The sequence below is a fragment of the Kribbella sp. VKM Ac-2571 genome, from assembly GCF_004362255.1.
In the GTDB taxonomy this organism is placed as follows: Bacteria; Actinomycetota; Actinomycetes; order Propionibacteriales; family Kribbellaceae; genus Kribbella; species Kribbella pratensis.
The window spans coordinates 1-57,671 of sequence record NZ_SNWS01000014.1; the positions used below are offsets into that span (position 1 = coordinate 1).

General features: G+C 69.1%; 53 protein-coding genes (1 of these 53 running past the window's edge). 30 read left to right on the forward strand and 23 right to left on the reverse strand.

Annotated features, from left to right (window positions below; all coding sequences use genetic code 11):
- Positions 1-95: 95 nt before the first annotated feature.
- The 5 genes from EV651_RS41570 (at position 96) to EV651_RS27605 (ending at position 2,521) form a co-directional block, all read left to right on the forward strand.
- The gene (locus EV651_RS41570; protein WP_166658813.1) at positions 96-269 is read left to right on the forward strand and encodes a hypothetical protein; all 174 of its coding nucleotides are present in this window, start codon (positions 96-98) and stop codon (positions 267-269) included.
- A 192-nt stretch (positions 270-461) separates the two neighbouring features.
- Entirely contained in the window at positions 462-587 is a 126-nt protein-coding gene (locus EV651_RS43035) for a hypothetical protein (protein WP_255512255.1), read from the forward strand.
- A 481-nt stretch (positions 588-1,068) separates the two neighbouring features.
- Positions 1,069-1,287, forward strand: a complete 219-nt coding sequence (locus tag EV651_RS27600; RefSeq protein WP_166658814.1) for a hypothetical protein — start codon at positions 1,069-1,071, stop codon at positions 1,285-1,287.
- Positions 1,277-1,513 (forward strand): hypothetical protein, encoded by a 237-nt coding sequence (locus tag EV651_RS41575; RefSeq protein WP_166658815.1) that lies wholly within the window; start codon positions 1,277-1,279, stop codon positions 1,511-1,513. The genes EV651_RS27600 and EV651_RS41575 overlap by 11 nt, the downstream gene beginning before the upstream one ends.
- Before the next feature lie 255 nt (positions 1,514-1,768).
- Complete coding sequence (locus EV651_RS27605) at positions 1,769-2,521, forward strand: class I SAM-dependent methyltransferase (protein WP_133788180.1); 753 nt, start codon at positions 1,769-1,771, stop codon at positions 2,519-2,521.
- Positions 2,522-2,533: 12 nt separating this feature from the next.
- Here the strand turns inward: EV651_RS27605 and EV651_RS27610 are convergent, their stop codons facing one another.
- The 3 genes from EV651_RS27610 to EV651_RS27620 are packed head-to-tail and all read right to left on the reverse strand — an operon-like array spanning position 2,534 to position 4,295.
- Positions 2,534-2,929 carry a glyoxalase/bleomycin resistance/extradiol dioxygenase family protein gene (locus EV651_RS27610; RefSeq protein WP_133788181.1) on the reverse strand — a complete coding sequence of 132 codons (396 nt, stop codon included), beginning with the start codon at positions 2,927-2,929 and terminating at the stop codon, positions 2,534-2,536.
- Between the two features lie 19 nt (positions 2,930-2,948).
- Positions 2,949-3,623: a TrkA family potassium uptake protein gene (locus EV651_RS27615; RefSeq protein WP_131341098.1), complete on the reverse strand. Its 675-nt coding sequence runs from the start codon at positions 3,621-3,623 to the stop codon at positions 2,949-2,951.
- Positions 3,624-3,632: 9 nt separating this feature from the next.
- Complete coding sequence (locus tag EV651_RS27620; RefSeq protein WP_133788182.1) at positions 3,633-4,295, reverse strand: TrkA family potassium uptake protein; 663 nt, start codon at positions 4,293-4,295, stop codon at positions 3,633-3,635.
- A gap of 94 nt (positions 4,296-4,389) precedes the next feature.
- Between EV651_RS27620 and EV651_RS27625 the strand changes: the two genes are divergently transcribed.
- The 6 genes from EV651_RS27625 to EV651_RS27650 all read left to right on the forward strand — a co-directional run bounded on the left by EV651_RS27625 (position 4,390) and on the right by EV651_RS27650 (position 14,385).
- Complete coding sequence (locus tag EV651_RS27625) at positions 4,390-6,420, forward strand: APC family permease (protein ID WP_133788183.1); 2,031 nt, start codon at positions 4,390-4,392, stop codon at positions 6,418-6,420.
- Positions 6,417-7,616 (forward strand): class I SAM-dependent RNA methyltransferase, encoded by a 1,200-nt coding sequence (locus EV651_RS27630; protein ID WP_133788184.1) that lies wholly within the window; start codon positions 6,417-6,419, stop codon positions 7,614-7,616. Before EV651_RS27625 ends, EV651_RS27630 begins: the two co-directional genes overlap by 4 nt.
- Before the next feature lie 36 nt (positions 7,617-7,652).
- Positions 7,653-9,884 carry a hypothetical protein gene (locus tag EV651_RS41580; protein WP_166658816.1) on the forward strand — a complete coding sequence of 744 codons (2,232 nt, stop codon included), beginning with the start codon at positions 7,653-7,655 and terminating at the stop codon, positions 9,882-9,884.
- Between the two features lie 10 nt (positions 9,885-9,894).
- Entirely contained in the window at positions 9,895-10,827 is a 933-nt protein-coding gene (locus EV651_RS27640; RefSeq protein WP_133788185.1) for an LLM class F420-dependent oxidoreductase, read from the forward strand.
- 144 nt (positions 10,828-10,971) lie between these two features.
- Positions 10,972-13,749 carry an aconitate hydratase AcnA gene (gene acnA / locus EV651_RS27645; RefSeq protein ID WP_133788186.1) on the forward strand — a complete coding sequence of 926 codons (2,778 nt, stop codon included), beginning with the start codon at positions 10,972-10,974 and terminating at the stop codon, positions 13,747-13,749.
- Between the two features lie 78 nt (positions 13,750-13,827).
- Complete coding sequence (locus EV651_RS27650; RefSeq protein ID WP_133788187.1) at positions 13,828-14,385, forward strand: HEAT repeat domain-containing protein; 558 nt, start codon at positions 13,828-13,830, stop codon at positions 14,383-14,385.
- Between the two features lie 36 nt (positions 14,386-14,421).
- On the opposite strand, the gene EV651_RS27655 is transcribed toward EV651_RS27650, so the two are convergent.
- On the reverse strand, positions 14,422-14,838 hold the full coding sequence (locus EV651_RS27655; protein ID WP_133788188.1) for an HIT family protein: 417 nt from the start codon (positions 14,836-14,838) through the stop codon (positions 14,422-14,424).
- A gap of 4 nt (positions 14,839-14,842) precedes the next feature.
- Positions 14,843-16,822 (reverse strand): Na+/H+ antiporter, encoded by a 1,980-nt coding sequence (locus EV651_RS27660; RefSeq protein WP_202870539.1) that lies wholly within the window; start codon positions 16,820-16,822, stop codon positions 14,843-14,845.
- 59 nt (positions 16,823-16,881) lie between these two features.
- Here EV651_RS27660 and EV651_RS27665 point away from each other — a divergent pair, with 59 nt between their 5' ends.
- Positions 16,882-18,387: a CocE/NonD family hydrolase gene (locus EV651_RS27665; RefSeq protein WP_133788189.1), complete on the forward strand. Its 1,506-nt coding sequence runs from the start codon at positions 16,882-16,884 to the stop codon at positions 18,385-18,387.
- On the opposite strand, the gene EV651_RS27670 is transcribed toward EV651_RS27665, so the two are convergent.
- The 4 genes from EV651_RS27670 to EV651_RS27685 all read right to left on the reverse strand — a co-directional run bounded on the left by EV651_RS27670 (position 18,376) and on the right by EV651_RS27685 (position 22,148).
- A complete protein-coding gene (locus EV651_RS27670; RefSeq protein WP_133788190.1) occupies positions 18,376-18,573 on the reverse strand; it encodes a hypothetical protein in 198 nt (65 codons plus the stop codon). The two genes, EV651_RS27665 and EV651_RS27670, sit on opposite strands and share 12 nt — an antisense overlap.
- A 45-nt stretch (positions 18,574-18,618) precedes the next feature.
- A complete protein-coding gene (locus tag EV651_RS27675; protein ID WP_133788191.1) occupies positions 18,619-19,113 on the reverse strand; it encodes a DUF402 domain-containing protein in 495 nt (164 codons plus the stop codon).
- Between the two features lie 24 nt (positions 19,114-19,137).
- Complete coding sequence (locus EV651_RS27680; protein WP_133788192.1) at positions 19,138-21,315, reverse strand: DUF4132 domain-containing protein; 2,178 nt, start codon at positions 21,313-21,315, stop codon at positions 19,138-19,140.
- 332 nt (positions 21,316-21,647) lie between these two features.
- Complete coding sequence (locus EV651_RS27685) at positions 21,648-22,148, reverse strand: DUF402 domain-containing protein (RefSeq protein WP_133788402.1); 501 nt, start codon at positions 22,146-22,148, stop codon at positions 21,648-21,650.
- A gap of 119 nt (positions 22,149-22,267) precedes the next feature.
- Between EV651_RS27685 and dxs the strand changes: the two genes are divergently transcribed.
- From dxs to EV651_RS27710, 5 genes are all read left to right on the forward strand, one after another.
- The gene (dxs, locus tag EV651_RS27690; protein WP_133788193.1) at positions 22,268-24,154 is read left to right on the forward strand and encodes a 1-deoxy-D-xylulose-5-phosphate synthase; all 1,887 of its coding nucleotides are present in this window, start codon (positions 22,268-22,270) and stop codon (positions 24,152-24,154) included.
- A 9-nt stretch (positions 24,155-24,163) separates the two neighbouring features.
- Positions 24,164-25,498: a hypothetical protein gene (locus tag EV651_RS27695; protein WP_133788194.1), complete on the forward strand. Its 1,335-nt coding sequence runs from the start codon at positions 24,164-24,166 to the stop codon at positions 25,496-25,498.
- Positions 25,499-25,564: 66 nt separating this feature from the next.
- Complete coding sequence (locus EV651_RS27700) at positions 25,565-26,920, forward strand: hypothetical protein (RefSeq protein ID WP_238157232.1); 1,356 nt, start codon at positions 25,565-25,567, stop codon at positions 26,918-26,920.
- Positions 26,921-26,990: 70 nt separating this feature from the next.
- Positions 26,991-28,472 carry an amino acid permease gene (locus EV651_RS27705; protein WP_133788195.1) on the forward strand — a complete coding sequence of 494 codons (1,482 nt, stop codon included), beginning with the start codon at positions 26,991-26,993 and terminating at the stop codon, positions 28,470-28,472.
- A 61-nt stretch (positions 28,473-28,533) separates the two neighbouring features.
- Positions 28,534-29,835 carry a hypothetical protein gene (locus EV651_RS27710; protein WP_133788196.1) on the forward strand — a complete coding sequence of 434 codons (1,302 nt, stop codon included), beginning with the start codon at positions 28,534-28,536 and terminating at the stop codon, positions 29,833-29,835.
- A 54-nt stretch (positions 29,836-29,889) separates the two neighbouring features.
- Here EV651_RS27710 and EV651_RS27715 read toward each other — a convergent pair whose 3' ends face one another.
- Complete coding sequence (locus EV651_RS27715) at positions 29,890-32,001, reverse strand: 3-hydroxyacyl-CoA dehydrogenase NAD-binding domain-containing protein (protein ID WP_133788197.1); 2,112 nt, start codon at positions 31,999-32,001, stop codon at positions 29,890-29,892.
- Positions 31,998-33,197, reverse strand: coding sequence for an acetyl-CoA C-acyltransferase (locus EV651_RS27720; protein WP_133788198.1), 1,200 nt, complete (start codon positions 33,195-33,197; stop codon positions 31,998-32,000). Before EV651_RS27720 ends, EV651_RS27715 begins: the two co-directional genes overlap by 4 nt.
- Before the next feature lie 168 nt (positions 33,198-33,365).
- Here EV651_RS27720 and EV651_RS27725 point away from each other — a divergent pair, with 168 nt between their 5' ends.
- Genes EV651_RS27725 through EV651_RS27735 form a run of 3 tightly spaced genes read left to right on the forward strand, consistent with a single transcriptional unit; the run spans position 33,366 to position 35,178 of the window.
- The gene (locus EV651_RS27725; protein WP_133788199.1) at positions 33,366-34,040 is read left to right on the forward strand and encodes a hypothetical protein; all 675 of its coding nucleotides are present in this window, start codon (positions 33,366-33,368) and stop codon (positions 34,038-34,040) included.
- The gene (locus EV651_RS27730) at positions 34,037-34,693 is read left to right on the forward strand and encodes a dienelactone hydrolase family protein (RefSeq protein WP_238157233.1); all 657 of its coding nucleotides are present in this window, start codon (positions 34,037-34,039) and stop codon (positions 34,691-34,693) included. The genes EV651_RS27725 and EV651_RS27730 overlap by 4 nt, the downstream gene beginning before the upstream one ends.
- Positions 34,690-35,178 carry a glutathione peroxidase gene (locus EV651_RS27735; RefSeq protein ID WP_133788201.1) on the forward strand — a complete coding sequence of 163 codons (489 nt, stop codon included), beginning with the start codon at positions 34,690-34,692 and terminating at the stop codon, positions 35,176-35,178. Before EV651_RS27730 ends, EV651_RS27735 begins: the two co-directional genes overlap by 4 nt.
- A 126-nt stretch (positions 35,179-35,304) precedes the next feature.
- Here the strand turns inward: EV651_RS27735 and EV651_RS27740 are convergent, their stop codons facing one another.
- Both EV651_RS27740 and EV651_RS27745 read right to left on the reverse strand, forming a co-directional pair.
- The gene (locus EV651_RS27740) at positions 35,305-36,579 is read right to left on the reverse strand and encodes an HRDC domain-containing protein (protein ID WP_133788202.1); all 1,275 of its coding nucleotides are present in this window, start codon (positions 36,577-36,579) and stop codon (positions 35,305-35,307) included.
- Positions 36,576-37,178 (reverse strand): DUF3000 domain-containing protein, encoded by a 603-nt coding sequence (locus EV651_RS27745; RefSeq protein WP_133788203.1) that lies wholly within the window; start codon positions 37,176-37,178, stop codon positions 36,576-36,578. Before EV651_RS27745 ends, EV651_RS27740 begins: the two co-directional genes overlap by 4 nt.
- Before the next feature lie 116 nt (positions 37,179-37,294).
- Between EV651_RS27745 and hemE the strand changes: the two genes are divergently transcribed.
- From hemE to EV651_RS27770, 5 genes are read left to right on the forward strand one after another with little or no spacing between them, the layout of a single operon-like run.
- Positions 37,295-38,350, forward strand: a complete 1,056-nt coding sequence (gene hemE, locus EV651_RS27750; protein WP_133788204.1) for a uroporphyrinogen decarboxylase — start codon at positions 37,295-37,297, stop codon at positions 38,348-38,350.
- Entirely contained in the window at positions 38,337-38,843 is a 507-nt protein-coding gene (locus EV651_RS27755; protein WP_133788205.1) for a GNAT family N-acetyltransferase, read from the forward strand. Before hemE ends, EV651_RS27755 begins: the two co-directional genes overlap by 14 nt.
- Entirely contained in the window at positions 38,840-40,249 is a 1,410-nt protein-coding gene (gene hemG / locus EV651_RS27760; RefSeq protein ID WP_133788206.1) for a protoporphyrinogen oxidase, read from the forward strand. Before EV651_RS27755 ends, hemG begins: the two co-directional genes overlap by 4 nt.
- On the forward strand, positions 40,246-40,941 hold the full coding sequence (gene hemQ, locus EV651_RS27765) for a hydrogen peroxide-dependent heme synthase (RefSeq protein WP_238157234.1): 696 nt from the start codon (positions 40,246-40,248) through the stop codon (positions 40,939-40,941). Before hemG ends, hemQ begins: the two co-directional genes overlap by 4 nt.
- 24 nt (positions 40,942-40,965) lie before the next feature.
- The gene (locus tag EV651_RS27770) at positions 40,966-41,352 is read left to right on the forward strand and encodes a glyoxalase/bleomycin resistance/extradiol dioxygenase family protein (RefSeq protein ID WP_166658817.1); all 387 of its coding nucleotides are present in this window, start codon (positions 40,966-40,968) and stop codon (positions 41,350-41,352) included.
- On the opposite strand, the gene EV651_RS27775 is transcribed toward EV651_RS27770, so the two are convergent.
- From EV651_RS27775 to EV651_RS27800, 6 genes are all read right to left on the reverse strand, one after another.
- A complete protein-coding gene (locus tag EV651_RS27775) occupies positions 41,349-43,379 on the reverse strand; it encodes an AAA family ATPase (protein ID WP_133788207.1) in 2,031 nt (676 codons plus the stop codon). The genes EV651_RS27770 and EV651_RS27775 overlap by 4 nt on opposite strands.
- Before the next feature lie 84 nt (positions 43,380-43,463).
- Positions 43,464-43,880, reverse strand: a complete 417-nt coding sequence (gene msrB / locus EV651_RS27780; RefSeq protein WP_133788208.1) for a peptide-methionine (R)-S-oxide reductase MsrB — start codon at positions 43,878-43,880, stop codon at positions 43,464-43,466.
- 62 nt (positions 43,881-43,942) lie between these two features.
- Positions 43,943-46,348, reverse strand: coding sequence for a lamin tail domain-containing protein (locus tag EV651_RS27785; protein ID WP_133788209.1), 2,406 nt, complete (start codon positions 46,346-46,348; stop codon positions 43,943-43,945).
- A gap of 72 nt (positions 46,349-46,420) precedes the next feature.
- Complete coding sequence (locus EV651_RS27790; protein ID WP_133788210.1) at positions 46,421-47,782, reverse strand: adenylate/guanylate cyclase domain-containing protein; 1,362 nt, start codon at positions 47,780-47,782, stop codon at positions 46,421-46,423.
- Positions 47,775-49,502 carry an FAD-dependent oxidoreductase gene (locus tag EV651_RS27795; RefSeq protein WP_133788211.1) on the reverse strand — a complete coding sequence of 576 codons (1,728 nt, stop codon included), beginning with the start codon at positions 49,500-49,502 and terminating at the stop codon, positions 47,775-47,777. The genes EV651_RS27790 and EV651_RS27795 overlap by 8 nt, the downstream gene beginning before the upstream one ends.
- A gap of 126 nt (positions 49,503-49,628) precedes the next feature.
- Positions 49,629-51,236 (reverse strand): M4 family metallopeptidase, encoded by a 1,608-nt coding sequence (locus EV651_RS27800; RefSeq protein WP_133788212.1) that lies wholly within the window; start codon positions 51,234-51,236, stop codon positions 49,629-49,631.
- Positions 51,237-51,404: 168 nt separating this feature from the next.
- On the opposite strand from EV651_RS27800, the gene EV651_RS27805 reads away from it, so the two are divergent.
- Positions 51,405-52,496, forward strand: a complete 1,092-nt coding sequence (locus tag EV651_RS27805) for a DNA polymerase domain-containing protein (RefSeq protein WP_133788213.1) — start codon at positions 51,405-51,407, stop codon at positions 52,494-52,496.
- Between the two features lie 66 nt (positions 52,497-52,562).
- The gene (locus EV651_RS27810) at positions 52,563-53,036 is read left to right on the forward strand and encodes a carboxymuconolactone decarboxylase family protein (RefSeq protein WP_133788214.1); all 474 of its coding nucleotides are present in this window, start codon (positions 52,563-52,565) and stop codon (positions 53,034-53,036) included.
- 6 nt (positions 53,037-53,042) lie between these two features.
- Here EV651_RS27810 and EV651_RS27815 read toward each other — a convergent pair whose 3' ends face one another.
- Positions 53,043-53,816 carry an SDR family oxidoreductase gene (locus EV651_RS27815; RefSeq protein ID WP_133788215.1) on the reverse strand — a complete coding sequence of 258 codons (774 nt, stop codon included), beginning with the start codon at positions 53,814-53,816 and terminating at the stop codon, positions 53,043-53,045.
- Between the two features lie 92 nt (positions 53,817-53,908).
- Positions 53,909-54,694 (reverse strand): SURF1 family protein, encoded by a 786-nt coding sequence (locus EV651_RS27820; RefSeq protein WP_238157235.1) that lies wholly within the window; start codon positions 54,692-54,694, stop codon positions 53,909-53,911.
- A 78-nt stretch (positions 54,695-54,772) separates the two neighbouring features.
- On the opposite strand from EV651_RS27820, the gene moaA reads away from it, so the two are divergent.
- On the forward strand, positions 54,773-55,786 hold the full coding sequence (gene moaA, locus EV651_RS27825; RefSeq protein ID WP_133788406.1) for a GTP 3',8-cyclase MoaA: 1,014 nt from the start codon (positions 54,773-54,775) through the stop codon (positions 55,784-55,786).
- Between the two features lie 71 nt (positions 55,787-55,857).
- Here moaA and EV651_RS27830 read toward each other — a convergent pair whose 3' ends face one another.
- Both EV651_RS27830 and EV651_RS27835 read right to left on the reverse strand, forming a co-directional pair.
- On the reverse strand, positions 55,858-56,079 hold the full coding sequence (locus tag EV651_RS27830) for a hypothetical protein (protein ID WP_133788216.1): 222 nt from the start codon (positions 56,077-56,079) through the stop codon (positions 55,858-55,860).
- 190 nt (positions 56,080-56,269) lie between these two features.
- Entirely contained in the window at positions 56,270-56,665 is a 396-nt protein-coding gene (locus EV651_RS27835) for a DUF3099 domain-containing protein (protein WP_133788217.1), read from the reverse strand.
- Positions 56,666-56,738: 73 nt separating this feature from the next.
- On the opposite strand from EV651_RS27835, the gene EV651_RS27840 reads away from it, so the two are divergent.
- Positions 56,739-56,951: a dodecin gene (locus EV651_RS27840; RefSeq protein WP_133788218.1), complete on the forward strand. Its 213-nt coding sequence runs from the start codon at positions 56,739-56,741 to the stop codon at positions 56,949-56,951.
- Between the two features lie 121 nt (positions 56,952-57,072).
- Positions 57,073-57,671 carry the 5' portion of a 3-oxoacyl-[acyl-carrier-protein] reductase gene (fabG, locus tag EV651_RS27845; RefSeq protein WP_133788219.1) on the forward strand. Its footprint extends 106 nt past the window's final position, so the window shows 599 of its 705 coding nt (coding positions 1-599); its start codon is at positions 57,073-57,075; the stop codon falls past the right edge of the window.

Sequence of the window (57,671 nt, forward strand, 5' to 3'; positions counted from 1 at the left end):
TCAACATCAACTGATCCACATCGCCACAACGCACGTTCACAGCCACACCCGAGTATTTCGCACCACCCCAGCCCCACCCGCCCGACACGCGATTCATGCGACAGCCTCCGCTGGGCAGGCTCCATCACCGCGCCAAAACCTTCGGCGGCTGGCGAAGCCGACGTCTGCCCACCGGTGCAGTGGACTGGATCAGCCCGCACGGGTTCCGGTTCGTCGTCGACCACACCGGCACCCATCCGATGCCCGGCACGAACGACGCAGTCGCGTAGCAGCCGACTCACGCGCGAAGCTCGCCCGGCCATGGAACTCGCTCAGCCGCGGAACTCGCTCAGCCATGGAACTCGCCCGGTCATGGGTTCGCCCGGGCGGTGAGGTGGCCTGGGCCTTGAACGGTGTCGGGCCGCCCCGGTCCCAGCAAAGCGGGTGTGCGGCTGGCAGGCCGTGGAGCTGGCCAAGGTCGTGTGAACGGTGCGGCGGCTGTGGAGGTCGTCGGCGGTGTAGACGCCGGCGATCGTTTTGACCAGCGTGGACTCAAGGTCGTGAAGGTCGTGGAGACGACGTACTGGGAGCCTGCTTCGGCTCTGTGAGCCGGAGATTGGGAGCTCCCCGGCAGCTGAGCCCGTCGTAGCGCAGGGTGGCTCGTGGTGTTGCTGAGGACGGCGTGTCGAGCATCAATCCAATTGACCACGAGGCCGGCGTCACCAAGCTCGACAAGGTCCTCCTACACCTGGTCGATCACGGGCGCTGGACGAGTCTGCGTGTACGACCGTGACGCTGTGACCGTTGTTCAGTCCGGCCGGCTGAGACGTCATCGAGGCGGTCGATCTGCCGCTGGGCGGCTGCTGCCGCGTGGTCGTGCGAGCCATTGATCGTGAGGAGGGGGGCCAGGACCGCGGGGCGATCTCCACGAAAATGCGCGCCTGGGAACAACAACAAGTCGGCGACATGTCGGCCTGCGGCGAGACGGTCGAGGTCGTCGTCCCACGAGCGCCGCATGGTCTGTGCTGAAGCAGTGTGCGGCCGGCAGACGTTCACCCAAGCCACCAGCCAATTGCCGGCCCGCGCCCGATGCCTGACCCCGCCGCTGGCGTACACCGGCCCGCCGACCCAGCCGACGCAGGCGACGCCGACGCAGCCGCCGCAGCCGACGCCGCCGCCGTCTCCGCCGTCTCCGCCGCCGACACCGCCGACACCACCGCCGCCGTCACAGCCGCCGCCGCCGTCACAGCCGCCGTCGCCAACGCGGACGGCGGCGCGCCATGGCTGCGTCACCGTTGTGGCTGCTGATCTGCTCGAGGTGGCGGCTGTGGGGACCGCCGTCGCCGTCGCCGCAGTTGCCGCCGCCAAGGCCGCCGCCAAGGCCGCCGACACCACCGCCGCCGCCAACACCGCCGTCGCAGCCGTCGCCGACGCGGTCGGTGGCGCGCCTTGGCTGCTTGATGTCACCGGTGTGGCTGCTGGTCTGCTCGAGGTCTGGCGGTTGTGGGGACCGTCAACTGGTGGTGGTGCGTGATCGGGGCCTTCGCTGGATGCCGTGTCGGCAGTGCCTGGGTCGAGGCCGCGAGCAGGGCGGGCGAGCACCTCAAGCGGTCCGGCTGCGGTTATTGCCGCCACCGGCATTGCAAGGGCCCGGCGTACCGATCAGCCGACTTGGTCGGTCCGTATCCCGCTACGCAGCTACCGGCTGACGTGTCGGCGGCGCGCACGATTGAAATCGGCAGGCGGCTCACGGTCAACGCGGATGCGTCGGGGAAGGAGGAGGTGCTTGATGGGTGAAGGGTTCTACTCGCGTGCGCGGCTTTATGACTTGATGTTTCCGGGCGGTGGGCCTGCGGTTGAGTTCTACCGGGCGTACGCCGATCGGCTAGGCGGGCGCGTGCTGGAACTCGGGTGCGGCACCGGGCAGAAGCTGATCCCCATCGCGTCCGACGGGCATCCGTGTGTCGGCGTGGACTTCTCGTCGGAGATGCTGGCTGAGGCTCAGCGTAAGGCGGACGAGCGCGGTGCAGCGGTGGAATGGATGCAGGGCGACATGCGGGCCTTCGATCTGGGTCGCACGTTCGACTTCGTGTTCATCACGGCCAATTCCCTGTTGCATCTGCACGAGGCCGAGGACCTGGTGAGCTGCTTCCGGTCCGTACGACGACATCTGGCGCCTGGAGCGCGGTTCGTCTTCGATGTGTTCAATCCGAGCGTGCGGCTACTTGCCCAAGCCGACGGTGTACGGCGTGCCCGGGAGTCGCTGTCGTTCTTGGATCCTGACCGCGGCAACGTCGGCGTCGAGGTCGCTGAGATCTACGATGCGGCCGCGCAAGTCACCCGCGGGACGTGGTACCTCTCGACCGACTCCGAGCCCGACTTCGTCGTCGCGCCGCTCGAAATCAGGAGCATCTTCCCGCAGGAGCTGCCGCTGCTGGTGTCGCTGGGCGGCCTTCGGCTCGTCGAGCGCTTCGGCGACTGGTCCGGTGGACCATTCACGACGGATTCGCCGCTTCAACTCTGCATTTGCGAGCCCGCGTAGAAACTGCGGAGATCAGGCGCGGTTCTGGACGAACTTGAGTTGGTGGGCTTCAGGATCGCGTACCCAGGCGTAGTGCAGGCGGCCGTCCGGGGAATCGGTCGGTGGGACGACGGCGGTGGCGCCTGCGCCCAGGGCCTGGTCGTACAGGGCGTCCACGTCGTCGCACCAGAACACGATCTCTGTCGCGGGACGATCAGCCGGCTCGACGCCGAGGTCGACCAGTTCGTTGGCGACGCGCGCCGAGGTCAGGCCGATACGAATCCCGGCCGCCTCGACCTCAACCTGCGCGACTGGGCCAGAGGCGGGTGCCCGAAACATCTCCTTCAGTCCGAGACCGAGGTAGAACGTGAGGCACCTGTCCACGTCGTCGCAGAACAGGTTGACTTGGAACTGCTGGATCTGCGCCATGCCGTGACCCTAGAACCGGCTACTCCGACTTGCGGTGATGGGGGGAGAGCATGTCCTCGAGTTGTTCTTCGGTTTCGTCGGCGGCGACGAAGAGGAGCTCGTCGTTGAGTTCGAGCGTGCCTTCCGGGTCCGGGCGCAGTACGCGGCCTTCGCGGAGGATGACGACCAGGGCGGTGTCCAGCGGCCAGTCGACGTCGCCGACGCGCTGACCGATCATCGGGGAGTCTTCGGGCAGCGTCAGCTCGACCAGGTTCGCGTCGCCCTGGCGGAAGGTGAACAGCCGGACCAGGTCGCCGACCGACACCGCCTCCTCGACGAGCGCGGACATGATCCGCGGCGTGGACACCGACACGTCCACACCCCAGGCCTCGTTGAACATCCACTCGTTGCGCGGGTGGTTGACCCGGGCAACGGTCCGGGGTACGCCGAACTCGGTCTTGGCGAGCAGTGAGACGACCAGGTTGACCTTGTCGTCACCGGTGCTGGCGATCGCGACCTGGCAACGCTGCAGCGCGGCCTCCTCGAGCGAGGAGAGCTCGCAGGCGTCGGCCAGCAACCACTCGGCGCGCGGGACCGACTCGGCCTTGATCGCCCGGGGGTCCTTGTCGATCAGCAGGACCTCGTGGCCGTTCTCCAGCAGTTCGCCGGCGATCGAACGACCTACGTTGCCGGCTCCCGCGATGGCTACCCGCATCACAGCTCCTCAGGCCTCTTCAGGTTTGGTGCCGAGCTGGGCCTCGATGGCGGCGGCCTCCCGCTCCAGCATCACGACGTGGACCAGGTCACCCTCTTGGATGACTGTGTCGGCCCGGGGCAGGATGCCCTCGCCGAGCCGGGTCAGGAACGCGACCCGGGCACCGGTCGCCTTCTCGATGTCGAACGCGGGCCGGCCGATCCAGTCCGCGTGCACGTGCACCTCGGCCAGCCGGACCGTGGCCGACGGGTCGCGCCACTCCGGCTCGGAGCCCTCGGGCAGCAGCCGGCGCATCATCTGGTCGACGGTCCAGCGGACGGTGCCGACTGTGGGGATACCGAGCCGCTGGTACACCTCGGCGCGGCCCGGGTCGTAGATCCGGGCCACCACGTTGCTGATTCCGAACGTCTCGCGGGCCACCCGGGCGGCCAGGATGTTCGAGTTGTCGCCGTTCGACACGGCCGCGAACGCCTCGGCGTCCTCGATCCCGGCCTCGATCAGCACCTCGCGGTCGAAGCCCATCCCCACGATGGTCCGCCCGGTGTACGCGGGGCTCAGCCGGCGGAACGCGTCGGCCGCCTGGTCGATGATCGCGACCGTGTGGCCGCGTTTCTCCAGACCGCGGGCGAGCATCGACCCGACGCGGCCGCAGCCCATGATGACGACGTGCACTCGCTGATCACTCCCTGCCCCGTGGCGGGCGGCTGGCTCGGTTCGGCAGGGATAGACGCTACACCGACCTGAGGGTGCCTCTAACATCACCGGTGTGACTCCCGCTCTAGGCGATATCAGCAAACGGCTGCTGCTCGGACGCAAACTGCGCAGCACTCAGCTGGGTGAGACCCTGCTGCCGAAGCGCATCGCCCTGCCGGTGTTCGCGAGCGACGCGCTGTCGTCGGTCGCTTACGCCCCCGACGAGATCTTCCTGACCCTGTCGATCGCCGGACTCGCGGCGCTGACGATCTCGTGGAAGATCTCGCTCGCGGTCGCGGTGGTGCTGGTCGTCGTCGTGCTGTCGTACCGGCAGAACGTGCACGCCTACCCGTCCGGCGGCGGCGACTACGAGGTCGCCAACGTGAACCTCGGCCCGACCGCGGGCCTGACGGTGGCGAGCGCCCTGATGGTCGACTACGTCCTCACCGTCGCGGTGTCGATCTCGTCGGCCGCGCAGTACGCCGCCTCGGCGATCCCGGCACTGGAGGGGCACCAGGCGACCGCGGCCGTGATCGCGGTGCTCTTCCTGACCACGATGAACCTGCGAGGAGTGCGCGAGTCGGGGGCGGCGTTCGCGATCCCGACGTACATCTTCATGTTCACCATCCTCGGGATGGCGGCCTGGGGCTTCGGCCGGTTGCTGTTCGGGCAGCTGCCGGACGCGTCGAGCTCCGGCCTCGACATCGCGGCCGAGAACCAGTTCGCGCACGGAGCGAGCGGGATCGCGATGGCGTTCCTGATCCTGCGGGCGTTCTCGTCCGGATGCGCCGCCCTGACCGGGGTGGAGGCGATCAGCAACGGTGTACCGGCGTTCAAGAAGCCGAAGAGCCGGAACGCGGCGACCACGCTGGCGCTGCTCGGCAGCATCTCGATCGCGATGGTGGTCAGCGTCGTGACGCTGGCGAACGTGATGAAGGTCCGGTTCGCCGAGGATCCCGGGACCCAGCTGCTCCGCGACGGCGTGCCGGTCGGCGAGGGGTACCACCAGGACCCGGTGATCGGCCAGCTCGCCAAGGGCATCTTCGACCACTTCTCGCCCGGCTTCTACCTGGTCGCGGCCGCGACCGGCGTGATCCTGGTGCTGGCCGCGAACACCGCGTTCAACGGGTTCCCGGTGCTCGGTTCGATCCTGGCCCGTGACGGGTACCTGCCGCGGCAGCTGCACACCCGCGGCGACCGGCTGGCGTTCAGCAACGGCATCATCATCCTGGCCGGTTTCGCGATCGTGCTGATCGTCTCGTTCAACGCCGAGGTGACCCGGCTGATCCAGCTCTACATCGTCGGCGTGTTCGTCTCGTTCACGATCAGCCAGATCGGCATGGTCCGGCACTGGACCCGGCTGCTGCGCGACGAGCAGGACCCGGGCAAACGGGCCCGGATGATCCGGTCCCGGGTGATCAACGCGATCGGCCTGACGCTGACCGGCGTCGTGCTGGTGATCGTGCTGATCACCAAGTTCCTGCTCGGCGCCTACATCGCGATCATCGCGATGGCCTGCCTGTTCCTGCTGATGAAGGGCATCCACCGGCACTACGACACGGTCCGCCGGCAGATGGCGGCCGAGGGCGACGAGCCGCTGATGCTGCCGTCCCGGGTGCACGCGATCGTGCTGGTGTCGAAGCTGCACAAGCCGACGCTGCGGGCGCTGGCCTTCGCCAAGGCGGCCCGTCCGTACCAGCTCGAGGCTGTCACCGTCGACGTCGACCGGGACGAGGCTGACCAGCTGCAGGCCGAGTGGGAGACCCGCGGTATCCCGATCCCGCTGAAGCGGCTCGCCTCGCCGTACCGGGAGATCACCCGGCCGATCCTGCAGTACGTGCGCGACATCCGGAGGCAGTCGCCGCGGGACGTGGTGATGGTCTACATCCCCGAGTACGTCGTCGGACACTGGTGGGAGCACATCCTGCACAACCAGAGTGCTCTGCGGCTCAAGGGGCGGCTCTTGTTCACACCTGGTGTGATGGTTACGTCCGTTCCTTACCAGCTGCTTTCGTCGCAGGGGGCCGAGGAACGGCAGGACCGGGTGGAACGGGTAGCCGGCCAGGTACGGCGCGGTGCCCGCAAGGCGTCAGGAGATCGGTGACAGACGAGAACAGTCTGGTTGGGGCGGTAGTCGAGCTGGAGGTAGGGCCAGTCGCGCACGGGGGACACTGTGTCGCCCGGCACGAGGGGCAGGTGGTCTTCGTCCGGCACGCGCTGCCGGGCGAGCTGGTGCACGCCCGGATCACGGAACAGACGGCGAAGTATCTGCGGGCCGACGCAGTCCAGGTGCTCACGCCGTCCCCGCAGCGGATCGAGCCGCCGTGTCCGTACGCCGGACCGGGCCTGTGCGGCGGGTGTGACTTCCAGCACGCGAACATCGTCGAGCAGCGGCGGCTGAAGGCGACCGTCGTGTCGGACACGCTCCGGCGGATCGGTGGGATCGACCGGACCATCGTGATGGAGTCGCCCGGTGACGACGGGCTGGGGTGGCGGACACGGATGCGGTACGCCGTCGTGGACGGACGGCCCGGTATGTACGCGCACCGCTCCCACGACCTGGTCCCGATCGACAAGTGCCTGCTCGCGCACCCGGGGACGCCGGATGTGCTGAGCACACGGTGGCCGGGGGTGTCGTCGGTGCAGGCGGTGGTGTCCTCAGAGGGGAAGACCGCCGTACTGACCGACAAGGACCAGGGGGAGCGGCTGGTAGAGGTGGTGCGCGACCGGCGGTTCCTGGTGGATGCCGGTGGGTTCTGGCAGGTCCACCCGGCGGCGCCGGAGACGCTGGTGGACGCCGTACTGAGCGGACTGGAGCCTGCTGCTGGTGAGACCGCGCTCGACCTGTATTCGGGTGTCGGGCTGTTCGCGGCGTTCCTGGCCGAGGCCGGTTGTCCCGTACTGGCGATCGAGGGCGACAAGGACGCGGTCCGGAACGCTCGACGGAACCTGCACGACCTGGACGGCGTGACGCTGGAGAACGGCGACGTCGACCGGGTGCTGAACGCGGCGGCCGGCCAAGGCCTGGAGCATGCGGACCTCGTCGTCCTGGACCCGCCACGCACCGGCGCCGGGAAGGACGTCGTACGGCGGATCGCGGCGCTCGGACCGCGACGGGTGGCGTACGTCGCGTGTGACCCGGCGGCACTGGCCCGGGACCTGAAGACGTTCGGCGGCCTCGGGTACGGGATCGCCTCCCTGCGCGCCTTCGACCTCTTCGGAATGACCCACCACATCGAATGCGTAGCCATCCTCGAGCCTGTGGACAGTGAGGTGGCCAGTCACGGAGGGCTCGGGTAGCGTCTGGGGCTGGATCCAAATGCGCTTGGAGACCTGATGCCGCTCGTTGACCTGGACGACCCGGAGGAGTTGCGCGCCCGCTGGAGCGCACTCGCCGCGGTCGCGCACGCCACGGGCTTCGACCGGCGCTGGTACGCCGACGCGGACGGGTACCACCACCAGGACGAGACCGCGTCCGTGCTCCGGATGGCGCGCCTGGAGGATGGGCGGGCGGTGCTGTGGGGATTCCACACGCAGCACAGCCGGACCGCCGGCGAGGACCTGCTGGCCGGGTCGCCCGAGTGGATCGGGCAGCCGGAGGTGCGGCAGCGCCAGACGGCGGGCGAGCTCGGGTTCGTGTACGGCGCGTTCAACGGGAGTTGGGCGCGCGCGTCGTACCCGGGCGACCCGTGGCAGCCGGTCGACGACGGGTTCACGCCGATCGGGGAGTGGATCACCTCGGACGAGGCGGCCGCCGACGAGATGGTCCAGTGGGTCGCGGATTGGTCCGACTACCTGGGCAGCCTCGACGAACTCCGCCCCTACGGCGTGGAGCTGATCCGGGCCGCGGCCGGTCCGGGGATCTCGGCGGCGGAGCTCGGGGCGTTCTTCAGTCATTTCGGGATCGACCCGCGCTCACCGGTGCAGCCGGACCTGCCGGCCGGCGTCGCCGCAGGCGAGGACTTCGTTCGAAACGTTGCAGATCCGGCAAGTTTCGCCGCAGACCCTGACACGGCCGAGGTCTCGGTCGTTGAAGATCCCGTGATCGGAGATATCCCGCCAGGAGACGACGAGGAGTCGTACGTCGTCCCGCCCGGCATCAGCCCCTTCACCGGCCAGCCGATCGCCGACCCGCCACCGCCCGCGGATCCCTCGACGCCCGGCGCGTACCTTCCGGAGAACATCTCGAGTCCCGGGCTGCCGACGTCCCATGCGTACGATCCGACGCTGCCGTCGTCCGAACCGCCACGGGTTGGTGGTGGGGTGTACGAGGGCGATGACTTCTACAACAGTCTCTTCGCTGATGCTCCTGCCAGTACGACGCCTGCGGCTGATCAGGACTGGGAGACCGCGGAGCAGTCGTCCTGGGCCGACGAGGAGGCCACCAGCGCATACGACCCGTTCGCTGAGCCCGAACCAGACCCGGCCTGGACGGGCCCTGCCTGGATCAACGGTGAGTGGGTGGAGGATCCCGCCGGCTCGGCGCCCGCTGCTGCGGCAGAGGTGGCGACGGGGGACTCGCCTGTCGCGTCGAGTGCGGAGTTCGAGGACGACGACGCGCCTACTGCCGAGATCGAGGCGGTGCTGGAGCCGGCTCCGGCGCCGGCTGGCGAGGAAGACGAGCTGTCGTCCTTCACTGGGCCGTCTCCGTTCGCTCCGGCTCCTGCTTCTGGTCCCGAGCCGGAGCTGCAGGTGGCCGAGTTCGCGGGCGCGGACGAGGATGACGATCAGACCGCTGAGATCCCCGCCGTGGCAGAGGCTGAAGCTCAGGTAGAGCCTCACCCTCAACCCCAGCCTTGGCCGCAGCCACAGCCCGAACCGTGGCCCCAGCCGGAGCCCCACCCTGCCCCCTGGCCTCAGCCCACCCCACCTGCTCCAGAGCCAACCCCGCCCGCCCCCGAGCCCGAGCCGGGACCGATGCCGGAGCCTGAACCTCAGCCGACTCCCGAGCCGGAGCCGGAGCCCTGGACCGAGCCGCGCACCGTGCCGGCTGGGCTGGTGGAGTCGGTCGCGTCCGTCGACGAGGCGGCTCTTGGTGGGATGTTGGTGGCTGGGTTGGGGTTGGGAGGCGGTGGGCCTCGGCTCGTGCCGGAGCCTGGGTCGCTCGAGGAGGCGATGCGGGCCGAGGTGGAGCGGCCGCGGCCGAAGCCGGAGGAGTCGGCTGCGGTACGGGCGTTGCACGACTGGTGCCGGGCGCGGACGGCGATCGTGCCGTCGGGGTTCACGATCCAGGTGCAGGTGCTCGACCCGGGTGCGCCGTCGTACCGGTTCGACCTGGAGCCGCCGGACGTGGACGATCCGGAGTTCGCCGCCGACAAGCTCAGCGGCCTGCTCGGCGATCTCTGGCTGACCGAGGCGCAAGGTGAGCAGGGCGGCTGGCTGTTCGCGCGGATCGACGCGGCCGGGCGCACGCTGCGGATCGACCGGTGGTACGACCAGGTGCCCGACTGGTGGGACAACCCGGTCGAGGAGCGCTTCGACGTGAACGGGCTGGTCCGCAGGCTGTACAACCGCGGTGCCGAGTGGCAGCCGTCGTACCTGGAGAAGCTGTACACCAGCGCGAGATAGCGTTGGCGCCATGCTTCTCAGGATCTTCACCGAACCTCAGCAGGGCGCGTCGTACGACGACCTTCTCGCGGTCGCCCGCAAGACGGAGGAGAACGGGTTCGACGCGTTCTTCCGTTCCGACCACTACCTCGTCATGGGGGACAACGACGGCCTCCCGGGCCCGACCGACTCGTGGATCACGCTGGCCGGCCTGGCCCGTGAGACGCAGCGGATCAAGCTCGGCACGCTGGTCAGCTCCGCGACGTTCCGCAACCCCGGCGTACTGGCGATCTCGGTGGCGCAGGTCGACCAGATGAGCGGCGGCCGCGCCGAACTCGGGCTCGGCGCCGGCTGGTACGAAGCCGAGCACAAGGCGTACGGCCTCGACTTCCCCGACACCCCGGGCCGCTTCGACCTCCTCACCGAACAGCTCGAACTGATCACCGGCCTCTGGGACACCCCGGTGGGGGAGAAGTACGACTTCCAGGGCGAGCACTACCAGATCAGCGACTCGCCGGCCCTGCCGAAGCCGGTGCAGCAGCCGCACCCGCCGATCATCGTCGGCGGCGCGGGCAAGAAGCGTACGCCGGAGCTCGCCGCGAAGTACGCCGCCGAGTTCAACGCCGGCTTCCGCGGTATCGAGGTAACCGAGACCTTGTTCAAGCGCGTCCAGGCGGCCTGCACCGCGATCGGCCGTGACCCGAAGACGCTCGCGCTGTCGACCGCGCACACCGTGGTCGTCGGCAAGGACGACGCCGAGGTGAAGCAGCGGGCCGAGGCGATCGGCCGCGACGTCGAGGACCTGAAGGCGAACAGCATCGCCGGTACGCCGGCCGAGGTGGTGGACCGGCTGGGGCAGTTCGCCGCGGTGGGATCGCAGCGGCAGTACGTCCAGATCATGGATCTGCAGGACCTCGACCACCTCGACCTGATCGCGGCGGAAGTTCTTCCACAGGTTTCCTGATCGACCGGAATGTTGACTCGATGTCGTGTATCTTGATGTCGAGAGAGTTTGCGGCGCGAGGTTAGGGCGACCTGACCTCGCGGCCGGGCGTTGCCCTCGGCAGGATGGGCACAGCGGACACGGACTGGACAGAGGAGCAGGGTGATGGCGAGCGTCGACAGCTTCGGTGCCAAAGGTGCACTCGAGGTCAACGGACAGTCGTACGAGATCTTCAGGTTGGCGGGCATCGAGGGTGCGGACACGCTGCCGTACTCGCTGAAGGTCCTGCTGGAGAACCTGCTGCGCACCGAGGACGGCGTGAACATCACCGCCGAGCACATCACCAAGCTCGGCAACTGGGACCAGGACGCGGCCCCGGACACCGAGATCCAGTTCACCCCGGCCCGGGTGATCATGCAGGACTTCACCGGCGTCCCGTGCGTGGTCGACCTGGCCACGATGCGCGAGGCGGTCGCCGAGCTCGGCGGTGACCCGACCAAGATCAACCCGCTCGCTCCGGCCGAACTCGTCATCGACCACTCGGTCATCATCGACGTGTTCGGTACGCCGGACGCGTTCGAGCGCAACGTCGAGTTCGAGTACGGGCGGAACCGCGAGCGGTACCAGTTCCTGCGCTGGGGCCAGACGGCGTTCGACGAGTTCAAGGTCGTCCCGCCGGGCACCGGCATCGTGCACCAGGTGAACATCGAGCACCTGGCCCGCACCGTGATGGTCCGCAACGGCCAGGCCTACCCGGACACCTGTGTCGGCACCGACAGCCACACCACGATGGTGAACGGCCTCGGCGTGCTCGGCTGGGGCGTCGGCGGGATCGAGGCCGAGGCCGCGATGCTCGGCCAGCCGGTGTCGATGCTGATCCCGAAGGTGGTCGGCTTCAAGCTGACCGGGTCCGTCCCGGCCGGCGCGACCGCGACCGACGTCGTGCTGACGATCACCCAGATGCTGCGTAAGCACGGTGTGGTCGGCAAGTTCGTGGAGTTCTACGGCGACGGCGTCGCGGCGGTGCCGCTGGCGAACCGCGCCACGATCGGCAACATGAGCCCGGAGTTCGGCTCCACCTGCGCGATCTTCCCGATCGACGACGTCACCCTGGAGTACCTGCGCCTGACCGGGCGCGGCGACGACGAGGTGGCGCTCGTCGAGGCGTACGCCAAGGAGCAGGGCCTGTGGCACAACCCGGACGTCGAGCCGCGCTTCTCGGAGTACCTCGAGCTCGACCTGTCGACCGTCGTACCGTCGATCGCCGGCCCGAAGCGGCCGCAGGACCGGGTCGCGCTGAGCGAGGCCAAGGAAGGCTTCCGCGGCGCGCTCGTCGACTACGCGACCGAGGAGCTCGAGGTCGACCCGTCCGAGCTCGGCAGCTTCCCGGCCAGTGACGCCCCGAACGGCCACGGCAACACCAACGACGAGCCGCACGTGCCGCACGGCAGTGGCAACGGCCGCCCGTCGAAGAAGACCAAGATCAGCCTGGACGGCCAAGAGGTCGAGCTCGACCACGGCCACGTCGTGATCGCCTCCATCACCTCCTGCACCAACACCTCGAACCCGTCCGTCATGCTCGCCGCGGCGCTGCTGGCGAAGAACGCGGTCGACAAGGGCCTGGCGTCGAAGCCGTGGGTGAAGACGTCGCTCGCGCCCGGGTCGAAGGTCGTCACCGACTACTACGAGAAGGCCGGCGTCACGCCGTACCTGGAGAAGCTCGGCTTCCACCTGGTCGGCTACGGCTGTACGACGTGCATCGGCAACTCCGGCCCGCTGCCGGAGGCCGTGTCGGCCGGGGTGCAGGAAGCCGACCTCGCCGTCGTGAGTGTGCTGTCCGGCAACCGGAACTTCGAGGGCCGGATCAACCCGGACGTGAAGATGAACTACCTCGCGTCACCGCCGCTGGTGATCGCGTACGCGCTGGCCGGCACCATGGACTTCGACTTCGAGACCGATCCCCTGGGCAAGGACGCGGGAGGCAACGACGTGTTCCTGAAGGACATCTGGCCGAGCGCCGAGGAGGTCGAGCGGACGATCGCGAGCTCGATCAACAAGGAGATGTTCACCAAGGACTACGCCGACGTGTTCGCCGGTGACGAGCGCTGGCAGTCGCTGCCGACGCCCGAGGGCAAGACGTTCGCCTGGGACCCCGAGTCGACGTACGTGCGGAAGCCTCCGTACTTCGACGGTATGGCGAAGGACCCGTCGCCGGTGACCGACATCGCCGGGGCCCGGGTGCTGGCCAAGCTGGGGGACTCGGTCACCACCGACCACATCTCCCCGGCCGGTTCGATCAAGGCGGACAGCCCCGCGGGCAAGTACCTGGCCGAGCACGGTGTGGACCGCAAGGACTTCAACTCGTACGGTTCCCGCCGGGGCAACCACGAGGTGATGATCCGCGGCACGTTCGCGAACATCCGGCTGCGCAACCAGATCGCGCCGGGCACCGAGGGCGGCTTCACCCGCGACTTCACCAAGGACGACGCGCCGGTCACCACGATCTACGACGCCGCCCAGGCGTACGCCGAGCAGGGCACGCCGCTGGTGATCCTGGCCGGCAAGGAGTACGGCTCGGGCTCGTCGCGGGACTGGGCCGCGAAGGGTACGGCGCTGCTCGGCGCGAAGGCCGTCATCACCGAGTCCTTCGAGCGGATCCACCGGTCGAACCTGATCGGCATGGGCGTGCTGCCGCTGCAGTACCCGGAGGGTGAGACCGCGGAGTCCCTCGGCCTGACCGGCGAGGAGACCTTCGACATCACCGGCGTCACCGCGCTGAACGACGGCGAGATCCCGCGCACGGTGCACGTCAAGGTCACGTCGCCCGACGGTGCGGTCAAGGAGTTCGACGCGGTCGTCCGCATCGACACCCCGGGAGAGGCCGACTACTACCGCAACGGCGGCATCCTGCAGTACGTCCTCCGGTCACTGATCGCGAGCTGACCCGGCTGACCCGGCTGACACAGCCTCCAGTAACCGCGGGTCACCGGAACTGTCGGTGGCCCGCGGTTTACTGATTCCATGGCCGACCGGGAGTCACCGCGCGACGTCGTGCGGGCCGCGTGTGCGACGTACGGCGAGGATGCCGTGATCGACTGGTGCGTCGCCTTCCTGACCGGACAGATCCCGGGTGCGGCGGCGTACGGTGCCGAATTGCCGAAGCTGGTGGCGATCACCGGATCGGAGAATCCGGGTGGCTGGAAGGCGCCTGTTGATCCGGTCAACTACTACTGGATCCGGGTGTGGGCCGCCCGGGTGTTCTTGTACGTGTGGCGCGACGACGTGGTCGACGCGCTGCTGGTCGCGGCACACGATCCTGCCTGGCGGGTCCGGGAGCACGTCGCGCGGATCACCGCGCAGCGCGAGCTCGGCCAACTCGTCGACGCCCTGCTCCCGATGCTCGATCACGAGCTGCCGAGAGTTCGTACGGCGGCTGTCCGCGCGATCGGCGCCGCGGGGGAGTACGAGCACGCCGCCGCGCTCCGCGCCCTCGCCGACGATCCCGATCACACCGTCCGCGCCGCCGTCGAGCGCGCACTCGCGAACCTGGAGGACCGCCTTGACCGACCGGTCCGCTGACACCCCGCAGTCCCACCGCTTCTAGTCGGACAGCTTCTAGTCGGACAGGGCAGCGCGGAGTTTGCCGGCGTACTCCTCGGCCTCGGCGGTGTCGGCGTACTTGGTGCGTGGCCAGAAGAAGCCGCGCAGGCCGTCGCCCTTCGTGCGCGGTACGACGTGCACGTGCAGGTGCGGCACCGACTGGGACACGACGTTGTTCACGGCAACGAACGACCCCTGCGCGTCGAACGCGGTCCGGACGGCGGTCGCCACCGAGCGGGCCGCGCCGAACAGCGGGACCATCACCTCGTCGGACATCTCGACCATCGTCGGAACATGCGTCCGCGGGACGATCAACGTGTGCCCTTTGAACACCGGCCGGATGTCGAGGAACCCCACGACGTCCGGTGTGTCCAGGACGATCTGCGCCGGCGTCGTACCGGCGATGATGGAGCAGAAGAGACAGTCCGCCATAGCGTCAACCTAGCTTCTCGTCGACGAAGCACCAGCGCCACGTCTCGCCCGGCTCGAAGCTGCGCATCACGGCGTGCTTGGTCTCCGCGTTGTGCTTGCTCGCGTGCTTCATCACCGACGAGTCGCAGCACCCGACGTGACCACACCCCAGACACAGCCGCAGGTGGACCCACGAACCTCCTTCGGCCAGGCACTCCTCGCAGCCGTCCGGTGTGTTCGGCGTAACCACGACCGGTGCCTGTTCCAGGTGCTCGCACGCGCCACCTGGCGTCGTCTTCGGCTTCAGGTCCTCGGAGCGGCCGCCGACGTCGTCGTCCTCGTCGCGGTCGAGGATCGATTCCTCGATGTCGAGCGCGTTCTGGGCCCGCTGAAGCACCTCGTCGGCGACCATCCCGGCGTCGCGGACCTTCAGGATGTGGGCGCGTTCGGCCTCGAGCATCGCGATCCGCAGCCGCCGGTACGCCTCGCTCGGCGTCTCGTACTCGGTCTCCGGCCGCCCCAGCCGCTCCCACGCGGCCTGCGCCCGTGCCTCACCCCGCTGCCGCAGTACGTCGAGAACCGCGGGCGGATCCGTCGGCGCCGAGATCTCGTCGAGCTTCGCGATCGCGGCCCGATGAGCTCCTTGCAGTACGGCGGCCTCCTGCAGCGCGTCCTCCGCGGGATCCGGTCCCGGCAGACGCAGGCGATGTACCAGCCAGGGCAGCGTCGAGCCCTGGACGAGCAGGGTGCCCGCGGTAACGGCCAGTGCGATGAACACGAGGACCTGGCGGTGCGGCGTGTTCTCGGGCAGCGTGAAGACCGCGGCCAGCGTGACCACGCCGCGCATCCCGGCCCACGACACCACGATCAGCGCACTGCGCGAGACGGGTCCGGGGCGGGAGGGGCCGAGGAACCGCCGGGACAGCATCGTGGTCGGGATGATCCAGATCGGCCGCAGCAGCACGACCGCGACGAACACCGCGACCGTCGTGGCCGCGATCAGCCACGTCGGCAGCGGGCTCTCGGTGAGGTCGTCGAGGATCCACCGGGTCTGCAGCCCGATCAGCAGGAAGACCGTGTTCTCCAGCAGGAACTGGAACGTCCGCCAGTTGGTCCGCTCCGACATCCGCGACTTCGCCGACTGGATGATCGGGGCCTTGTGGCCGAGGAACAGGCCGGTGACGACGACCGCGAGTACGCCGGATGCGTGGACGTAGTGGTTCTCGGCCGCGATGTAGGCGATGAACGGCGCGGTCAGGCTGAGCGTGGTGTCCAGCACCGGATCGGTGAACCGGCGCCGGATCTTGGCCAGCACGAACGTCACGACGATGCCGACCAGCACGCCGCCGCCGGCCGCCCGCAGGAAGTCGAGGCCGACGTGCCACACGGTCGGCGTCACCAGGGCGGCACCGATCGCCGTCCGCAGGCAGACCAGCGCGGTCGCGTCGTTCATCAGGCTTTCGCCCTCGAGGATCGTGACCACGCGGCGGGGCAGGCCGACCCGTTTGGCGATCGCGGTCGCGGCGACCGCGTCCGGCGGCGCGACGACGGCGCCGATCGCGAACGCGGCCCAGAACGGCAGCGGTTCCTGGCCGATCGACTCCGCCACCCGGCCGAGCAGCCACCACGCGACGACGCCGACGCCGAGCGCGGTGAACGCGACCAGGCCGACGGACAGCAACCCGATGGACCGCCGGTGCTTGGAGAAGTCGACCAGGCTGGTCTTGATCGCGGCCGAGTACAGCAGCGGCGGCAGGAACCCGACCAGCACGACCTCGGGCTCGAGCTCGACCCGCGGGATGAACGGCAGGTACGACGCACCGACCCCGACGACGACCAGGAGCAGAGGGGCCGAGAGCCCGATCCGCCGCGCCAGCGCGGCGACCGCCGCGACGACGGCGACGAGGGCCACGACCTCGATCGCGATATGCACGGGCACAGTGTCGCAGCGCGCCGCGGTTTCCACCCAACCGTTCGCCCACGGCTGAGCATCGGATCTGGTCATCGCCCGACCTGTCCTCTAGCGTGTGCGAAGCGGGATCCGTCGATCACTTGGGGTGACTGATGCGTCGTGTGCTTTCGCTGGTCGGTGTGGTCGCTCTGCTGCTGTCCCCGGTGATACCGGCGACCGCCGCCGGCACGGTGACGAACGGATGTGTCGCGTCGGTGCCGGAGCCTGGTACGACGACGCCCGTACGGATCTGTTACTCGCTGTTCAAACCGGCCACCGCCTCGGACCGGCACACCGTGCCGCTGATCTTCCACAGCCACGGGTGGGGCGGCAGCCGGACCACCGACCCGGCCGCGTTCAAGGCCTGGCTCGACGCGGGCTTCGGCGTCCTCAGCTTCGACCAGCGCAGCTTCGGTCAGAGCACCGGCGTCGCGCACGTGATGAATCCGGACTACGAGGGCCGCGACGTGGTGAAGCTCGTCGACCTGGTCGCGGGCCTGGACTGGGTCACGAAGCAACGCCCCGGCGATCCGCTGATAGGCGCCATCGGCGGGTCGTACGGCGGTGGGTACCAGTTCGCCGGCGCCTTCACCGAGCTTCGGGACAGCGGCCGGACCCGGTTCGACGCGCTCGCTCCGGAGATCACCTGGTGGGACCTCAAGCAGAGCCTCGCGCCCCAGGAGGCCGCCCGGACGATGTGGTTGTCGATCCTGTTCGCGGGCGGCGGCACGCATCTGCCGCCCGCGGTGTCTGCCGCCTTCGTGGCGCTGATCACGACCGGCACGTGGCCGACCGGGAAGGCCGGCCGGGATCTCGACGCGTTCTTCGCGCACAACGGGCCCGCCTGGCACGTGCAACAGGGCCGCAAACTCGACCTCCCGATGCTGTTCGGCCAGGGCATCTCCGACAACCTGTTCAACCTCAACCAGGGGCTCACGAACTTCGACCGCGCACTTACCGCGCGGGCCCAGGCCAAGTCGATCTTCGTCGGGTACAACGGCGGTCACACGCTGCCGAGCGTCGTACCGCCGGGCTACGCGACCGCGGGCGACCCGTGCTCGATCGCGCTCGGATCACCCAGCTTCTCGAGCCTGTCGATCCGCTTCATGCAGCTGCAACTCCTGCACAAATCGACCGGCCTCACCGGCTTCGGCACGTACCACGTGTCGACCGCCGACGGCCGTTGCCTCACGCAACGGAGCCTGACGCCGAACAAGCGGTACCCGCTCGGCAAGATCGTCGCGCCGACAGGCGTCGGACTGCCCGTCAACCTGCCGATCGCCAAGGGCCCGATCACGATCGCCGGCACGCCCACGCTGACCGCTGACGTCTACACGGTCATCCCGCGGTCCGCGGCGTACTTCGCGCTGAGCGTCGGCAAGAACCCGCTCACCGCGAAGGTCGTGCAGAACAACACCATGCCGCTGCGCGAGAAGTACACGGCGCGCGGCGTACGGCGCACGATCGAGCTCCCCGCCATCGCCGTGGACGTCCCGGCGGGCCAGAACCTCTACCTCACGGTGGCCCCGATCGCCGACATGTACGCCGGCCAACGCGGCCCGCTCCCCGGCGTGATGATGCTCAAGAACGGCACGCTCAGAGTTCATCTAGCTCGGTAGCACGACGACAACTGTGAACCAGGCAAGGCCGGTCAGCCAGATCAGGCCGGCGCCGGCCGACCACCAACTGCGCGCCTTCACCCACCACGGCAGGGCGGCGAGCAGCAGTACGCCGCTCCACGGGGCGAGGTGCGGTAGGCCGAGGAGCAGCCGCGCCGGGAGGACGTCGTACTCGGACCACAGCAACGCGCCGAAGGAGTGCCGCGACCGCCCCCAGTCCGCGCACCTCGGTTATCTGATCTTGTCGAGGTGGGTCTTGTAGACCGTCAGGAACGGCTCGTCGGTGGAGACCGCGCCGACGAGCCAGTCGCAGGTCTGTCGTGCGGTGGCGATCACGTCGGGCGGGTAGCTGTACTTCACCTGGTGCTCGGCGAACTCGTCCTCGTCGTCGATGAACACGGTCCCGTCGCGGCGCTTGATCACGTCCAGGTCGAGATCGATCATCGTCACCACGTCCTCGGAGAATTCGACCGGCGTGGTGATGTCGGCGTAGATCTCGGTGTACCGCGGCTCGTCGTTGAAGATCGCGGTGAACCACTTGTCGCGTGGGAACAGCTGCACGTGCGCATGCTCCTGGGTCACGACCGGCTCGTCGCCACGCTGCGACACGGACCCCGCCGGTGCGCCCAGCCAGAGGCCGTACTCGTCCTCGCCCAGATACCGCATCCACTGATGCCAGTGCAGCTTCTCGTCGAACTTTCGGTACACCACCCGGACATCACGCATGACCCAAACCTATCGGCCGCCGGGTCAGCGGCGGTTGATCTGGGCGGTGATCGTGGGGTCCTTGATCGCGGTGTCGTTCGCGAGCAGGAACGCCTTGCTGAGCACCAGGCTGAGGACGGGGTCGTCGTCGAACGGAAGGAACAGCTTCTGCGCCTGGCTGTCCCGGCCGGCGACGATGCAGAGGTACTGGTCGTTCGGTGACATCAGGATGTTGCCGCTGCCCAGGTGGATGCGATGAGGCCGCAGATCGCCGCGCACCGTCAGGTAGCGGTCCTCGAACGCGCACCGGTCGGCGATGGCCAGCCGCGGGACGAGTTGTTCGAGCACCTCGCGGCGGATCTCGCCGGCCGCGGACAGTTCCCCGAAGCCGAACGTATGCCAGTACGTCTCGAAGCGGCGCTCGGCACCGCGATCGAGCCATTCCGGATCGGCGCCGATCGACGTGACCCCGACGAACAGGTCGACGTCGCGCAGCGCCTCGGTCAGAACGAGCGGCGGCACCTCGGCGAGCTCGATCGTCTCATCGGTCCGTACGTCGACGAACCGCACCTGATCGCTGGTGCAGTACGGGTAAAGGTCGGTCGCGACCGGCTCCTGGTCGTGGATCGGGTCGAAGTAGAACTCGGCGCGGATCCCGGCTGCGTCGAAGATACGCCGGGCAACGCCGTGGTCGATACCGTCGTCCCACCAAGCGACCGCGACCGGCGCCCAGCCACGCCCTTTCATCAACGCGCGGGCCTGGACCTGACCGAAGACGTGACCGGCGAACCGGTTCGAGTACACGCGGGTCTGTTCTTCGGCGGGTGTGAGCACGTAGAGCTCGCGGAACGCCTGCTTGAACGGCTGAACGACCTGCTGCTCGAGCGGGTACCGTCGCCAGGCGCGTACTTCGTCTCCGGTCGCGTGGATCGGGTGCCAGAGCCGCACCTCCGCATCCGGCGGGATCACGGCCTGCTGACCCGAACTGGTGACCAGGGTCGCGGCATCGAGTGGGACTCCGACGACGTCCGGCCCGTCCGGGGTGCTGAACACCCACACCAACGTGCGGGTCATCCGGCCGGTGATCGGATGGTCCAGATACCAGGTGCGCCAGTTGTCGAGCGGCCATCGGCGGTCCGCTGCCATTAGGCCGTCCAGGCGCACGCGTTCGCCGGCGATCGTCTTCCGGATCGCCTTGAGGTCATTGCGGAGCGCGGCGAGCGTTTCAGCATCGGTCTGCTTCACGTCCGGCGGCACCGATTTCCGGGGCGTTTGCTTCTCGTCGACGTACCGAAGGGTTGCCGTCCTTCCGTCGACCACGACCTCGGCCGATCCTCGCGTGAGCGGTGTCCGGCGCTTGCCGTCGGCGTCGAGGTCATGGGTTTCGACGGCGCGTTCGAGCAACTGGTCGCGAGTCAGTCCCTGTGCGGACGCCAGCGCGTCGATGGCCTTGCGGACCTGCCTCAGCAGCGTCCCGTGGCGAACGGACCGCTCGAGCGCGAGCAGTTCGGTGATCGACGACGCCCCGCCGATATCGGCCATCGCCTGCGCCGACGAGTTGGCGAGCCGGAGGCTTCGAGGATTGCCGAACTGGCCTCCGATCACGGTCACGGTCTTGACCGCGAGCCGCCGAAGCTGCGGCAAGAGCGTCGAGTCCCGCAGTACGCCGGCGACCGCGACAACGCCACCCAGGAAGGCCTCGTTGCCCGCGGTCACGTAGTGCGGGACGGTGTAGGTGCGACCGCTGTGGTCGTAATGCGTCTCGCTGTCGACAGCGTCCAGAGCCGCATCGAGGAGGGCTCCGACCAGAGCCGCAGGCTTGGACAACAGGCCCGTCACGCGCTCGGCCTCGGTCAGCCACTTCTTCGCGGGCTTGCCCTGGGTGGGAAACGCCGCGAGCAGATCGAGCGCCGCCGCGCGCGCTTCGGCCGGTTCGTCAGCTGTCTCGAACGCGCTGCGCAGGCGAGGGCCGATATCGTCCCCCTCGTCGATCAGATCGACGCGGAGCCCTTCTGCAGGGCCAACGAGTTTCCGCAGCCTGGTCGCCGTCGCCGCGTCCTGAACCTGCTCGGCCGCACGCGCGAGCAGTGGTTTCAAGCGTTCCTGCTCCGCGCCCGGGAGTGCGGCATACGCGTGCTCGATCTGGCGGCTCACCGCGCGGAGAGCCTCGCTGCTCCACCACGCCTCGGGCTGCTCGAGCCACCCGAGGCGCAAGGTCAGCAACCGCTCGATTCAAGCGCGCCACTTCCTCCCGGACCCGCGTCCGGACGAGGTCGCGCAGCGTGATCCTGCTCGACACCAGCTCCAGCAGAGTCGTCGTACCGACCCGCCCTGCCCCCGACACCTCGACGATCTTCACCGTGATCCCCACCGCCGCAGCATAGTCAGCCCTCCGCCGTTTCCGGGCCCGATGCGCCCTGCAACTTGATGCAACTTTGCTGTCGGGAGTGGACCGATCGCGGAATGCGACGGAGGATGGTGGGGTGCCGGCCCAGAGGTCGTCATCGTGACCGGCTCTCGTTGGTTCAGGGGGGCTCCTAGCCGACGGGAGCCGGTTACCGTGCCAGCGCGCGGATCTGTTCGAGGTACGGCTTGTACGCCGTGACGAACGGTTCTGCCGTGGTGATGACGGCGGCGAGGTGGTCGCAGGTCGCTCGAGCGGTGGCGATCACCTGGGGCGGGTAGTTGTAGCGGACCTGGTGCTCGTGGAACTCGTCCTCGTCCATCACGCGCACGGTGCCGTCGCGGAGCAGGCGGATGTCGAGGTCGAGGTCGACGGCGGTGACCGAGTCGACGCCGAACTCGGCCGGCATCGTGATGTCGCAGTAGATCGCGGTCTGGTGCGGTTCGTCGTTGAACAGAGCGCTCCACCACTGGCCGTGCGGGAACAGCCGGACCCGGTGGTGGTCGATCGTGGTCCAGCTGCCGTCGGCGCGCTGCCCGCGGGTGCCGGGGGCGGAACCGACCCAGAGGCCGTGCTCGTCCTCGCCGAGCCGGACTGCCTCGACCAGGCGATGCGGCTGCCCGTCGTACTTCCGGAACAGGGTCCTCACCATCTCCACCCGATCACCCTAAGTGAGACCCGGCACACCTCCGAACCAGGCACACCCGGCGGGCGTCTTGGAGTCTGAGATATAGACTCAAGCATTCGAGGACGACCCGCAGGAGGAGCTCGATGCGCGTGCTGGAGACGGTGGAGGGTCCGGCGGACCTCAAGAAGCTGACCGATGAACAGCTGACCGATCTGGCGACCGAGATCCGGGACGTGCTGGTCGAGACCGTGACCCGCACCGGAGGCCACCTCGGTCCGAACCTCGGCATGGTCGAGGTCACCCTGGCGATGCACCGGGTGTTCGACTCCCCGCGGGACCGGCTCCTGTTCGACATCGGCCACCAGGCGTACGTGCACAAGCTCGTCACCGGCCGGGCGCGGGACTTCGGCACGCTCCGTCAGCAGGGCGGCCTGTCCGGATACCCGAGCCGGGCCGAGTCCGAGCACGACGTGATCGAGAACTGCCACGCCTCGACCGCCTTGTCGTACGCCGACGGCCTGGCCAAGGCGTACCGGGTGCGCGGCGAGGACCGGCACGTGGTCGCGGTGATCGGCGACGGCGCGCTGACCGGCGGCATGGCCTGGGAGGCGCTGAACAACATCGCCGCCGCCAAGGACCTCAATCTCGTCATCATCGTGAACGACAACGGCCGGTCGTACAGCCCGACCGTCGGCGGTCTCGCGACCCACCTCACCAGCCTGCGGACCAACCCGCGGTACGAGAAGGTTCTCGACCTGATCAAGAAGAACCTCGGGCGGACGCCGTACGTCGGCCCGCCGATGTACGAGGTGCTGCACGGCGTCAAGAAGGGCCTGAAGGACATGCTCGCCCCGCAGGGCATGTTCGAGGACCTCGGCCTCAAGTACGTCGGTCCTGTCGACGGTCACGACCGGCAGGCGCTCGAGGACGCGCTCCGCAACGCGAAGGCGTTCGGCGGCCCGGTGATCGTGCACGCGGTGACCAAGAAGGGCTTCGGGTACGCCGCCGCCGAGCAGGACGAGGAGGACAACCTGCACCAGATCCGCCCGGTGAACAAGCCGCGCGGCTGGACGGACGTGTTCTCCGACGAGCTGATCAAGATCGGCCACCGGCGGCCGGACGTGGTGGCGATCACCGCGGCGATGCTGCACCCGACGGGGCTCGCGCCGTTCGCGGAGGAGTTCCCGGACCGGATCTTCGACGTCGGTATCGCCGAGCAGCACGCGGTGACCAGCGCCGCCGGCCTCGCGCTGGGCGGCCTGCACCCGGTCGTCGGTCTCTACTCGACGTTCCTCAACCGTGCCTTCGACCAGCTGCTGCTGGACGTCGCACTGCACAAGTGCGGTGTGACCTTCGTCCTCGACCGTGCGGGTGTCACTGGTGATGACGGCCCGACTCACAACGGCATCTACGACATGTCGCTGGCCAACCTCGTCCCGGAGCTGCGCCTCGCCGCTCCGCGGGACGGCAAGCGGGTCCAGGAGCTCCTGAACGAGGCCATCGAGGTCGACGACGCCCCGACGGTGTTGCGCTACGCGAAGGGTGAGGTGTTCCCGGACATCGAGGCGATCGACCACGTCGGGGAGATCGACGTACTCCATCGATCCGGCAAGGACGTGCTGCTGGTCGGTATCGGCGCGATGGCGGCGACCGCGATGGAGGTCGCGCAGCGCCTGCAGGCGCACGGTTTCGGTGTCACCGTGGTCGACCCGCGGTGGGTGAAGCCGGTGAACCCGCAGCTGGTCGAGCTGGCCAAGGAGTTCGAGCTGGTCGCCACGATCGAGGACAACGGCCGCGCCGGCGGCTGCGGCACGATGATCGCCCAGGCGCTGCGCGATGCCGGCGTCGCGACCCCGTTCCGCGACTTCGGCGTACCGCAGGAGTTCCTCGAGCACGCCAAGCGCGCCGTCGTACTGCAGGCGATCGGGCTCACCGGCCAAGAGGTGGCGCGGGAGATCACCGAGCAGCTCACGCGGCAGGCAGAAGCTCTGAGCGAGCCGGACACCGCCGGCGACCGCCCGGGTACGTAGCAGGGGACCGTGGCCGAGGCAGGGCGACACAGCCGCCACGCGGCCACGCGCCGGCGATCGCGCGTCTGGCCGGTCCTGCTGTCGATCGCCCTGGTGACGGTCGCGGTGGCCGGCGGTCTCGCCCTGCATCGCTCCAGCCAGACCGACGGTCGCGCTGCCGGCGCCACCACCAGCACGCCGACGGTCGACCAGGCCGCGCGATCGGCGGCCGTCGACCAGGTGCTGCGGCGCCGCTCGGAAGCAGTCCTCACCGGCAACGAGCAGGCGTTTCTCGCTGACGTCGATCCCGGCAACAAGCGGCTCGTCGCGAGCCAGCGCACCTTGTTCACGAACCTGCGGCAGTTCGGTTTCGCGAAGCTCACCTACCAGCAACTGGCCCAGCAGTACGACGACACGATCGCCCAGAAGTACGGCCCGTCGACGTACCTCGTGGCCGTCGCGATGACCTACCAGATCCGCGGCATCGACCTGGTTCCGGTCCGCGCGATGCTCGGCTACACCTTCACGCGGCGGCCCAACGGCACCTGGATGCTGGTCTCCGACTCCGACCTGGACAAGCGCCTGCCGCGCGGCTCGCATCAGGAAGCGTGGGACATGGAGCCGGTCCTCGTGCAGCGCGCTGCACGCGTTCTCGTGGTCGTCGACAAGGGTCAGGACGCCCTCGCGGACAAGCTGGTCAAGATGTCGCTCAGCGCCGTGCAGGCGGTCTCGAAGCGCTGGCCCGGCGGCTGGAACGGCTCGGGGGTGGTGATCGCGCTCGACGACAAGGTGGTCCGCGGCGCCGACTACACGCAGCCGAAGAACGCCGAGGACGCGCTCGCGATGGCGACCTGGGTGTACCGGACACTGCCCGGCGAGGTCACCGGCGAGGGACAGCGGGCCGATTCGTACGTCGTCATCAATCCCCACAACCGGAACAAGGTCGACGCCCGCACGCTGGCCCACGAGTTCACCCACGTCGCGACCGCGCCGTACGGTCCGTACGGCCCACGCTGGCTGGTCGAAGGTGCCGCGACGTACGTCGAGTTCCTGCCGATGGACGGGCAGAAGAACCTGGCGATCAAGGAGTACCGGCTGGACGTGCGGACGAAGTACCTGGCGAAGGCGAAGAGCCTGCCCGCCGACGACACGTTCTTCGACCAGGCCGACAGCTCGTACCCGTTGTCCTGGCTCGCGCTCGACTACCTGTTCACGCGGTTCGGCGGGGTCGAGGTCGGCACGCTGTACCGGGAGCTGGCCACGCTCGGCTCGACGCAGAAGGAACGCGACCGGATCATGCTCGAGCATGTCGGGATGACGGAGGCGGGACTTTTCCGCGCCCTCCAGGCCGCGGCCGCAGCGTAAAGCGGCGAGCGTCGAGTAGGGTAGCCCGGCTGCAACGATCGGGTACTCGGAGGAGAACGACCCGAAGTGAGTGCGACGACGCCCAATGAGGGGCTGCCTGCTGGGCCCCGCCGCTGGATCGGCCTGGTGCTGGCGGTTGCCCTGGTGTCGGGCGGCGTCGTCTACACCGTTGAACAACGTGAGCAGGACGCCCACGAGCGGGCCGCCGCCACGCAGACCGCGACACCGGCGCCGCCGAAGGCGACCAAGCCGTCCCGGATCGCCGCCACGGTCGCCGCCCGGCGGGTCGCGATCGACACCATCCTGATCCGCCGCGCCCAGGCGGTGCAGACCGGCAACGAGGCGCTGTTCCTGGCCGACGTCGATCCGGCGAACAAGAAGCTCCGCGCCGCGCAGAAGATCCTGTTCGCGAACCTGGTCGAGATCGGCTTCACCGAACTCGGCTACAGCCAGGCCGAGGAGCGCTTCAACCCGGCCGTCCTCAAGGCCCACGGCACTACGACGTACCTGGTCCGGGTCCTGATGCGGTACCAGATCCCGAAGGTCGACTTCACGCCGGTGACGACCGAGCTCGGCTACACGTTCGTCGCCCGCGGCGGCCACTGGCTGCTCACCGCCGACGACGAACTGGACAACGACCTCGGGCCGGGCGCGCACCGCGAGGCCTGGGACCTCGGCCGGATCGAGGTGCAGCGCGGTCCACGGGTCCTCGTCGTCGTGGAGAAGGGCGACACGACCCGCGGCCGGGCGATCGCCACCGAAGCGGCCGAGGGGCTGCACGAGGTCGCGACGTACTGGCCGTTGCACTGGACCGGCTCGGTGTTCGTGATCGCGCTCGACGAGACCGAGGTCCGCGACGCCAGGTTCGCCGACGAGGACATCGAGTCCGCGGCGAGCACCGGTACGACGTTCTCCTCGCTGCCCGGTCAGGACACCGCCGACGGTACGGTCGCCGGCGGGTACGTCGTGATCAACCCGAACGAGCGCGACCGTGTCGACGAGATCCTGCTGTCGCACGAGATCACCCACGTCGCGACCGCGGACCTCGGCGGGTACGAACCGTTGTGGCTGGCCGAAGGCGCCGCGGAGTACGTGTCCTGGCGCGGGATCGAAGCCGTCAGCGGACCGGGCGAGGTCGGCAAGTGGGAGCAGGAGGTCATCGACGACGCCGTACCGCAGCTGAGCGCGCTGCCCAGCGACGCGGGCTTCTACCAGAACTCGGCCGACGTGTACGGCGTCAGCTGGCTGGCGGTGCGCTTTCTCGTGCAGCGGATCGGACTCGGCAAGGTCGAGGAGCTGTACGAGGACATGGCGCGCAACGGCACCGATCAGGCGTCCCGCGATCGCATCCTCCTGGGTCGCACCGGGCTCACCGAAGCGACCCTCTGGACGTCACTGACAACATACCGGCCACAACGCTGAGTGGCGGTTTGACCTCGCGCTGTCAGAGGAGCAACCTCGAAGGGGTTCCGTCCACCTTGAGGAGGCGCAGATGAGTCTTGTGCGGAAGAAGACGATCGAGCAGTCGATCGCCGACACCGACGAGCCGGAGTACCAGCTGAAGAAACGCCTCACCGCGATCGACCTGACCGTCTTCGGCATCGGCGTCATCATCGGCGCCGGCATCTTCACCCTCACCGGCCGCGCCGCCAAGCTGTACGCCGGTCCCGGGATCGCACTGTCCTTCGTGCTGGCCGCCGTCTGCTGCGCGCTGGCCGCGCTGTGCTACGCCGAGTTCTCGTCCACCGTGCCGGTGTCGGGTTCGGCGTACACGTTCTCGTACTTCGCGCTCGGTGAGATCTTCGCCTGGATCATCGGCTGGGACCTGCTGCTGGAGTTGATGCTCGGGGCAAGCGTCGTGGCCCAGGGCTGGTCGACGTACGCCGCCTTGTTCCTCGACCAGATCGGGTTGGGCTGGCCGTCGTCGATCGGACCGGACAGCCACGTCAACGTGCTGGCGATCCTGCTCGTCCTGGTGCTCGCGACCCTCGCGACGATCGGCATCAAGGAGTCCCTGCGGGTCAACCTGGTGCTGGTCGCGATCAAGCTGTTCGTGGTGCTGTTCGTGATCGTCGCCGGCCTGTTCTACATCAAGGGCTCGAACCTGACGCCGTTCATCCCGCCGAGTGTCGAGACTCCGGACGCGGGCGTCACCATCACCACGCCGTTGTTCCAGGCACTGTTCGGGTTCACGCCGTCGACGTTCGGCGTGATGGGCCTGGTATCGGGCGCGTCGCTGGTGTTCTTCGCGTTCATCGGGTTCGACGTGGTCGCGACCACGGCCGAGGAAGCGAAGAACCCGCAGCGCGACCTGCCGCGCGGAATCATCGGCTCGCTGGCCATCTGCACCGTGCTCTACGTGCTGGTCTGCATCGTCATCACCGGCATGGTGAAGTACTCCGACATCAGCGGTGAGGCCGCGCTCGCGGAAGCGTTCCGGTCCGTCGGCCGCGGCGGATTCGCGACGCTGATCTCCGCGGGTGCGGTCGCCGGTCTGACCACCGTCGTACTGACCCTGATGATCGGCGCCGCGCGCGTCGTGTTCGCGATGAGCCGCGACCACCTGATGCCGCGGCAGCTCGGCAAGACGCACCCGAAGTGGGGTACGCCGTACCGCCTGACGATCGGCATCGGCGTGGTCGTCGCGATCGTGGCCGGGGTGACCCCGATCGGCAAGCTCGAGGAGATGGTGAACATCGGCACGCTGGCCGCGTTCACCCTGGTCTCGATCGCGGTACCGCTACTGCGCCGGAGCCGTCCCGACATCCAGCGCTCGTTCCGGGTGCCGGGCAACCCGGTGATCCCGATCCTGGCGGCGCTGATCTGCCTGTACCTGATGCTGAACCTGTCGCTGGAGACCTGGCTGCGGTTTGCGATCTGGATGGTGCTCGGCTTCGTCCTCTACGCCGTGTACGGCTACCGGCGCAGCCGCGTCGGGCTGGAGGAGCGCACCGGCGAGGCCCAGAAGGCCTGATCCCGTCCCCGGGGACGGTCGGCTGCGGTTAGGATCAGCCGACCGTCCGAGGGGGACACCAATGAACCACCCGAAACGCCTGTTCGCAGGCGTTGCCGCGCTGGCGCTGGTCGCGTCCGGCGCGGTTGTCGCTGTCAGGCCCTGGCACGGTGACACTGCGTCCGGCGCCGGCGTGCTCGCCGCGCGGGCAACGCCCAGTACGACGCCTGGACAGCTCACCGCTTCGCAGAAGGCCGCCCGCAAGACGGCGCTGGACGTGGTCCTGGCCCGACGATCAGCTGCCGTGCTCACGGGCGATCTGAAGGCGTTCCTGGCGCCGGTCGACCCGAAGCAGACCGAGCTCGTCGCGCGGCAGCGGACGCTGTTCACGAACCTGCGGAAGTTCGGGTTCAGCACGCTGCGGTACTTCACCGCCGACGGGTTCGATGCGGTGCCGGCCCTGGTCGACAAGTTCGGGGCGGGGGCGTTCTCGACGCGGGTGATGATGCGGTACCAGATTGCCGGGCTGGATCCGCGGCCCGTGCAGACCGACCTCGGGTACACCTTCGTGCCGCGGGCCGGCGCCTGGGTGCTCGTCGACGACACCGCGATCGACGAGCTGCTGACCGAGGCCGGCCATCGCCAGCCGTGGGACTTCGACGAGGTCCAGCTGGTCCGGCGGGGCAATGTCGTCGTGGTCGTCGACAAGCGCGAGGCGAGCCTCGGCACGAAGATCGCGAAGGCAGCGGGCAATGCCGTGACCTCGGTCCGCAAGCACTGGAAGCGCCCGTGGAACGGGGCGGTGCTGGTCGTGGCGATGCCGCTGCCGGGGGTGATGTCGACGCTCTGGACGGCCGGAAGCGGCGACGGCTGGACGATCGCGGCGAAGGCCGTGACGTTGTTCGAGGGGGAGCAGCTGGGGAAGCCGATCGGGCGCCCGATCGGCAGCCGGATCGTCGTGAACCCCGCACTCCGCAAGAAGCTCGACAAGGACCTCCTCGTCCACGAGATGACCCACGTGGCGACGTCGACGCTGGGCGTCGACGCGCCGATCTGGGCCGTCGAAGGTCTCGCCGAGTACGTCCGCTGCCGCTCGATCGAGGACGATCCGCACTGGACCGTCGACCCGTACCGCAAGCGCGTCCGAACGGCGTACCTGTCGAAGCTGACGGCGCTGCCCAGCGAGAAGGTCTTCGCCGATGACGCCGGCCGGGCCTACGGAACCAGCTGGTGGATCGTCGAGTACCTGGCCGACAAGCTGGGCGAGAAGAAGCTCGCCACCCTGTACGCCGACCTCTCGCAGCACGGCGAAACGGTCCTGACCAAGGACACCGGCCTGACCGCGGCACAGGTCGTTGCCGGAGCCAAGAAGTTCAAGGGCTGAAGGTGCTGGGGGACGGAGCGGGCTTCCGGCTCCGTACCGCCCCCCAGCGGTCTGTCAGGCGAGACTCGCCACACCCTTCGGCAAGAAGCGGCTCCCGTTGACCTTCTCCGCGATCCCGGAGCGGTCCAGGTACGGCGTGATGCCGCCGAGGTGGAACGGCCAGCCGGCGCCCAGGAGCAGGCACAGGTCGATGTCCTGCGCCTCCGCGACCACGCCCTCGTCGAGCATGATCTTGATCTCCTCGGCGAGGGCGGTCAGCACCCGGGTGCGCAGCTCGTCGGCGGTGGACGGCTTGTCGCCGACCGTCACCAGCGCCTCGACCTCCGGGTCCACGACCGGCTTGCCCTCCGGCCAGATGTAGAACGAGCTCTTGCCCGCGGCGACGACCTTCGCCAGGTTCTCCGACACCGCGAACCGGTCCGGGTACGCCCGGTTCATCGTCTCCGCGACGTGCAACGCGACCGGCAGCCCGACGAGCTGCAGCAGGACGAACGGCGGCATCGGCAACCCGAGCGCCGACAGCGCCTTGTCCGCCTCGAGGATCGGCGTACCTTCGTCCACCGCCGCGCTGACCTCACCGAGGAACCGGGTCAGCAGCCGGTTGACCACGAACGCCGGCGCGTCCTTGACGAGCACGCAGGACTTCTTCAGCGTCTTGCCGACCGCGAACGCCGTCGCGAGCGACGCGTCGTCGGTCCGGTCCGCACGAATGATCTCCAGCAGCGGCAGCACCGCGACCGGGTTGAAGAAGTGGAACCCGACGACCCGCTCCGGGTGCTCCAGGTCCGCGGCCATCTCGGTCACCGACAACGACGACGTGTTGGTGGCCAGGATCGCGTCCGGCCGGACGATCTTCTCCAGGTCGGCGAAGATCGTCTTCTTCAGCTGCAGCTCCTCGAACACGGCCTCGATCACGAAGTCGGCGTCCGCGAACACCGAGCGGTCGACCGACCCGGTGACCAGTGCCTTCAGTTGGTTTGCCTTGTCCTGGCGCAGACGGCCCTTCGCGAGCAGCTTGTCGATCTCACCGTGCACATACCCGACGCCGCGGTCCACGCGCTCCTGGTCGAGGTCCGTCAGTACGACGGGAACCTCGAGCCGCCGCGCGAACAGCAGCGCCAGCTGACCCGCCATCAGACCCGCGCCGACGACACCGACCTTCGAGACCGGCCGCGCGAGCGACTTGTCCGGCGCGCCGGCCGGGCGCTTGGCCCGCTTGTTCACCAGGTCGAAGGCGTAGAGGCCGCTGCGCAGCTCCTCGCTCATGATCAGGTCGGCGAGCGCCTCGTCCTCGGCCGCGAACCCACGGTCCCGGTCGTTGTCGCGAGCCGCCGCGATCAGGTCCAGCGCACGGTACGGCGCCGGCGCCGCGCCGCTCACCTTGACGTCGGCGAAACTCTTGCCCCGGGCAACAGCCGCGTCCCACGCGTCGCCGCGGTCGATCTCCGCCCGCTGGACCGTGATCTCACCGGTGAGGACCTTCGACGCCCAGATCAGCGACTGCTCGAGGAAGTCCGCCGACTCCAGCAGTACGTCGCCGATGCCGAGCTTCACCGCCTCCGGCCCGCTGAGCATCTTGTTCTGGTTGAGGGCGTTCTCGACGACGACCTTCACCGCGTTGTCCGCGCCGATCAGGTTCGGCAGCAGGAAGGTGCCGCCCCAGCCCGGGATCAGCCCGAGGAAGACCTCCGGCGTCGACAGCATGCCCGCGGCCACCGACACGGTCCGGTAGGTGGCGTGCAGCGTGACCTCGAGCCCGCCGCCGAGCGCGACACCGTTCACGAACGCGAACGACGGCTTGCCGCCGTCGACCAGCTTCCGCATCACGCCGTGCCCGATCTTGCCGAGCGCCAGCGCCTGCTCCCGGTCGGTCAGCTTCGGTACGCCGGTCAGGTCGGCGCCCGCGGCCAGGATGAACGGCTTGCCGGTGACACCGATCGCGACGATCTCGTCGCGGGCGAGTGCCGCGTCGACGGCTTCGTTCAGCGAACCCAGGCCCTTGGGACCGAAGGTGTTCGGCTTGGTGTGGTCGTGCCCGTTGTCCAGCGTGATGAGTGCCATCGTGCCGGCCTTGTTCGGCAGTACGACGTCCCGCGCGTGGGCGAGCGTGACAACCTCGTCCGTCGACAGCGCCGAGGCCGAGTCGATCAGATCCTGCAGACTCATGCGGCTGCACCTTCCCAGTTCGGGTTCTCCCAGATGACCGTGCCGCCCATGCCGAGGCCGACGCACATGGTGGTGAGGCCGTAGCGGACCTCGGGGCGCTGCTCGAACTGCTTGGCCAGCTGGTTCATCAGCCGGACCCCGGACGACGCCAGCGGGTGGCCGAAGGCGATCGCGCCGCCGTACGGGTTGACCCGCGGGTCGTCGTCGGCGATGCCGTAGTGCTCCAGGAACGCCAGCACCTGGACCGCGAACGCCTCGTTGACCTCGAAGGCCTGGATGTCGTCGATGGTCAGGCCGGCCAGCTTCAGCGCCTTCTCGGTCGCGGGCACCGGCCCGAAACCCATCACCTCGGGCTCGACGCCGACGAAACCGTAGGACACCAGCTTCATCTTCGGCTTCAGGCCGAGCTCCTCGGCGGCTTCGGCCGACGTGATCAGCGCGGCGGTCGCGCCGTCGTTGATACCCGCCGAGTTGCCTGCCGTGACCCGGCCGTGCGGACGGAACGGGGTTTTCAGCTTGGCCAGGTCCTCCATCGTGGTGCCCGGTCGCATCGGTTCGTCGGTGGTGGCGTAGCCCCAGCCCAGCTCGGCCGACCGCGTGGCGATCGGCACCAGGTCGGGCTGGATCAGGTCGTTCGCGTAGGCCTTCGCGGCGCGCTCCTGAGAGGCGACCGCGAACGCGTCAGCGCGCTCCTTGGTGATCGAGGGGAACCGGTCGTGCAGGTTCTCCGCGGTCGACCCCATCACCAGGGCCGACGTGTCGACCAGCTTCTCGGAGATGATCCGCGGGTTCGGGTCGACACCCTCGCCCATCGGGTGCCGGCCCATGTGCTCGACGCCGCCGGCCACAACCACGTCGTACGCGCCGAACGCGATCCCGGCGGCGGTGGTGGTGACGGCGGTCATCGCGCCGGCGCACATCCGGTCGATCGCGTAGCCGGGCGTGGTGTTCGGCAGGCCGGCCAGCAGCGCGGCGGTCCGGCCGATGGTCAGGCCCTGGTCGCCGATCTGGGTGGTGGCCGCGATCGCGACCTCGTCCACCCGTTCCGGCGGCAGACCCGGGTTCCGCCGCAGCAGCTCCCGGATGCATTTGATCACCAGGTCGTCGGCGCGCGTCTCGGCGTACTGGCCCTTGGCCTTGCCGAACGGGGTGCGAACGCCGTCGACGAACACGACATCGCGGATCTCACGGGGCACGAGGGCCCTCCTCTGGGGTCGGGAAAGCTGCTCCCGATGCTACCCGTCGGTAACAGAACCGCCAAAGCTCCCACGCCTGTGCGACCGCTCACAAAGCAGTCAACCGTGGCAATGCGGCGCGAATGGGCGCATGCTGGAGTTCAAGGTCCGCGTTTCTGGAGTTGTTCCATGAACAATCTTGATCTGTCCGTGCCGGTCCTGAGCCGGGGGAAACACCGCAGTCCGCGCAAAGGCGCCTGCTTCATGGAGTTCGCGTCCTACCTGGCCGGTGAGCCGTGGTCGGACCACCCGTCCTGCACGCATCCGCTGCTGGCCGGCGTCGCGCGTGACGTGAACGACTGCACGACGGATTCCGGCCGGTCCCGGCTGGCTCCGTTGATCCCGTCGGTGATCGGCCTGACCCCGGACGACCCGCACGTCGTACCGCGGGTCACCGCGCGCTGCATCCAGCACGCGCTGCCCGTCGTCTCGCAGGAGCGCCAGTACATCCTGGCCGTCGCCCTGCTGGTAGGGGAGAAACAGCTCGCCCTGATCGACGGCCGGGCGCCCGACGACATCCAGCCGGAGTCGCTCGCGGTGCTGGAGGCGGTCCCGTCGGCGACCAAGTGGGCGCGGTCCTTCACCGCCCGCTCGCGTCGCGCGACCCCGGACTTCGCCCGCCGTACGGCGCCTCGCGCGGTCTCCTGCGCGGTCGAGGGGATCTCGCAGGCCTGCGTACCGGATCCGGACGACCGGCTGTACCACCTCCTCCTCGACGCCATCGCCGAGACCAAGGCATGGGTGCCCGCCCCCGCCCCCGCACCCGAGCCGGTTACGCGCGAGGTCGTACGCTTCACGGTGTGACATCGGAGATACCAGTCCACGAGTGGGGATCCGCTGATTCCGAGGCACCCGGAATCCTGCTCCTGCAGGAGATCTTCGGGGTCTCCGACTACATCAAGCAACGCGCGGCGGATCTGCACGCGCTCGGGTACTACGTTGCCGCGCCGGAGATCTACTGGCGCCTGGACGACACCGACCTGGACGAGTCCTCGCCGGACCTGCTGCCGCGTGCGATGGGCATCGTTGGGCGGCTCGACTGGGACCAGGCTGTGATGGACGCGGTCGCCGTACTGGAGCAACTGAAGGCGCGGCGCAAGGGCACCGGGGTGGTCGGCTTCTGCTTCGGTGGCGGGCTCGGCTTCAACGTGGCCGCTGTGACGTCGCCGGACGTTCTGGTGAGCTACTACGGCTCCGCGTTGCCCGGTCTGCTCGAGCTCGCGCCGAAGGTGACCGCGACCAGCCTGCACCACTTCGGCAACGCCGACGCGTACCTGGACGTCGACACGGTTGTGCCCGCACTCGGGGATGTCGAGATACACCGGTACGACGGCGCGGGGCACGCGTTCGACAACCCACTGCCGATGTTCCACCACCCAGAGGCGTCCGCGCTGGCGTGGCGGCGTACCGAAAGCTTTCTCGCCCAACACCTCCCAACCTTCCAAGGACAAGCATGAGCCTGTACGACATCCCGTTGACCACCCTGTCCGGTGCCGCGACCTCGCTCGGCGAGTACAAGGGCAAGGCCGTCCTGGTCGTGAACGTGGCGTCGAAGTGTGGTCTGACGCCGCAGTACGAGGGCTTGGAGAACCTGCAGAAGAAGTACGCGTCCCGCGGCTTCACCGTGCTGGGCGCACCGTGCAACCAGTTCGGCGGCCAGGAGCCGGGCACCGCCGAGGAGATCGAGACCTTCTGCTCCACGACGTACGGCGTGACGTTCCCGATGCTCGACAAGCTCGAGGTCAACGGCGAGGGCCGCCACCCGCTGTACGCCGAGCTCACCCTCACCCCGGACGCCGACGGCGAGGCCGGCGACATCCAGTGGAACTTCGAAAAGTTCCTGATCACCCCCGAAGGCACCGTAGCCGCCCGCTTCCGCCCCCGCACCGAACCAGAATCCCCCGAGCTAGTAAAGGCAATCGAGTCCCAACTACCCGCCTGACCAGCCTGACCAGCCTCCCGCGGGGCCGTTGCACAGGAACCGGGGCCGCTGCACAGGCTATTTCCTGTGCAGCGGCCCCGGTTCCGGTGCAATCGCCCGGTTCCCGTCCAAGACCAGTGGTGCCAGCTAGTCGAGGGGCTTCTTTGCCTCGGAAGTCATTGCTGCGGTGAGGACTTCGGCGGTGAGGGCGATCTGCCACTCGCGGGCGTGGTGGTCGCGGAGGAAGGTTTCGACGACTTCGCGGCTCAGGTCCGGTGGTGGGGACCAGGCCAGGCGGCGGATCGTGTCCGGGGCGAGGAGGTTCTCGGTGGGGAGGCGGTGGGCCTCGGCGATCTCGGCGACGGCGGCGCGGGCGGCCGAGAGGCGGGCTGCGGCGTCCGGGTCGCGGTCGGCCCAGGCGCGGGCCGGCGGCGGGCCGTCGTACCTCGGGCCCTGCTTGGGGAGTTCGGAGTCGGGGAGCCTGCGGGCGTGGTCGATGGCCTCCCACCAGGTCCGCATGTGGCGGTGGGCGCCGCGGCCCTTGAAGGCGGTGAGCTTCTGCAGCGTGTCGCGGTCGGTCGGCATCGCGGACGCCGCCTCGACGATCGCCGCGTCCGGCAGCACGCGGCCGGGGGAGATGTCGGCCGACGCGGCGATCTGGTCGCGGGCCTCCCAGAGCGCCCGGACGACGGCCAGGCTGCGGCGGTTCCGGACCCGGTGCATACCCGACGTACGGCGCCACGGGTCCGGTTTCGGCTCCCGCGGGGGAGCGTCCAGGATCGCGGCGAACTCCTGCTCGGCCCAGTCCCACTTGCCTTCGCGGCGCAGCTCCTGCTCGATCGCGTTCCGCAGCTCGATCAGCATCTCGACGTCCAGGGCGGCGTACACCAGCCAGGGCGCCGGGAGCGGCCGGGTCGACCAGTCGGCCGCGGAGTGCTCCTTGCGCATCCGGTAGCCGAGTACTTCGCTCACGAGCGAGGCGAGGCCGACCTTCGGGTACCCGAGCAGGCGGCCGGCGAGTTCGGTGTCGAACACCTGCCGCGGGACCATCCCGACCTCGGCCAGGCAGGCCAGGTCCTGGTTCGCGGCGTGGATGATCCACTCGGTGTCGACGATCGCGTCACCGAGCGCGGACAGGTCGCCGAACGGGATCGGGTCGACGAGCGCGGACCCGGAGCCCTCACGGCGGAGCTGGACGAGGTACGCGCGGTGTGAGTAGCGGTAGCCGGAGGCGCGCTCGGCGTCGACAGCCACCGGACCCGTGCCGGAGCGGAACGCCTCGACGGTGTCGGTGAGCGCGGAGTCGGTGTCGATCACCTCCGACAACCCGTCCCGGAGTTCCAGCAGGGGCAGGTTCCCTTCTTGGTTCTGCGCCGTCGGGTCGTCCGGAGCGGACGACGGCTGGGTGTTGGCTGGGCTCATCGGCCCCGCTGTCCACGCCGGGTCGGCATCGCGACCACCCCCGGCGGCACCGGCGGCAGTCCGGCCGCCGTACACAGCACCTCGCCCCACGCCTCGGCGTGCCGGGTCACGTCGACCGTCCCGCCGGGGCCGGGCACGGGACTCCAGGACGCGCGGATCTCGATCTCCGCGGTCGCGTCGTCGTCGGCCATGCCGCCGAAGCTCTCCGATACCACCCTGGTGACGGTACCGCTCGGGGCCAGGAAGTCGGCACCGCGGTCCGCCAGCGCCTCCATCAGCCAGGTCCAGCCCACGCCGCCGAGCAGCGCGTCGGTCACCATCTCCGGTTCGACGGCGGCGCGCACGTATGCAACACAGCGGAAGGTCGACTGCCAGGCGTCGTTCCCGTCCGGGTCGTAGAGGATGACCAGGCGGCCGGTGGCGACATCGTCGCCGTCGACCGTCACGTCGGCGCTGACCGCCGCCGCATGCGGTGCGATCCGCTGCGGTGCGGGCATCTCCTCGACGAAAACCTCGGGCCGGAACCGGGCACCTCGTAATTGCGAGACTGCCTCGGCGAACTCCGCGGGTGGCGCGTCGACCTGCTTGCGGGCACCCATGTCGGCAGCCTACGACTGATTACTCACCGCCGCCTGCTAAGACGCGCCGGTAGCTGTGTGTATGCCGGACGCGACCGGGTCGCTGCGCCGTGATCGCAGCGTGGGATCATCGCTGTGTGCCAGTGACGCCACCCTCCACTCCGGACCGTTCCGCCTATCTGCTCGCCGCCCGGGGTGAGCCGGTGCCCCACACTCCGGTGTGGTTCATGCGGCAGGCCGGCCGAGCGCTGCCCGAGTACCGTGCCGTCCGCGAGGGCATCACGATGCTCGAGTCCTGTATGCGGCCCGACCTCGTCGTGGAGATAACGCTGCAGCCGGTCCGCCGTTACGGCGTCGACGCGGCGATCTACTACTCCGACATCGTGCTCCCGCTGAAAGCGGCCGGGTTCGGCGTCGAGATCAAGCCGGGTGTCGGTCCGGTCGTCGCGGACCCGATCCGGGACGCCGCGGGCGTCGCCACGGTGCGTCCGGTCACTCCGAGCGACGTTTCGTTCACCACGGAGTCGGTGCAGCAGTTGGTGACCGAGCTCGGCGGTACGCCGTTGATCGGGTTCGCCGGTGCCCCGTTCACGGTCGCGTCGTACCTGGTCGAGGGCGGGCCCAGCAAGGACTTCGCCAAGACCAAGGCGATGATGCACAGCAACCCGGACCTGTGGCACGCGCTGGCCGACCGGCTGGCGGACGTCGCCATCGCGTACCTGGCCGTGCAGGTCGAGGCCGGCGCGTCGGCGATCCAGCTGTTCGACTCGTGGGCCGGTGGGTTGTCGCGGCGGGACTACGAGCGGTTCGTGCTGCCGCACTCCGCGAAGGTGTTCGAGGCGCTGAAGGAGTACGGCGTACCGCGGGTGCACTTCGGCGTGAACACGGGCGAGCTGCTCGGTCTGATGAGCGCGGCCGGGGCCGATGTCGTCGGCGTCGACTGGCGTGTCCCGCTGGACGAGGCCGTACGGCGGGTTGGTCCGAAGCCGCTGCAGGGCAACCTCGACCCGGCGCTGCTGTTCACCGGGTGGGAGACGATCGAGCCGGAGATCGACCGGATCCTCGCCGAGGGCAAGGCGGCCCCCGGCCACATCTTCAACCTCGGCCACGGCGTCCCGCCGAACGCCGATCCCGAGGTGTTGCACCGGGTCGCGCAGTACGTCCAGACGAAGTCGGCCCATGTACCTGCCTGATTACGACGTCACCCTGGAGCCGCTGCGACCGGACCACGCGGACGCGGTGCTCGCGTTCGAGCAGGAGAACCGGCAGTACTTCGCCTCGTGGGTGTGGGACCGCGGCGACGAGTTCTTCACGGACTACGCGACCCGGCACGCCGCCCTGCTCGCCGAGCAGGAGGCCGGCGTCTGCCGCTTCCACGTGCTGGTCGACAACACCGGAGCCGTGGTCGGCCGGGTGAACCTGATGGACCTCGAGAACGGGTCGGCCGAGCTGGGCTACCGGATCGCCGAGAAGTGGGCCGGGAAGGGCCTCGCGAAGGCGGCTGTCCGGGCGGTCATCGAGGTCGCACGGACGGAGTACGGACTGACGGCGCTCACGGCCGGGGCCTCGAACCACAACGGCGCCTCGCAGGCGGTGCTAACGCGCACCGGATTCCGGCCGGTCGGGAGCTCCAGCACCGACCTCGGACCGGGAACCAAGTACGAGTTGAGCTTGGAGAACGTGTGAACCGGGTCGTTGTGGTCGGCGGCGGCATCAGTGGACTGGCGGCGGCGCATGCGCTCGCGACCGGGCCGAACCCGCCGCGGATCACGGTCCTCGAAGGGTCGCCGCGGCTGGGCGGGAAGCTGGCCGGAGACGCGATCGAGGGTGTGCCGGTCGACCTGGGCGCCGAGTCGGTGCTGGCGCGGCGGCCGGAGGCGGTCGAGCTGATCCGGGCCGTCGGGCTCGGGGACGACCTGGTGCATCCGGCAACGACCTCGGCCGGGCTGTGGATCGGCGACCGGATCCGCGCGATCCCGCCGACCGTGATGGGCGTCCCGGTCGATGCGGCCGCGACTGCCGACGTACTCGGGGAAGCGGCCGCCGAGCAGGTCGCGCACGAGGCCGAGTTGCCCGCGCCCGCGCTGACGGAGGATGTGGCGATCGGGCGGTTCGTCGCCGACCGCATGGGTTCCGCGGTGACCGACAAGCTGATCGACCCGCTGCTCGGCGGGGTGTACGCCGGGAAGGCCGAGGAGATCTCGCTCGCCGCCGCCGTACCCGACCTGTACGCCAAGCTGCGGACCGCGCCGAGCCTGCTCGCCGCCACGGCCGAGCTGCGCGAACTGGGCCAGAAGCGCGCCGGCCAGCCGGTCTTCGCCGGCATCGTCGGCGGCATCAACCGCCTGATCGGCGCCCTCGAGCAGGACCTGACCGCCCGCGGTGTCGAGATCCGCACCAAGCTCGCCGTACGCCGGATCTCGCGGACCGCCGACGGGTTCGAGCTGGAGGCGGGACCGGTGCCCGCACCGACGTACCTCTCGGCGGATGCGGTCGTGGTCGCCGTACCGGCTGCTCCGGCCGGACGGATGCTGGGGGAATTGGTGCCCGCGGCATCGACCGAGCTGGCGGGCATCGAGTACGCGAGCATGGCGATCGTCACGCTCGCCGTCCGGAAGCGCGACTGGCCGTCGGAGGCCGCCGGGTCCGGGTTCCTGGTGCCGTCCGTGGAGGGCCGGACGATCAAGGCGTCGACGTACTCGCACGCCAAGTGGGCGTGGTCCGCGGAGGCCGGGGGAGAGCTCGCGGTCCTGCGTGCCTCGGTCGGGCGGCTCGGTGAGGAGTACGTGCTGCAGCGGTCCGACGAGGAGCTGGTTCAGCTCGCGGTGGCAGATCTGCGCAAGGCGATCGGACTGCAGGCCGAGGTGGTCGGGTCGCTGGTGACGCGGTGGGGCGGTGGTCTTCCGCAGTACGCCGTCGGGCACCTGGATCGCGTCGACCGGGTCGAGACCGCGGTGTCCGGCGTACCCGGGCTGGCGGTGTGTGGAGCGGCGTACCGGGGTGTCGGGATCGCCGCGTGTGTGGCCTCGGGCGGCAAGGCGGCCACCCGGGTGCGGGAGCACCTGAACGCATCGGAGACAATGAAGTCGTGACTGGTAAGCCGAAAGCCCGTGAGCTCAACGACGTCATCCGCTACACACTGTGGTCGGTGTTCAAGGTCGAGACGCCGCTCGGTGACGTCGACCGGGAGGAGCTGACCGCCGAGCTCAACGATCTGATCGGGAAGCTGGCCGCCGACGACGTGGTGATCCGCGGGTTCTACGACGTCGAAGGCTTCCGGGCGGACGCCGACTTCATGATCTGGTGGCACGCGCCGACCTCGGACGCGCTGCAGGAGGCGTACCACCAGTTGCGCCGCTCACGGCTCGGGCGGCACCTGGTACCGGTCTGGTCGCAGTTCGCGCTGCACCGGCCGGCCGAGTTCAACAAGAGCCACATTCCGGCGTTCCTGGCCGACGAGGAGCCGCGCGGCTACATCTGCGTGTACCCGTTCGTCCGGTCCTACGAGTGGTACCTGCTGCCGGACGAGGAGCGCCGGTTCATGCTCGCCGAGCACGGCAAGATGGCGCGCACCTACCCGGACGTGCGGGCGAACACTGTGGCGTCGTTCGCGCTCGGTGACTACGAGTGGATCCTCGCGTTCGAGGCCGACGAGCTGCACCGGATGGTCGACCTGATGCGCGACCTGCGCGCCTCGACCGCCCGCCGGCATGTCCGCGAGGAGATCCCGTTCTACACGGGCAAGCGGACCGAGCCCGGCGATCTGATCGCCAACCTGGCCTGACCGGGGCGGAGGGGTGGGCTTGATATGACGCAGCTGCACCGCAAGGCGTTCCCGGTGCTGTACGTCGCCGACGTACGCCGGTCCGTCGCGTTCTACACGCTCCTCGGTTACGAACCGACGTACCAGTTCCCGCTGGAGGGCGACCCGCACTACGTCGGCCTGGAGCGCGGCGAGTCGTCCCTCGGCCTGTCCGACGCCAACTGGCCCGAGGCCCAGCTCGGCATCACGGTCGGTACGGCGCCGCGCTTCGAGCTGTTCGTGTACGTCGACGACGTCGAGGCGGAGGTGGAACGCTTCCGCGCGGCCGGCCACCCGGTCCTGCAGGAGCCGGCCACCATGCCCTGGGGCGAACGCCAGGCCTACCTCGCCGACCCGGAAGGCAACCCGGTCGCGCTCGCCACCCCGGTTTAGGTGCCGGGCTTCTGCAGCAGGTAGTCCTCGGCGCGCATCGAGGTCGGGGGGCGGACGTCGGACGGGATCAGCTCGCGCAGGTCCCGCTCGGTGAGCTTGTCCGGGTCGCTGGCGGACAGCCGGGTGGCCTGGTTGGAGACGGCTTCCTCGAGCACGTTCCGGATGAAACGGCCGTTACCGAAGCTGTGGCCACGCGGCGCGGGCGGGATGACGGCGCGGACCTTGTCCAGCACTTCCTCGCCGTAGATCATGCCCTTCTGCCGGGCCTGCAGCTCGAAGATCGCGACCAGCTGGTCGGTGTCGTACTCGCTGAACGACAGCAGCTTCGGGAACCGGGACTGCAGACCGGTGTTGGACTCCATGAACCGCTGCATCTCGCGGTGGTACCCGGCGACGATCACGATGCAGTCGTTGCGGTGGTCCTCCATCAGCTTCAGGATCGTCGCGACCGCTTCCAGACCGTAGTCACCCGGGGTGTTCTCCGGCGTCAGGCTGTACGCCTCGTCGATGAACAGCACGCCGCCGAGCGCCTCGCGGAACTTGGCCGCGGTCATCGGCGCGGTCGAACCGACGCCGGCGCCGACCAGGTCGGAGCGGTCGACCTCGACCACGTGACCCTTCTCCAGGACGCCGAGCTGGTGGTAGATCCGGCTGAGCAGACGGGCGATCGTGGTCTTCGCCGTACCGGGCTTGCCGACGAACACCATGTGCCGCGCACGCTCGTGACTCGGGAGCCCGAGCTCGGCCCGGCGGAGGTTCGTCTTCACCTCGGCGACCATCTTGCGGACCGCGTCCTTGACCGACTCCAGGCCGATCAGCGAGTCGAGCTCGGCCAGCGGGTTGTCGCTGTAGTCGACCGGCTTCGGCAGCGGATCGTCGAGCGTGCCGCCGTCGCCCGCCCTGTTCTGTTCGTCCTTCTTGACGTCCTTCCAGGCGGCCGACAGCGAGGCCTCCTGGTTGGCGGCTGCCTGGTTCTCGAGGGCGCTCCAGCGCTCGCGGTCGAGCATCCGGAACAGCGTGGTCAGGTCCGGCACCTCCGGCTCCGGCCAGGGCGCCCGGTTGAGCACACCGGCCAGGTGTACGCCGACCCGCGCGGCAGCGGCGCCCCAGGACCGGGCGAGCGGCGCCTGGCCGTTGCGGATCGCGCGGGACATCCACTGGTTGACGTGGCCGTGCCAGGTCTGCAGCGAGAAGGTCGGGTCGATCTCCTGGAGTGCTTTGTGAACGTCGACCGCGGAGTTGCCGAGGACGCCCGCGACGGACTTCGGGATTCCGCGCAGTCCCGTCGCCAGGATCAGCTCGGCCAGTACCTGGGCGAAGTCGCCGGCGTACTCGTCCGGGCTCAGCATCAGCATCCGGGCGTGCGTGTCCCGGACCGAGTTCAGCGAGTACCGCAGGGCGGCGGTGGGGCCGGCGAGCTCGGGGAGTACGGCGCGCTCGGAGTCCTTGAGCGCCTCGGTACGCCAGTACTTCGCGATGTCGTCGTACTCGCCGGCGACGTGCAGTTCGGTGAGCTCACGGTCGGCCAGAACGCGGTCGAACGCGGCGGTCAGGGCCGTCGCGCGCGCCGCCATCGGGGGAGCGTCGACGAACATCGCGACGACGTTGCGGGACAGCTGCAGAGCGTGCCTGCGACCGTTCTCGCGGAAGCCGCGCGCGCCGGCGATCGCCTGCAGGTGCCAGTCGGTCTGCGCGGCGTAGATCACGTGGCCGCTGCCGCCGAGGCGGGAGGACGGCCGGTAGAACTCGTGGGTCAGCTCGGTCGACAGGTCGGCGTACTCACCGTGCAGGACCGGGATCCACCCGGTCAGCAGCGGTGCCACCTGGTGGGTGTACCAGACCGCGGCGGGGGTTCCCTTGACGAAGTCCGGGAACGCCTCGGGGCGCAACGGCCGCAGCGCCTCGGGATCGTCCGCCCAGGCCTTGAGCTGCGCCCGGATGCGAGCCAGCCACGCGCCCGGCACCTCCCACGGCTCCTCCGCCGCCAGCACATCGAGAACCCGCGGACTACGGACTTCGTCAGCCACCAATTTCCTTCCCCAGACTCCACCAGCCGCCCCAGTCTAGAACCCCACCGGGCTAGCGTCGGTCAGGCGAGCGGCAGGCGCGGGTCAGGCAGGCGCGAGGGTCAGGCTGATGCTGTTGATGCAGTAGCGGAGGTCGGTGGGGGTGCCGTAGCCCTCGCCCTCGAAGACATGGCCGAGGTGGGAGCCGCAGTTGGCGCAGCGGACCTCGACGCGCTTCATGCCGAGGGCGTGGTCCTCGATGTACTCGACCCGGTCCTCGGCGAGCGGCGCGAAGAACGACGGCCAGCCGCAGTGCGAGTCGAACTTGGTCTCGCTCCGGAACAGCTCCGCGTCGCAGGCCCGGCACTTGTACACGCCGACCGTCTTGGTGTCGGTGTACTCACCGACGAACGGCCGCTCGGTGCCGGCCTGGCGCAGCACGTGGAACTCGGCGGGGGAGAGCTGCGCCTTCCACTCCGCCTCGGACTTCTGAACGGCGTATTGCTTGGTGTCATCTGTCACCACCCCAGTATCGGTCGCCCGAGCGTGAAAACCCCGCCCAGGCGACCGACGTAACACTGCGGTTAGCGCACCCAGGACGGCAACGGGGTCAGTTTCACCACCTGCGGGTCGTGGTCGGAGATCTGGTCCGGGAACTCCGCGTTCATGTGCACGACGTCGTACGCCGATGCCGGCCGCAGGTTCTGCGAGATCAGGATCTGGTCGAGGATCTGACTGTTGCCCTCGAACACGTAGCTGTACCGCTCCGGCAGCGGCAGTGTCCGCGGCAGGTCGATCAGCGCCGTCTTGCCCGAGCCGACCAGGATGTCCGCGGTCTGCGACCAGTCGAAGTCGTTCAGGTCACCGAGGACGACGACGTTCGCGCCCTTGTCCTTGGCCAGGATCTGGTCCACGAACCCGCGCACCACGGCGGCCTGCTGGTGCCGCTTCTCCGCGGTCACCTGCACCGGCGGCTGGAAGCGGCCCCACAGCGGGTTGTCGCCGCCCTTCGAGCTGAAGTGGTTCACGACCACGAACACGGTCTGCCCGTGCCACTTGAACTCGCCCGCGAGCGGCACCCGGGTGGCGGCCCAGGCCGGGTTTGCCGGGTCGATCCGGCCCGGCGACGCGCTGAGGTGCGGCCGGCCGGCGTTGTCCGTGACGATCGTGGTCGGCGTCGTCGAGGTCCCGCCGGGTGTGTCGACGAACTTCACCGCCTTGTCCGTCCGGTACAGGAACGCGACCCGGATGTTGCCGCCCGGCTCACCGCCTTCGGCGTTGTTCACCGGGTCGATCTGCTTCCAGGTGTACTGCGGCCCACCCGCCTTCACGATCGCCGCCGCCAGCAGGCCGAGCGTCTTGTCCGCGCTCGTCGTACCGGAGTTCACCGCTCCGTCGTCGTCCTGGACCTCCTCGAGACCGAGGATGTCGGGCGACGCGAGGTTGTGCACGACCGCCTGCGCCAGCCCGTCGAACTTGGCGTCGCCGTCGGACGGGTCCAGGTTCTCCACGTTGAACGTCGCCACCGACAGCTGGACCGGCGACGAGGCCTTGGTCGTCTCGCGCTTGACCCCGCCGTCGATCACGGTCGGCGTGGTGGTCGGCAACAGCTTGAAGTTGCCGAACGAGTAGTCGAGGACCCCCGTCACGGTGGTCGAATCAGGACCAGCCAGCTTGTCGCCCGTCTTCGCGTCCGGGATCGCCGTCAGTACGTCGTCCAGCAGCACCCGCTCCGGGTTGCTGTCGGTCTTCTGCAGCAGGATCCCGCCGCGGACCGTGCGCACACCCGCACCAGCCGGTACGACGGACAGCTCGCGGAACGAACTCGTCGGCCCGGTGACCTCAGGCTGGTCGATGCCCAGCCACATCCCCTCCAGCGACTCCCAGAAGTCGAGACCGTCGGTAGCCGGGTCGAACGCCGTGCTGGTCGTCTCCACGTCACCGGACGCGTCGTCCTCGATCACGGTCGACGGCGGCACGCGCCCGCCGGCTCCGACGATGGTCGGCGCAGGTACGGCGGCATTCCCGGTCACGGTGACCTTCGGGTTGGTGAGCTCGGTGGTCGTGAGGTTCGTCGTACCGCCTGAGCCGCCCGGGCGGAACTCGGCGACCGAGCCCTCGACGGTCACGGCGTCGCCCACGGAGACCGTCGGCGCGGCGCTGGTGAACACGAACAGGCCCTCGCTGGTGGCCGGGTCGGCGTCCGGCAACGGGTCCTGGAACCAGAATCCGTTGCTGCCCTTCACCGTCACCACACCGGTGACGTTCGCGACCTGCTTGCCCTCCAGCGGCGACCGGTGCGCGGCGCCCTGGATGTCGTGGATCTTCGCGTCCACCGGCGGCTCGGCCGGACCACCGGTCAGTGTGCCCGGCGACGGGTTGCCCGCCGCGAAGTCGGCACTGTTGTTGTCGGTGTCCTTCGCCGGGTCGTTCCGCGCGGCCGAGGTCGTGTTCGACAGGCCCGGCGCGGGTGCGGTCTCGGAGTCCGTGGCGGCGCCGTAGCCGACGTAGTCCTTGACGCCCGCGTCCGCGTGGCAGGTGGCGCCGCAGGCGAGCGCGGTCTGGTTGGTGACCAGCGCGACCTTGCCGCTGGCCGCGGACATCAGGATGGTCCCGGTCGCGTTGGCTGTCGGCAGCGGCTGGCCGTTCCCGGCGCCGGCGCCGGCGCCCTCCTGGACCAGGTAGGCGGCTCCGGGCGCGATGGTCCCGGTCAGCTTCGTCACCTGCCACGACGATCCGGTGGCCGAGGCGTACTGGATCGACCAGCCGCTCACGTCGACCGGGGCCGAGCTGTTGTTGGTCAGCTCCACGAAGTCGTTCTGGTACGGCGCGCCGCTGTTGCCGCCACCGCCGTACACCTCGGTAATGAGGACATCGGTGGACGCGGCGTCGGCGGGCCGAGCGATCAGCACGGCGGCGCCGGCTAGGACGAGACTCGAAGTGACCACGAGAGCGCCCAGGCGGCGCCGTGATCGGTACAGGGCAGACATTCCCGGATTCTCACACCGGTCCGCGGTCCTTCCAAGGTCCAACACGTGAACACGTCCCGAAGGCAGGGGTGATCATTCGCCGCGCAACCCCAGCAGGCGGTAGACCTCGACCGGCTCGGACTTTCCCTTCAAACTGATCGGCCCGAGGGCCTCGGTGCGCGCCTGCGGCAGCAGCGCCTTCGTCGCCGGCCCGATCGCGACGGTCCCACTCGGAGCCTTCCCCTCGATCCGCGACGCGACGTTCACGGTGTCCCCGATGACGGTATGCGTTCTCCCGCCTTCCGTCCCGAGCAGCGTCACGGACGCGATCCCGCTGTTGATCCCGACCCGGAACCGCGGCCAGTCCGAATGCGCTGCCTGTACGACGGCCGCCGCCTCCTGCAGCGCCAGGCCGGCCTCGGCCGCTCGTCGCGCATGGTCCGGCTGATCGCCGCGTTTGTTGAACGTGACCATCAAGGCGTCCCCTATGATCCGGTCGACGTCGCCGCCGTGCCGTTGGACGACCTGCGGTACGACGACCTGGAAGTACGTGTTGAGCATCGCCGTGACCTCGGACGGGTCGTGCTGCTCCGAGAACGACGTGAACCCCTGCAGGTCCGCGAACAGCACACTCAGCTCGCGCCGCCCCGACACCGTGTCCTCCTGGTACAGGTCCGCGAACCGTTCCTCGTACCACTGGATCCGAACCCCGGCGACGACCAGCACGAACGCGCTGAGCATCAGCACGTGCCACTCCCACCACGACAACGCCCAGTTCCGCGCGAACACCAGCGCGACCATCGCCTCCCCGAGCAGCACGAAGGCTGCGATCATCGACAGCAGCATCAGCGACGGCCGAGCCCACCAGGTGCGCAGGTACCTCGCGGCGGCAACGCCGTACAGGACGACCGTGGGTACGGCGAGCGCAGTGAGGATGCCGTCGGCAACTTCTGGGACAGACGTCGCGTGCAGCGGCCAGATCCGCAGTACCGAAGCCGCCGCCCACAACACCATCAGCATGAGCAGACCGCCCCGCAGCCTTCGTCCCCACGCGATACCCGAGACGGTCAGGCTCGAGAGGAACGCGAACACCGACCCCAGCGCGACGCCCACCGGAGTCGCGAGTGTGAAGCCGGCGTTCGGCGTGTCCAGCAGCACCTTCGGCGTCGCCAGCGCGTGCAGTCCCAGAAAGCCCGCCGCGGACAGGAACGCCAGCGACACGAACAGCACCCGCGCATCACCTCGCCGCAGTGCCGCGGCGCCGGTCGTGTAGGCGAGTACGGCGCTCAGCGCGGCAGTCAGCAGCACCAGCCAGAAGTGCGCTGGGTGGTGCTCCCAATGAACGTCGAGCCGTCGCTCCCGCAGCACCAACGCGAGGCCCACGAGCGGCAGGAGCAACACCAGCGCAGTCAGTCCGACCATGGCCGGCGTGTAGACGAACTTCCGCTCAGGCATCCGACCGGACCTTGAGGTGCGTGTGGATCTGCGAGACCACCACCGATCCCTCACCGACGGCCGAGGCCACCCGCTTCACTGACGCGCACCGTACGTCGCCGACCGCGAACAGCCCCGGCACAGTCGTCTCGTACGGCTGCGGGGGCCGAGCGTCCTGCCACTGCGGATCCGCTGCGGCATCCGACCCGGTCAGCACGAAGCCATGCGCATCCCGCCCCACCTCCGCCGGCAGCCAGTCGGTCCCCGGCACCGCCCCGATCATCACGAAGAGCCCGTCGGCCTGGACCGTCTCCTCGTCACCGGTCCGCCGATCCCGCAGTACGACGTACTCCAGCCGACCGTCGCCACCGCCGCCGGTCACCTCACTCGACGCCCGCACGATGACGTTGTCGGCGGCAACGATCGCGTCGATGAGGTACTGCGACATGCTCGCCGCCAGGTCCTCACCACGGATCACCAGCAGCACCCGCCGGCAGTACCGCGCCAGGTGCAGAACCGCCTGCCCGGCCGAGTTCCCACCACCGACCACGCACGCGTCCCGATCCTGCAGACCGTGCGCCTCGGACACGCTCGCGCCGTAGTACACCCCGGCACCCACCAGCTTCTCCAGCGACGGTACGTCGAGCCGCCGGTAGGACACGCCGCTCGCCAGCACGACCGCCCGCGCCGTCACCTCGCCGACCGTATCGATCGCGGCGACGAACTGATCGCCCCGTTTCTCCAGCCGCTCCACCGTCCGCATCAGCACGAAATGCGCTCCGAACACCCACGCCTGCTGGTATCCGCGTTGTGCCAGCTCCGACCCGCGAATGCCGCGCGAGAACCCGAGATAGTTGCGGATCAGCGAACTCGTCCCGGCCTGCCCGCCGATCGACTCGCGCTCCACGACCAGCGTCCGCAATCCCTCGGACGACCCGTACACGGCCGCGGCCAGCCCACCCGGTCCGGCCCCGACCACGAGCAGGTCGAACGACCGGTCTGCGTCGGGTGCCAGCGTGGTCGGGACGCCCCACGCCTCGGCGATCTCCGCGTCGGTCGGATCGTGCAGGACCGTGCCTCCGATCGCCGGCATCCACACCAGCACCCCGTCGCCGGGATCCGGCTCGCCGATGAACTCGAGTACGTCGTTCGCGAGCGCCGAACCACTGTCCCGGAACGCGCTCGGGATCCCGTTGCGGGCCAGCAGACTGCGCACGGCCTGGCCACGCACCGACGTACCGGCCGCGATCACGACCACCTCACGCAGGTTGGCGACCTCGAAGCGCGACCACTCCTGGACGAACTCAGCCACCGTGCGGTGGAACAGCTCGTCGTGCGCGATCCACGGTTTCAGCACGTAGTAGTTGATGTCGCCGACCGACATCGCGCTCAGGATCGCCGACGCCGTCGTACGCTTCGCCCAGGCCCCCCACTCGATCAGCAGTGCCCGCCGCGCGTCGGGGTGCAGCGTCCGCGACGCCGCGAGAATCTCGGCCCGTTCGTCGTCGGGCAGGGCGTGGTCGACCAGCACCACGGCGACCCGCTGCTCCCACTCGTGCGCGCGCCGTAGACAGTCGAGCGCGGCCGCCGCCGTGACCTCGCCGCGGACCCGGAAGTCCGCGCCGAAGCCGCGACCCAACTCGGTCTCGCACCGTTCCAGACGCTCCGGGTCAGCGTCGACGACGAGCAGTACCGGCCGGGCTGAACGAAGCCGCGGCCCACCCCCGGGCACCCCACCCATGTCTGTGACGGTAGGTCCGCACAAACAGCGTGGCAATGCATCAAGGGGGCCAAAACGTTTGTTCACCGGTCCTGTCCGCCCCAGTGGGACAGGACCGGTGAGCTCTCAGGTTGTCAGTTCACGTTGTCAGTTGACGCTGACAGCCGACCAGGTGGCGGCGACGGCGGCCCGCTCGGGGCTGCTGGCGCCGTACAGGTCGGTGGCCGCGTTCAGCGTGGCAGTCCGGGCCTGCGCGTACGTCGTACCGCTCGTCATGTACGTCGTCAGCGCGCGGAACCAGATCTTGCCGAGCTTGTCGTGCCCGATCCCGGTCAGCGTCGTGCCGTTGCAGGTGGACCCGTTGTGCGGCAGGCCGCCGATCGTCTTCGCACCGGTGCCCTCGGCCAGCAGGTAGGCGAAGTGGTTCGCCACGCCGGAGGAGTAGTGCACGTCGAGGTTGCCGACGCCGGAGGACCAGCAGTCGGCGGAGTTGCCGTCCTTGCTGGGCTTGTCCATGTAGCGGAGCGCCGGGCGGTCCTTCATGATCTCCTCGCCGATGTAGTAGTCACCGGGGTCGGAGGCGTTGTTGGAGTAGAACTCGACGAGCGTGCCGAAGATGTCGCTGGTCGCCTCGTTCAGGCCGCCGGACTCACCCGAGTAGGTGAGGTTCGCGGTGTGCTCGGTGACGCCGTGGGACATCTCGTGGCCGGCCACGTCGATCGAGACCAGCGGACCCGCCACGACGTTGTCGCCGTCGCCGTACGTCATCTGCTTGCCGTCCCAGAACGCGTTCACGTAGTTGGAGCCGTAGTGCACGCGGCTCGGGACGCCCTTGCCGTCGCCGAAGATCCCGTTCCGGCCGTGCACGTTCTTGTAGTAGTCGAACGTCGTCGCGGCGCCGTAGTGCGCGTCGACGGCGGCCGTGGCGCGGTCGGAGTTCACGCCGGTGCCCCAGTGGTTGTCCGCGTCGGTGAACCGGGTCGGTGCCGTGCAGCCGAAGCCGAACAGCTGGCACAGGAGCGAGTCGGTCTTGTTGTTCGCGTCGGCGGTGTAGCCCCCGCCGCGGGTCGCGTCGGTCAGCGTGAAGCCGCCGGTCGCAGTGGAGGTCTGCAGCGGCACGGTCCCGCTGTACAGGCTCTTGCCGTCACCGGTCGCGGTCTCGATGTGCTGCTCGCTGACCAGCTTCGCGCCGGTCAGGGCGTCCACCGTCGTCGTGATGCGGCTCGGCGTACCGTCGGCCTGGGTGCCGACCGCCGTGACCAGGTAGGCCAGCCGCGGCGCGCCCTTGCGGGCCTCGATCACCAGACTCGGCTTGCCGTCGGCCTTCAGGCCCTTGGCGAGTGCCTTCGTGGTAGCGGTCGCGCTGCTGACCTTCGGCGTACGGGCGACGTTCGCGCTCCTGCCCAGCGACAAGCTGGCGCCCTTGAAGGCGCCGTCCTTCGACTGGTGCACGACAACGTCGCCGCCGAGAACCGGCAGGCCACCGATCGTGCGGTCCATCCGGACGTGGCTGGCGCCGTCCTTGTCGACGATCACGTCCTTGACCACGAAAGCATCGGCCGTCGTGGCCCGCAGCGCGGTCAGGTGGCTGCTGATCGACTCCTTGGCCTTGGCGACGGCCGCGGCCGGGGTGGGGACAGGGGACGCCGTCGGCGCACCGGTTGCAGTGCCTGTTGCTGTGGTGGCGCTGGTCAGTCCGAGGGCGGTGGTGGTCGCCACTGCAGTCGCAGCGGCGAACAGGGCGGATCTGTTCATCCTCGCGCTCCTTCTCAGGTGTCCCGGGGGCCTCACGCCCCAGGAACGAGGTGCAGGAACGTTACCGCCCGGTCACCTACCGTGGCCAGAGGTCGAGAAAAGTTGCCTTTCCCGTGCGCCCAACGGAAATCCTGCGGATTTGTCCGGCCGGGGCGATACCGTCACGGCATGGCGAAGAGCACAGCGGTGATGCTCACCGTGGGGGACCGGGAGGTCCGGGTGTCCAGCCCCGATCGGGTGGCCTACGAGGCGACCGACTGGGCTCCGGAGGTCACCAAACTGCAGGTCTGCGAGTACTTCGTTGCGGTGGCTCCCGCGTTCATGCGGGCGTCGGGCGACCGCCCGGTCGCCCTGGAACGCTGGCCCGGCGGATGGCGCGAAGGGATGACGCTGTCGGTGGATGCGACCGGTCGTCAGACGGGGGACGGCTTCTACTCGAAGCGGCTCCCGAAGGGCGCTCCCGACTGGCTCGAGACCTGCCGCGTGCTGACGCCGAACGGGCGCCCGATCGACGAGCTGTGCCTGAGCGAGCCCGCCGCCGCGGTGTGGGCAGCGCAGATGGGCACGCTGACCTTCCACCCGTGGGCTGTTCGCAAGGGCGATCTGGACCGTCCCGACGAGCTGCGGATCGACCTCGATCCGCAGCCCGGCGCGACCTTCGCCGACGCCCGGCGGGTGGCCGGCGTCGCCCGTGAACTGCTCGAGGAGCTCGGCCTGCGGGGGTATCCGAAGACCAGCGGCAACCGCGGCATCCACATCTACGTGCGGATCCGGCCGGAGTGGAGCTTCGACGAGGTCCGGCACGCCGCCATCGGCCTCGGTCGCGAGCTCGAACGCCGCGACGACGGCGTGACCACCGCCTGGTGGAAGGAGCAACGCGGCGAGGCCTCGATCTTCCTGGACTTCAACCAGAACCTCCGGGACCGTACGGTGGCGGGCGCCTGGTCGCTCCGGCCGCGGCCGGGGGCGCCGGTGAGTACGCCGCTGACGTGGGAGCGGCTCGCCGAGGTCGACGATCCGCGGGCGTTCAACCTGCACACGGTTCCGGAGTACCTCGCCGACGGTGACCCGTGGGCGGACATGGACGACACGGCGTACCCGCTGGAGCCGTTGCTGCGACTGTGGGACGAACTCCCCGGCGGCGAACTGAACTTCCCGCCGGACTACCCGAAGATGCCGGGTGAGCCGCCCCGGGTCCAGCCCAGCAAAAAGGTCGCTGAGCACTGGGACGAGTTGGGCAACCGCATCATCCCGGACTGACACTTTGCAGGGCCGTCTCGTCGGATGGGTGTCAACAAGCTCATTTCGCTAGGAGAGACACCTCTTATGGACGCACGTCTGGATCTGTTCACCAACCCCGTCCTCACCAAGTTCATCAAGCACCTGAACAGCGCGGCACGGGTCGCGATGTCGGTCGGGATCCCGCCCAGCACCCTCGAGCTGATGGAGCTGCGGATCAGCCAGATCAACGGCTGCGCGGTCTGCGTCGACATGCACTCGAAGGATCTCGCGCACCACGGCGAGACCGCGGTCCGGATCAACCTCGTCGCGACGTGGCGGGAGGCCACCGTCTACACCGAGGCCGAACGCGCCGCGCTCGCGCTGGCGGAAGCCGGCACCCGGATCGCCGACGCCGCCGGCGGGGTTCCCGACGACGTGTGGCTGAACGCCACCAAGCACTACAACGAGGAGCAGCTGGGCGCCCTGGTCGCGGTCGTCGCCGGCATCAACACCTGGAACCGCCTCAACGTCATCACCCAGCAGCCCGCAGGCGACTACGTCCCCGGCCAGTGGGGCTGAGGCGGGTCAGAACGTGCGGAGGGCGCCGCCGTCGATCGGGATGATGGCGCCGGTGACGTACGACGCAGCGGGGGACAGGACGAACGCGGCGACCCGGCCGAACTCGTCGGGCGAGCCGTAACGGCGCAACGGGATGGTTTTCTCGGACGCACGCCGGGCGGCGTCGGGATCCCCCGACTTGCCGTCGAGCTCCTTGAGGCGGTCGGTCGCGATCCGGCCCGGCATCAGGCCGTTCACCCGCATCCCGTTCGGTCCGAGCTCGTCGGCGAGCGTCTTCGCCACCATCGCGAGCCCGGGCCGCAGACCGTTCGAGATCGCCAGGCCGGCGATCGGGGACTTCACCGACGACGAGAGCACGAACGCGATCGAGGTGTCCTCGGCGCCGGCTCGGGCGACGGCGCGAGCGATCCGCAACCCGCCGAGGAACACGCTGTCGAACGCCGACCGCCAGTCCTCCTCGTCGGTGTCCAGCGCGGTCCCGGCCCGCGGTCCGCCAACGCTGATCAACGCGCCGTGCAGCTCGCCCCACTTGGCGATCGCGGTCGCGGCCAGCCGCTCCGCGCTGTCCGGGTCGGCGTTGTCGACGGGAATCCCGACGACGTTCCCGCCGAGCCCTGGTAACGCGTTCAGCTCGGCCGCGGCCCGCGCGATCGACTCCTCGTTCCGGCTGGAGATCACCAGCCGGGCGCCTTCGGCGGCCAGCGCCTTGGCCGTGGCGAAGCCGAGTCCGGCACTCGCGCCGGTGACGATATAGGTGCGATCACGCAGTCCGAGGTCCACACCACCATCCTGCCCCACCGCACTGCGCGGCGCATCTCGTGCCCACGGCAGGAACCGTTGTTGCGCAAGGCAACGAGCAGGACCGGCCGTCCTCAGTCCGGCGCTCCGGCATGAGCTTCGGGTCGTTCGACGGCTTCGGGCTGCTGTTCCGCGGGCTTGCCGGTCACCTGCTGCCGGGAGAAGTAGACGAGCCCGCCGATGGCGAGCAGCGCGAAGAAGAACCACTGCAACGCGTAGAAGAAGTGCGGCCCGTCGTCGATCTCCGGACCGGGGAACGAGCCGAACGCCGGGTCGTTCGCCGGCTCCTGCTTGTCCACGGTGACGTAGCCGTCGTACAGGTTCAGCCCGAGCACCTTCGCGTAGTCCGGGCCGTTGATGAGTCGCGCCGTACCGTCGTCCGGTGTCCCGCCGTTGGTGTGGCCTCCGCGTTCGCTGCGCTGCAGGCGGCCGGTGACGGTCACCTCGCCGGCCGGTACGGCGGGGACGTGCTGCGGCATCAGCTCCGAGCTCTGCCGGGCCAGGAAGCCGCGGTCGACCAGTACCGCCTTCCCGTCCGCGAGGACGAGCGGCGTGACGATCTCGAAGCCGGGCTTGTCCTGGACGTTGCGGTACTTCAGGACGACCTGTTTCGAGGCGTCGTACCGGCCCTTGACGATGACTGTGCGCCAGGCGTGCTGGTCGCCGACGACGCCCGGCGGACCGAGAATCTGGTCGATCGGGGCGGCCGGAGCCGCCAAGTTGGTCCGGGTCACCTCGTTGCGCGCCTTACGTTCGTCGAGGCGGTGCAGCTGCCAGCGACCGAGCTGCACGCAGACGCCGGCGAGCACGAGCACGCCCAGCGCGGCGACGATCCAACGGAGGTTCAGGAGACGACCCACGTCTCGAACTTAAGCCATCCCCTGAAACCGCAGACGCGCGGCACGTACGCTGGGGGCGTGACGACGATCCAGACGGCGATGATCGAGGCCGGGACGCGAACCGGTCTGGCGGACCGCTACGGCCGGACCGCGACCGACCTGCGGGTGTCGCTCACGGACCGTTGCAACCTGCGCTGCACGTACTGCATGCCGGAAGAGGGCCTGGACTGGCTCGCGAAGCCCGAACTGCTCACCGACGACGAGATCGTCCGCCTGGTGTCGGTCGCGGTCACGCACCTGGGCGTGCACGAGATCCGCTTCACCGGCGGCGAACCGCTGCTCCGGCGCGGTCTGGTCGACATCGTCCGCCGTACGACGGAACTCGTGCCCCGCCCCGAGGTGTCGCTGACCACCAACGGGATCGGTCTCGCGCGGCAGGCTGTCGCGCTGAAGGACGCCGGCCTGGACCGGGTCAATGTGAGCCTCGACACGGTCGACCAGGAAACGTTCAAGAAACTGACCCGGCGGGACCGTCTGCAGGACGTGATCGCCGGGCTGGAGGCCGCGCACAACGCCGGTCTGACGCCGGTGAAGGTCAATGCGGTCCTCATGCGCGGCGTGAACGACTCGGATGCGCCGCAATTGCTGGAGTTCTGCCTCGAGCGCGGTTACGAACTGCGGTTCATCGAGCAGATGCCGCTGGACGCGCAGCACGGCTGGGACCGGTCGACGATGATCACCGCGGACGAGATTCTCGGCATGCTCACCGAGCGGTTCCACCTGACGCCGGACGACGCTTCGAAGCGGGGAAGTGCGCCGGCCGAGTCGTTCCTGGTCGACGGCGGACCGCAGACCGTCGGCATCATCGCGTCCGTCACGCGCCCGTTCTGCGGCGACTGCGACCGGGTCCGGCTGACCGCCGACGGGCAGGTCCGGGACTGCTTGTTCGCGCGCACCGAGTCCGACCTGCGGACCGCGCTACGGGCCGGCGCCGACGACGCCGAACTGGCCGACCGCTGGCGTCGTGCGATGCTCAACAAACTTCCGGGTCACGGCATCAACGATCCGAGCTTCCTGCAACCGTCCCGCCCGATGTCCGCGATCGGCGGTTGAGCGCATACCGGCCCAATCCGGAAATGCAGTTTTTCGCTAGCCACCCGGGCGAGCTCGTCGTCAAAACAACGTCATGCGCTGAATGGCTCGACCTCGCGCAGGAATGACCTCCGGTCGAGGAAGTCGGACAAGCTGTCCTTGTGTTCGTCACAGGCCAGCCAGGTCTTACGCCGGTCGGGAGTGTGGATCTTCGGGTTGTTCCACAGCAGCGCCCAGGTAGCAGGGTTCCCGCAGCCCCTGGCGGAGCAGGTGGTCGGCAGGGCCGGTGCAGTCGATCCGGCTTCTTCAGTCATCCGCGGGTGCCATTCCTCTGCATTCCTGATGCCTCAATAATCAATAGCCTGGGCAAAATGAAGCGACGTCGGACAGCCACGGGGGGAGCCGTCCGACGCCGCATCAAGTCCCTGAATTCCACTCATGAACTTCAAGGCACGCGGGAGATTCTGACACGGATCAGTCCAAGTTTTCCAGTCCCGGCCAAGATCACTTTTCGGTGTCGGCCGGACGGTCCTGAGAAGCGTCCCGAGACGTGTCCTGGGAAGCGTCCCGAGAAGTGTCGTGGTCGGCGGGTACGACGACCGTCGGACGGTCCCCGATCGCGGGCCGCGCGGGGGCGATGTACGGGTCGGCGGCGGGCGCCGTCACGGACCGGTGGGCGTTCGCCAGGACCACCGCGAAGTACGGCAATGCGATCGCACCGACGACGAAAAGCCAGCGCCACGGGGACGGGGTGACGACGGCGAGGACGAAACAGACGATCCGGATCGACATCATCCAGGCGTAGCGCACGATCCGGCTGTCCAGATCCTCGGACCGGCCCGGCTGCGCACTCGTCACCGAGACGACCGTCGCGTCGCTCCGCTCATGGCGTTTCGACATCTATCCTCCTCACCAATAGCAACGGTACGCCGCGCCGCGCGCTCGGGCGCAGCCGGATGGAGAGAGGTTCGTCATGACCGATCGCACCTACCGGGTCACGGAGATCGTCGGCACCTCGAAAGAGGGCCTCAACCAGGCGATCACCAACGGCATCGCCAGGGCCGGAGAGACCCTGCGGCACCTCGACTGGTTCGAGGTCAGTGAGATCCGCGGCCACATCGAGGACAACCAGATCGACCACTACCAGGTGACCATGAAGGTCGGCTTCCGCCTCGAAGACTCCTGAGAGGTCGCGCGGATAGGTGGCGCCTGCTGCGCGCCGCCCCACCTATCCGCGCGACCTCTAAGTCAGAAGCACTCCGCCCGGTGGGATAGCGTTCCTCCGTCCGACGATGTGAGGAGCGCTTGTGGGTAGGTCTGTGTTGGTGACCGGCGGCAGCCGGGGGATCGGGCTGGCGATCGCGACCGCGTTCAAGGAGGCGGGCGACCAGGTCGCTGTCACGTACAACACCAGCCCGCCGCCGGAGGGCTTCCTCGGCGTGAAGTGCGACATCACCGATCAGGCCCAGGTCGACGCGGCCTTCGACACGATCGCGGAGCAGCACGGACCGGTCGAGGTGCTGGTGGCGAACGCCGGCATCACCCGCGACACGCTGCTGCTGCGGATGTCCGACGACGACTGGGACTCGGTGATCGAGACCAACCTCACCGGCTCGTTCCGGGTCGCCCGGCGGGCGGCGAAGGGCATGCTGCGGCTGCGCAAGGGCCGGATCGTGTTCATCTCCTCGGTGGTCGGCCTGCTCGGCTCGCCGGGTCAGGTGAACTACGCGGCCAGCAAGTCCGGCCTGATCGGCATGGCGCGCTCGATCGCCCGCGAGCTGGGCGGCCGCGGCATCACCGCGAACGTGGTCGCGCCCGGCTTCGTCGAGACCGACATGACCGCGGTCCTGCCGGAGGAGACCCAGAAGCAGTATCTGAGCCAGATCCCGCTCGGCCGCTTCGGGCT

Coding starts and splice junctions, on each gene's coding strand:
- EV651_RS27655 (WP_133788188.1), bottom strand. CDS start 14,838: ATGGCGGACTGTCTCTTCTGCTCCATCATCGCCGGTACGACGCCGGCG.
- EV651_RS27805 (WP_133788213.1), top strand. CDS start 51,405: ATGGCGAAGAGCACAGCGGTGATGCTCACCGTGGGGGACCGGGAGGTC.
- EV651_RS27785 (WP_133788209.1), bottom strand. CDS start 46,348: ATGTCTGCCCTGTACCGATCACGGCGCCGCCTGGGCGCTCTCGTGGTC.
- EV651_RS27715 (WP_133788197.1), bottom strand. CDS start 32,001: ATGAGTCTGCAGGATCTGATCGACTCGGCCTCGGCGCTGTCGACGGAC.
- EV651_RS27725 (WP_133788199.1), top strand. CDS start 33,366: ATGAACAATCTTGATCTGTCCGTGCCGGTCCTGAGCCGGGGGAAACAC.
- EV651_RS27640 (WP_133788185.1), top strand. CDS start 9,895: ATGCTTCTCAGGATCTTCACCGAACCTCAGCAGGGCGCGTCGTACGAC.
- EV651_RS27830 (WP_133788216.1), bottom strand. CDS start 56,079: ATGACTGAAGAAGCCGGATCGACTGCACCGGCCCTGCCGACCACCTGC.
- EV651_RS27795 (WP_133788211.1), bottom strand. CDS start 49,502: ATGGGTGGGGTGCCCGGGGGTGGGCCGCGGCTTCGTTCAGCCCGGCCG.
- EV651_RS27735 (WP_133788201.1), top strand. CDS start 34,690: ATGAGCCTGTACGACATCCCGTTGACCACCCTGTCCGGTGCCGCGACC.
- EV651_RS27605 (WP_133788180.1), top strand. CDS start 1,769: ATGGGTGAAGGGTTCTACTCGCGTGCGCGGCTTTATGACTTGATGTTT.
- EV651_RS41570 (WP_166658813.1), top strand. CDS start 96: ATGCGACAGCCTCCGCTGGGCAGGCTCCATCACCGCGCCAAAACCTTC.
- EV651_RS27675 (WP_133788191.1), bottom strand. CDS start 19,113: ATGCGTGATGTCCGGGTGGTGTACCGAAAGTTCGACGAGAAGCTGCAC.
- moaA (WP_133788406.1), top strand. CDS start 54,773: ATGATCGAGGCCGGGACGCGAACCGGTCTGGCGGACCGCTACGGCCGG.
- acnA (WP_133788186.1), top strand. CDS start 10,972: ATGGCGAGCGTCGACAGCTTCGGTGCCAAAGGTGCACTCGAGGTCAAC.
- EV651_RS27610 (WP_133788181.1), bottom strand. CDS start 2,929: ATGGCGCAGATCCAGCAGTTCCAAGTCAACCTGTTCTGCGACGACGTG.
- EV651_RS27705 (WP_133788195.1), top strand. CDS start 26,991: ATGAGTCTTGTGCGGAAGAAGACGATCGAGCAGTCGATCGCCGACACC.
- EV651_RS27790 (WP_133788210.1), bottom strand. CDS start 47,782: ATGCCTGAGCGGAAGTTCGTCTACACGCCGGCCATGGTCGGACTGACT.
- EV651_RS27685 (WP_133788402.1), bottom strand. CDS start 22,148: ATGGTGAGGACCCTGTTCCGGAAGTACGACGGGCAGCCGCATCGCCTG.
- EV651_RS27745 (WP_133788203.1), bottom strand. CDS start 37,178: ATGGGTGCCCGCAAGCAGGTCGACGCGCCACCCGCGGAGTTCGCCGAG.
- EV651_RS27710 (WP_133788196.1), top strand. CDS start 28,534: ATGAACCACCCGAAACGCCTGTTCGCAGGCGTTGCCGCGCTGGCGCTG.
- EV651_RS27615 (WP_131341098.1), bottom strand. CDS start 3,623: ATGCGGGTAGCCATCGCGGGAGCCGGCAACGTAGGTCGTTCGATCGCC.
- EV651_RS27770 (WP_166658817.1), top strand. CDS start 40,966: ATGACGCAGCTGCACCGCAAGGCGTTCCCGGTGCTGTACGTCGCCGAC.
- EV651_RS27800 (WP_133788212.1), bottom strand. CDS start 51,236: ATGAACAGATCCGCCCTGTTCGCCGCTGCGACTGCAGTGGCGACCACC.
- EV651_RS27840 (WP_133788218.1), top strand. CDS start 56,739: ATGACCGATCGCACCTACCGGGTCACGGAGATCGTCGGCACCTCGAAA.
- EV651_RS27835 (WP_133788217.1), bottom strand. CDS start 56,665: ATGTCGAAACGCCATGAGCGGAGCGACGCGACGGTCGTCTCGGTGACG.
- EV651_RS27600 (WP_166658814.1), top strand. CDS start 1,069: ATGCCTGACCCCGCCGCTGGCGTACACCGGCCCGCCGACCCAGCCGAC.
- EV651_RS27755 (WP_133788205.1), top strand. CDS start 38,337: ATGTACCTGCCTGATTACGACGTCACCCTGGAGCCGCTGCGACCGGAC.
- EV651_RS27660 (WP_202870539.1), bottom strand. CDS start 16,822: ATGACCAGATCCGATGCTCAGCCGTGGGCGAACGGTTGGGTGGAAACC.
- dxs (WP_133788193.1), top strand. CDS start 22,268: ATGCGCGTGCTGGAGACGGTGGAGGGTCCGGCGGACCTCAAGAAGCTG.
- EV651_RS27665 (WP_133788189.1), top strand. CDS start 16,882: ATGCGTCGTGTGCTTTCGCTGGTCGGTGTGGTCGCTCTGCTGCTGTCC.
- EV651_RS41580 (WP_166658816.1), top strand. CDS start 7,653: ATGCCGCTCGTTGACCTGGACGACCCGGAGGAGTTGCGCGCCCGCTGG.
- EV651_RS27650 (WP_133788187.1), top strand. CDS start 13,828: ATGGCCGACCGGGAGTCACCGCGCGACGTCGTGCGGGCCGCGTGTGCG.
- EV651_RS27740 (WP_133788202.1), bottom strand. CDS start 36,579: ATGAGCCCAGCCAACACCCAGCCGTCGTCCGCTCCGGACGACCCGACG.
- EV651_RS27810 (WP_133788214.1), top strand. CDS start 52,563: ATGGACGCACGTCTGGATCTGTTCACCAACCCCGTCCTCACCAAGTTC.